This is a genomic window from Methylobacterium sp. P1-11 (assembly GCF_008329595.1).
Lineage (GTDB): Bacteria > Pseudomonadota > Alphaproteobacteria > Rhizobiales > Beijerinckiaceae > Methylobacterium.
In genome coordinates this window covers 1-50,213 of record NZ_NPKS01000041.1, presented here as the reverse complement: position 1 = coordinate 50,213, position 50,213 = coordinate 1, and the positions used below count along the sequence as shown (strand labels likewise).

Here is a 50,213-nt window from a genome sequence, read left to right as displayed (position 1 = left end):
CCCGCCGAGGCCGAAGCGCGCTATTATGCCCAGACCGAGGTCCAAGCCTTGGCCGCCTGACCCAAACCAAACGGCCTCCGGGAAACCCGGGGCGGTTCAGACAGCCCGCTCGCGGACCTCAGGGGAAAACGGTGGGGTATGCTTCGTCATGGCTCCAGTCTCTCAAGAGTTGGAGCCTCCGGGAAACCCGGGGCGGTTCACCTTCGGTCCAGGCTGATACGCCCGATCCGCCCCGTCCAAAGCCAGCCGGTCAGGTCATCCGGCGCCCTCCGCGACACCCGCTGTCCATCCGCCGCGATCCAAAAGAGGCTGGCCAGGACGCGCCGAAGACGCAGGCCTTGAGGGGCATACAGCAAACCTCTATTATGTATTCGCTGCACGGCTCCGCATGGTCAGATCGGGATTGAGCACCGCATGCCGTTCCATCCAGACACTCGGTCACGACAACGCGCGGATATGATCGAACAAGCGCTTGACCTGACGGCGGAGTGCCGGCTGGGCTTGCCGCCCGCACAGACCTTTCGGTCGCATGCGGAACCGTCGCGGACACCTGACCCAGGTCGGTTTTGCGATGACCTTCTTCGGTTGCTACCCGAGCTGAGGCGTTTCGCAGGATCGATCACACAGGCCGCGGAGCAGGCTGACGACCTTGTCCAAGAGACACTCCTCAATGCTTGGCAGAGCCAAGATCGATATTGCCCGAGCCGCGACCTGAGGTCGTGGACCTTTGCGATGATGCGAAACAGCTTCTATTCTCGGGGCACAAAGCGAAGCGTGAACTCTTCGACGTGAACCTGCCCGATGCCGGGCAAACGGTTGCGCTTGCCGATGAGGTTCCCAAAACCCCCGCACGGTGAACCAGTTCACGCACGCACGCCGTGCCGACGCTCAACGAAGAGCACCGAACCACGGTGTCGCGCAGGATAAAGACATGGGACGAGGCCCATCGTGCGCCTCAGATACGGGGTCGGTAACGTGGAGAGCTGCGACAGTCGCACACGGAAAAGCTTTCCGGACTCGTTTTGCTTTCCCTGAAGCTGCCGGGGCGGTTGAAAAGCTTGCCCGCGTCATCAGGAGTGTAGATCGTAGTGATGCGCGTTGGTGCCGTGATCCGAAATCCCGATCAGCTCGACTTCGCTCAGCGTCCCGCCATCGGCTGGCGCATGGCTCGGCGCGGCCGCATGCTCATGCTGTCTATCGGACGCGAACACGATGTTTCCGGTCTGATCGACCTGCGCTGCCGGCGCCCGTGGCTGACCTTGCCCGCCGGTGTGATCCGTTTGAATGGCTGATCCCGGTTGATCACCGCTTGAGGGAGCCGGTGCTCTTGATCCTGGAGAATCGGTCGGCTGGCTTGAGCCTGATTGAGGTCCGGGGCTTGCTTCCGAAGCGGCCCTGTCGTGGGCGGCGGCTTGAGCCCCGATACCGGGTTGTTGTGCGGATCCTTGATCCGTGGTGCTCGCCTGGGCTTGCAGCGCGCCCGGCTGCGGGCCCGCGTTCGTGCCGTTGGCTGCGCCGTGGCCGTCGGCGTCGTGCGGATCCGATCCCACCTGTTTGAGCGGATCCGAGGCCTCGCCGCCCTGGCCATGGCTTGGCTCGACGGCGTTCGCCTGGGCTTGCAGCGCGCTTGGCTGCGGGCCCGCGTTCGTGCCGTTGGCTGCGCCGTGGCCGTCGGCGTCGTGCGGATCCGATCCCACCTGCTTGAGCGGATCCGAGGCCTCGCCGCCCTGGCCATGGCCTGGCTCGACGGCGTTCGCCTGGGCTTGCGGCGCGCTTGGCTGCGGGCCCGCGTTCGTGCCGTTGGCTGCGCCGTGGCCGTCGGCACCGTGCGGATCCGATCCCGCCTGCTTGAGCGGATCCGAGGCCTCGCCTCCCTGGCCATGGCCTGGCTCGACGGCGTTCGCCTGGGCTTGCGGCGCGCCCGGCTGCGGGCCCGTGTTCGTGCCGTTGGCTGCGCCGTGGCCGTCGGCACCGTGCCGGTTCTGATCAGATTCACCCTCGCTTGAGCGTGACTGATCCGCATCAGCGACCGTCCTCGCCGCGTGCAACGCTCCTGCGCCCGGGGCAGAGCCGCTTCTCGCGGCCTGTTCCTGTCTTCCGGCGGACTCCTCACGTGGAGGCGCCGAATGATCAGGATCCTGCGGCGGCGTCGCGGTGATCCCGTCGATCGGGCCCGATGGTGTCATGGGCGCCGCATGCCCGCCGATCTGCGACGCGCTCTGGGGCTGAGGCGCAGCCTCACCGGTTGTGGCGGGCGATGGACCCACCTGCCCTCCGACTTCGGCGGCGCCCGATGCCGCCGCGTCCGCACCAGATCCGCCTTCCGAAGAAGGCGTTGAACCAGAAGCACGCGCCGTGCTCGCCTCACCCGCATGCACCGGACTCTGATAGGCGGGCTCCAGGCTTGTCCGTGCAGGGCCGTGCACAAGCGTCGGGTTTCCGAGGCCGATGTCTTTGAAATCAACATTGCTCAACGGAGAGAGGGCAGCCGAGGCCGGTTCGGCAGTAATCAGATCGGCTGTGCCGCTGGCTCCGTGGTCGCGTGCGCCGGAGGTGAGCGGAACACCCGCACTCGCCGAGCGAACCACCTCGCCCGTGGGCATCACGAAGCTGTCGTGTCCCTGCGAGGTGGCGCCGTTGCCTCCCCGAGAGGCGAGGACTGGATCCGCCTCCGTCCCCCGCTCGACATGATCCGCGGCAAAGGCATCGGCAGCGAAGATCATCGCCGAGAACACGATGACCCCGAACTGCTTGCTGTGGCTGTCGCGCTCATCGGCATCGCCAGCATCTCCGCCGCCGGCCGCGCCGTGCTCAAGCGACGGACCCGCCTGACCGGCCGGGACCGGGTTTTCACCCGAACGTCCCTGGTCATCCGCCAATGCATCATGGGGCGACAGGCTCAAAGCCGCAGCCGCGACGAGAGCGGCGAGCAGGGCAGCCGGATGGACCGCGAGCTTCGTACCGTCGGCGCCTTGCGGAATCGGAAGGAGCCCCGGGTAGCGTTGGGCGACTTGGTTGATCAGGGCGCGGAAATCGCTTCCCCGCATCGGGCTGTCCAAGACTTCAGAGGCAATGACGTAGCTGCCGTCGATCCTGGCGAAATGCATGATCGCGTCGCCGTCAGGCCGGCAGAACACGAACCAGGGCTCCGCCTCGTCGCTCAGGCCCTGTTCACTGCCGATCTGGAGGCCGGCCCGGATCAGCGCCGCCTCGACCCGGTAGAATTCCGCGAGTTCCTGCTGCGACCAGCCGCCCTGGCTCGTCGATGCGGGCCGGAAGAACGAGATGACCGCACCCATAGGGACCTCACTTCCGCACGTGGACTGACGAACGGCCTCTATCGTTCATGAAAACCGCGTCCGAGGGCATCGAAGAAGGGCGCGACCAGATAGTCGAGCGCCGTGCGCTCGCCGGCTGAGACCACGATCTCCGCAGGGAGGCCGGCCAGGAGGCGCAGTCGTACCTCTTCGGGCAGCTGGTGATCGTCGATCTCGACCGTGCCGGCGAAATAAGGCAGCTTCGTCCCGTCATCGAGCAGGCGATCACGCGAGACCATCGTCAGCGTCCCGAAGATGGCGGGCGTGCGGCGGGTCTGAAAAGCCGGGAACTTGACCTCGGCTCGCATGCCGGCATGGACAGCCTCCAGATCGTTCGGCGCAAACTGGACGCTGATCACGAGCCGATCGTTCGTGGGGACGATCTCCATCAGCGGCTCGCCTGAGCGGATCACCTGCCCGATCGTGTAGACCTTCAGGCCCTGAACGACGCCCTGATGCGGGGCCCGAACCTCGTGCCGCCGGAGAACGTCCTGAGCGACGATGAGCTTCTCGCGCAGTTCGGCGATCTTCTGGCGGGTATCCAGGAGCTGGGCCGTGAGCGTTTCCTGCAGCTTCTGCTTGAGTTGCGCAGCCTGCATCGCCGCCTCGTTGATGCCGTTCTGCGCCTTGGCGGTCTCGGCCACGGACCGCCCGATCACCCCCGCAAGGCGTGCGTGCTCGCGCTCCATCATCAGGACACGGGAGAGCGGGATGAGGTTCCTCTCGCGCAGGCCGCGCAGGCCCTCCAGCTCCTGCTGGATCAGAGCGACCTGCTGCTCGACCGAGGCCTTCTCGACCGCCAGTCCGGAGATCTCGGTCTTCAGCTGCGTGACGCGCGCCTCGATGAGCGCCAGCTGTGCCTGAAAGGACGCGCGCCGCTCCGACAGCTGACTGGCTTGGTCGTCGATCATGCGGCCGACGGCACGGTCATCCCGCCGCGCCGCGATCTCCGGCGGCAGGACCAGATCCGGAGCCTGCTCCTGCTCGGCGCGCAACCGCGCCTCCAAGATCAGGGCCGCGTCGAGCTGACCGCGCAACAGATCGTTGCTGGCACGCGATTGTACGGGATCGATGCGCAGCAGGACGTCGCCCGCACGGACGGTCTGCCCGTCCCGCACCAGCACCTCCTGCACGATGCCGCCTTCGAGATGCTGCACCACCTTGCGGCTGCCTTCCGCCACGATCACGCCGGGGCTGATCACCGCCCGGTCGAGGCGCGCCGTGGCGGCCCAGGTCCCGACGACCCCGAAGGTCGCGACGATGATCGCGTAGCCTGCGACGGCGTACAAGCGCCAGTTCGTCGGACCTCCGGCGCTGGTCCGCTCCTCGTCGGACGTTCGCCGCTGCCGCGGCAGGTTCAGCGTTGCGGCTTGAGGGGCGCTCATCCTTTATCCCGCGCTGCGCTGCGTTTCGGCGTCTCGGCGACCTTGAGGGGCCAAGGGGCCGGCGGACGGCACCAAGGTCGGGACCGGACGCGAACCGGTGATCTGTGACAGAACCTGCTCCACCGTGCCGGAGATCTGCAATCGGCCCTCGTTCATGAGCAGAACGCGGTCGGCATCGGCGAGCAGGCTCACCTTGTGGGTCACGATCACCACCGTCGTCCCGGATTGCTTCAATGCCGCCACGGCCCGCATCAGCGCGGCCTCGCCGAGCTGGTCAAGACTCGCATTCGGCTCGTCAAGCACGACCAAGCTCGGTTCGCCGTAGAGGGCGCGGGCCAGCGCGATGCGCTGACGCTGGCCGCCGGACAACCCGTGTCCTCCCCGCCCGATCACCGTGTTGTATCCCTCCGGCAGGGCCTGGATCAGCGCGTGACAGCCGGCCTTTCGGGCCACCTCGATCACGCGCGCGTCGTCCTCGGCAGCGAACCGTGAAATATTCTGCGCCACCGTGCCGTCGAACAGTTCCACGTCCTGGGGCAGGTAACCGATGTGCTGCCCGAGCGCCTGCTTGTCCCAGTGACGCAAGTCGGAGCCGTCGATGCGTACGGTCCCTTCGCGGGAGGGCCAAACCCCGGTGAGGGTGCGCACGAGCGTGGATTTGCCGGACGCACTCGGACCGATGATCCCCACGAGGCTGCCGGGCTCGAGTCGGAAGCTCACCGCGCTGAGGATCGGCCGCGTCGAACCCGGTGCCGCGACGGAAATATTCTCGGCCTCGATCAAGCCTCGCGGACGCGGCAGCATCAGGCGGCGGGTCTCGGGCTTCGCGACGTCGATGAGCTCCCTCAGCCGCCGAAAACTGGCACGGGCGGCCGTGTAGCCTTTCCAGTTGCCCACGACGGCCTCGATCGGCGCAAGCGTGCGGCCGATGATGATCGAAGCCGCGATCATCGACCCGGCGGAGATCTCGCGGTGGATGGCCAGGTATGCGCCTGTCCCCAGAACCAGGGTCTGCAGGAGCATGCGGACAAACTTCGTCGCGGCGACGATCAGGCCGGCGCGATCGCTTGCGCGCGCCTGAAGGACCAAGACATCATCGTGGTGCCGGCGCCAGCCGCCGCGCAGGGAAGCCAGCATGCCAAGGGCCTGCAACACTTCTCCGTTCCGGAAGATCGTGGCGGCTTGCTGCCCCGCCTGCTGTGAGGCCTGACTGGCGGCGTCGAGCGTCCAACGCGTCGCGACTTCGTTGAGCAACGTCAATCCGAGGATCATTCCGCCACCCACGAGCGCCATCCAGCCGAACCAGGGATGCAGCACGAAGCAGGCGAGCAGAAAGATCGGGATCCACGGCAGGTCGCAGAAGGCCAGCATGCCACTGCCCGTCAGGAACTCGCGCAGGACGTCCACGTCGCGCAGCGCGGTTTCGTGCCGCGCTCCGGGCCGGAGCAGCACGCCGCGATGGGCGGCATCGAAGATCGGATTGGCTATCTCCCGATCGAAGATGACACCGCCGCGCACCAGCAGGCGGGATCGCAGCATGTCCAGGATCGCGTAGACCGCAAGGCCAAACGCCGCGATGACCGTGATCCCGATAAGTGTCGTTTCGCTTCTGCTCGGAATAACGCGGTCGTAAATCTGGAGCATATACAGCGGGGCGACAAACAATAGAAGATTGATAAACAAGCCGAAAATCAAGACCGTTGCCACTACCGGACGGAGCGCGCGCAGGCCACCGGTCAATGCCGACTGCAGAGGATGATCGCCCATACTGCCCTCTTCCCGCAATTGATCGGCGCGATCAGCGGCCCCCAAGCATTGATCCCGTGAGATCTTCGCATCGCAAGCTGCCATGAGCGAAAGCCTGCGCTTTCGGCCGCACGGTGTGATTGTGTACATTTGTGGGCGGTCGCCCAGGAAGATCATACAGCGATCCGGCCACCGGTTCCCTCCTCTTCATGTTGGTCCCCGATATAAGGATGATAGGGCCATTCAGGGGCCTGCCAAGCATCGCCGCGCCGGGGCACGAGGCCAGCTGCCGTGCGTCTGGACAGCGCGGAGCCATCACGGCTATATGGTATTTACTGTATAGGTGCTGCGTGCGGCAGCGCTCGCCCGCAGGAAGGTGGTCCCGTGTACGCGCATTACCAACGCCTGGATTCGGAGGAGGTGCTGGAGCTGCGTCGGGAAGGTGGCCGGTATCTGAAGGAATTGAGAGAAGCGCAGGGATTGTCACAACGACAGCTCGCCGCTCTCGTTGGCGCGGAATACTATACGTTCATCTCGCAGCTCGAAACCGGGCGCGGCCGCATTCCTCCGGATCGGTACCGTGCCTGGGCGGAGGCGCTGGCAATCGAGCCCAGCGAGTTCGTCCGGAACGTGATGCGCTTCTACGATCCGATCACATACGAGATCCTGTTTGGCGATCGCACGCTTCGGGCCAAGAACGACGAAGCTTAGGGCATAGGCCGCCCTTGACGTTCCGATCACGTCGATGAGCAGGCTCTCTCAGGGGGGGGCGGCACGTCGACGATGCCTGCCCAGGCTCAGGACGTGGCGCGAACCGCAACGTGCGTCGTCTGAGATCCGGAGGGAGACGCATCCCGCGACGCCGCGTCGGCAGACGATATTGGCGCACCGATTGCAGCCATCAGCATGCGCAAGCCCTCGATCCAGGCATCGATCTCGGCACGCGAGATACATCCCGAGCGCCTGAATACCTTGCCGGACTCAAGCTTCACCACAAAATCAAACCGTCCATCAGACCTGTCTTCAATCCAGTACGCGACATTCTGTGGCATCGCCGCTGCCCAGTGCTCCTCCCCGCGCGACCATTGGCGTTCCACGAACGGGCCTCAAGGCCTTGCTCCGATCGAGCGTCTCCCCTGACCGGTCCTTTCGTTCGGCACGGTCGGATGCCGAGCGCCCGGGTCTGGCCCGTCCGAGGCTGGGGAAATCCCCCACCACGATGATCCCCGCGGCTCCTGCTCGCCCCCGATTCCGCTCCCCACCGGGCGGCGCCCCGCAAACGCATGGGGCTCGTAGAACGATCCCCCGGTTGCGGGGTTAGATGTTCACTGTACAGTCAGGTGGCTGGTCCTATCTGGATGGGTGAACGCTTGATGACGCACATTTCCGAGCAGGCCCCGCTGCATGGTTCACGGCGGCTCACCGGCACTTCCGGTGAGGCGCTTGGCGGACCGGGGTTCGGCAGGACAGCTGCCGCTATGAGAGGATGGGATTTGACGGATACGTTGATCTGCGAAGGGGCGGCGTCTGATCGGCCGAGCCGGCCTGCCACCCCCGATATGGCCTCACTCCCTGCGGGTGTGCGGGATCACCTCGGCGCTTACCTGCGCGCGGCCTACGAGGCGCTGACAGGAGCGCAAACGCCGCAGCGGCTGCTCGAGCTCGTCGCCCAGCTCGACGCCGTGCTGGAGGGGCAAAGCCGCGAGAGCGCCTTGGTGTTTCGCACCGAGCTGACCAAAGCGCTGCCCGGGCTGCGCGGGTTCGCGCTATCGCTCACCGCCGATGCCTCCCGCGCCGACGACCTGGTGCAGGAAACCGTCCTGCGTGCCTGGGCTCGGCAGGATCTGTTCGTACCGGGCTCGAACCTTAAGGCGTGGCTCTGCACCATCCTGCGCAACCAGTTTTATACCGAGTGCCGCAAGCGGAAGCGCGAGATCGAGGATGTGGACGGCGCTGCCGCAGCTCAACTCACTGCTCCGGCAGCGCAAGAGCACGGGTCCGACCTGCAGACCGTATGGTCACATATCGGCAAGCTGCCTGAGCTCCAACGCGAGGCCTTGCTGCTCGTGGGCGCTCAAGGCCTGACATATGAGGCGGCCGCCGAGGTGATGGGCTGTCAAACCGGGACCGTGAAGAGCCGGGTGAGCCGCGCCCGTGCTCTGCTTGTCGCGGATCTTGCCTGAGAGGGCGCCGCACCGCACGAGCGTTCCGCGGCCGGCTGGGCGGCAGCGCCGGTCCGGCATGCTCAAGCCGCGATGGGCATGCCGAACGCGCGGTGCCGGCGGGCCTCAGCCTGTTCCTCGGCGCGCAGATCCGTCTGCCCAGATGCTGGGCAGACGCGCCCTTCACTGAACTCCCGCAGGTTTGGAAGGGCCAACCGCGGCGGGCATGTCGGTGCAGCAGGCGGCCTGCCGGTCGCTGAACGGTCGTCGTCACCGCGTCGGCAATGCGACGTTCCACACGTGGGGCGGGCCGTGGCGACCCGGAGGTCCCGGATGCGTGCCGCCCGAAGGCACTCGACGCGGAGAACCGCGAGCGCGAGAGGCTCTGGGAAAAGCGTCCGACGCCCGGAGAACGGCCAGGATGGGCCGGGCCCTCGATGGAGAAGGGCTGACCGCAAACCAGAACCGGCTCCGGCTTTGGGCGGGGGCAAGCAGCGGGCAAGCTCACCCCGCCCAGCGAAGATCATTCTCTCACGAAGGCGAGAAGATCGGCATTGAGCACGTCTGCATGCACGGTCAGCATGCCGTGCGGATAGCCGGGATAGGTCTTCAACGTTCCGTTCTTCAGGAGCGTGATCGATTTCAGCGCCGCGTCGGCGATCGGCACGATCTGGTCGTCTTCACCGTGCAGCACCAGGGTCGGTACGGTGATCGCTCTGAGATCCTCGGTCTGATCGGTTTCCGAGAAGGCCTTGATCCCCTCATGATGCGCTTTCGCGCTGCCCATCATGCCTTGCCGCCACCAGTTCTGGATCACCCCCGGAAGGACTTCGGCGCCGTCGCGGTTGAAGCCGTAGAACGGGCCGGCCGGGACGTCGAGGAAGAACTGGGCGCGGTTGGAAGCGAGCGCGTGGCGGAAGCCATCGAACACGGCGCGCGGCAGCCCCTCCGGGTTGGCGTCGGTCTGGATCATCAGAGGCGGGACTGCGCTCACCAGCACCGCCTTGGCGACACGTCCCCGAGGCTCCCCGAACCGGGCGACATAGCGCGCCACCTCGCCGCCCCCCGTGGAGTGGCCGATATGGACCGCATCCCTCAGATCGAGATGCTCCATCACGTCAGCGGCATCGGCCGCGTAGTGGTCCATGTCGTGCCCGTCCGAAACCTGGGCGGACCGGCCATGGCCGCGGCGGTCATGCGCGACGACGCGATAGCCGTTCTGGACGAAGAACAGCATCTGTGCGTCCCAATCGTCCGACGACAGCGGCCAGCCGTGATGGAACACGATCGGCTGCGCGTCCTTCGATCCCCAGTCCTTGTAGAAGATCTCCGTTCCGTCCCGGGTCGTAACGGTGGCCATGGTGTTCCCCGTGCCTGATCCAAATGGCGGCAGCCCTTCTTGCCGGCCGAGCGCGGGATTAGGGCATCGCGCCAGCGCCCGCTTGCACGAATGCGTCACGATTTCACGGCGGCCGCCGCAGCCGAACCGGCCGGCCTCACAATCCCGGCCCCGATGTCGCGTGCGGATCTTGGCTCAGAGGCCGGGCTGACCCGGAGCCGGCCCTAGCACGGCGGCGTCGGAGCGCCGAGAGCGGTGGTCAGGCAATGTTCGAACTGGTCGGCCTCGAACGGCTTCGCGCAATACGCGAAGGCGCCGAGGGCGAGCGCCCGCGCCCGGGTGGATTCGCTCGGATAGGCCGTCATCACCATGACGGGCAGGTGCGGCCGCCGCTCGGCCAGGATCTTGAGGAGTTCGAGCCCGCTCACGCCGGGCATCTGCACATCCGTCACCACGAACTCGATATCGGCCTCGTCGAGCTTGGCGAGGAGCGGCTCTGCACCCGCGAATGCGAGGGCCTCGTATCCGAGCGCCCGGGTGAGACGATCCAGGGCGGAGCGGATCGAGGGATCGTCGTCGACGATGGCGACGACCTGTCTGCGCGCGGCGCGTTCAGCCATGGGCGAAGGGCAGCAAGAAGTGGAATGCGGCGCCGCCATCGGGGCCGGCATCGACCCAGATGTCGCCCCCATGCGCGTCGATCAGGTTCCGGCAGATGGCCAAGCCCATCCCCATTCCACCAACCTTGGTGGAATGGAACGGTTCGAAGATCCGTATCCGCCGGTCGGGTTCGATTCCCGGTCCGGTATCGATCACATCGACCGCGGCGGAGCCGTCGACTCGACGGATCGCGACCGTGATGTCCCTCCGGCCCGGAGACTCCGCCATAGCCTGGGCTGCATTGACCAGCAGATTGACGAAGATCTGCTGGATCTGGATCAGGTCCGCCGGGACCGGCGGGATCCCGTCCTCGGCGGCGAGATGGACCGCAGCGCCGTGGCTGCGGATCTCGCGTTCGACCAGGAGATTGGCGTCCCGCGCAGCCTGCACCAGATCGATCGGGGCGACCATCCGCCCCCTGTTGCCGAGATAGGCGCGCGTCCGCGCCACGACATCCCGGGCGCGGGTCGCCGCGGAGATCACATCGTCGAGCGCCAGCGCCGCTTCGGCCACGTCCGGCCCCGGGCGCCGCAGCCAGCGCAGGGCCGCCTGGGCGTTGGCCACGATGGCCGCGAGCGGCGAGTTGACTTCGTGGGCGATGGAGGCGCTGAGCGCCCCGACCGTGGTGATCCGCGAGGTCCGGGCGAGTTCCGTGTCGGCAGCCGCGAGATGCGCCTGGGCCCGCTTGAACGCCGTGACGTCGAGCGACGTGACGATCACGTCCGAGAACCCCGCGCGCGCGCGCGGCAGGGTCGCGGTGAACAGCACGTCGCGTTGGCGCCCGTCGGCGCACATGATGTGCGCTTCCGAGCGAAAGAAGCGATCGCCGCGGCCGATCGCGACGAGCCATTGCACGAAGGTCTGGTCGGTGTCGGGCAGCAGCCGATCCAGGGAACCGAGATAGGCATCCTTGGCCGTCGCGCCGGTCTCCTCCAGGGTGAAGGCGTTCACGTCCGTGATCATGACCTTGGACCGAAGGGCGCGAAGCTCTTCGGGGCGGCTGGCGAAGTGGCGCTCGATATCGGCGATCCCGGCTTGGCGCAGGGCCATGACGGCCTCGGCCACGGCGGTCCAGTCCTCGCGCCAGATCGAGATGCCGGAGCGCTCGTAGATCGCCTGGAACCCGTCCTCCGCGCTCTGCCGGCCGCGCCGCAGCGCCATGACATGCGCCGCGGCCGCGGCCGCGGCGCAGAGCGCCAAGCCGCCGCCGAGGACCATCACGGCATCGCTCCGGGACGCTGCCAGGACGCCCGCCAGGAACGCCAGGGCGACGGGCAGCCCCACCGCCAGCCCAGCCGCCGCAAGATCCTCCATGCGGATCGCCGCGGGATGGACGGTCGCGGCCTGCATCCAGTCCGGGAGATGATCATCCTCGGCGACGCTTTGGCGCGCCGATTGCGCCAGGCTCGGCCAACGCGAGAAGACCTGCCGCATGCCGCCTCTCCACCTGGGTCCGTCAGACTACCGAGATCGGGCCGGCCCGTCTCCGATACGCCTGTATAATGGCGTGTCCCAACCGTGAATTGCATGTTGCCGGCATGGACTTGCACCGACACGGCATCCTCAAATTCCCGAATGCAGGTCTGCTCGCCTCGTCCCACGATCGCGGCTGGCAGGGCGTGGCTGCCGAACTCCGGTCCCATCCCTCGGGCGACCTGCCGGCGATCGTGCCCACGCAGATGGAGATCACCCTCGCGACGCGGCGCTGTCCCGGCGCGCAGGTCAGCCGCAAAGGCGCCGGCCTGCGCCAGCAGACGGCCGTCGAGCCGGGGACGATCTGGCTGTGCCCGGTCGGCGTCGGCGAGGACGACATCAACATCTCGGCGCCTCTGTCCGAGGTCCTGCACATCTACCTGCCGGAGGACCGCTTCAAGGCCCTGGCGGACCTGTACGGCGACGCCCGCATCCGGGCCGACACGGTGCGCTACCTCGCCGATGTCCAGGATCCGCTCATCCGCCAGATCGGCCTGTCCATCCTGGGTGAACTGGTCCAGGAGAGTTCGGCCGGGCGGATGATGGTGGAGAGTGCCGCGCTGACCCTGACGGCGCGGGTCGCCCAGGCCTACGGGCACGACCGACCGGATTCGGCCGCCCCGTCGACCGAGGAGGGTTCCTGTCCCGACCGGATCCAGCGGGCGATCGCGTTCATTCGCGACAACCTCGAGCGTGACCTCTCGATCACCGAACTCGCCGCCGTGGCCTGCCTGAGCCCGTTCCACTTCGCCCGGATGTTCAAGCGCGTCACCGGACGGACACCCTACGGCTTCGTCAGCGCGGAGCGGCTGGCCTGTGCCTGCCGGCTCCTGGCGGACCGCAAGATCTCGATCCTCGATGTCGCCCTGCGCTCCGGATTCTCAAGTCAGGCCGCCTTCGGGACCGCCTTCAAGCGCGCCAAAGGCTACACTCCATCCGAATATCGCAAGTTGATAGGATGGACAGCGTAGGCAGAATCGCAAGATCGCCATAAACGGCAGCAACATCGATATAAATCTATCGCCACAGTGTACTATATTGTCTTCCTGCGAAGCCAGGAGAGACTGCGATGATCGAAGCGTCCATTGTGCGACCTCATCGAGCGGAGACCGGCCTCGGTCCGTCCCCTGCGCGCGCCCGGGCACGGGGTGGCCGGCCTGTCCGCACCCTGCCGCGGAGATCGGGATCGTGTCTGCAGGACTGGCCGATCCCTTGGCCGGAGGAGACCGGAATCCTGGCTTTCTCCGTCGAGACGTTGGAGGCGCCGCTCGCGATCGCGCGCTGCGACGCGCTGCTCGTGCAAGTCCGGCTGCAAGCCCAGCCGGCGCCTCGACGGGGCGCCGAGTCCGGTGCGGTCGATGATGATCGGGAATCCGGCAACGTCCTGCTGCAGGATCTGCGGCAGGCGACGTCGGTGGCGCCCCTGCCCGGAGCGGTTCATATCGCCCTGCACAGGACGCTGCTCGGGGAGGTCGCCACGTGCCTTCACGCCGGCGGAACCGATCCCCTCGACGCGTTGACGGCGGCTTGCGGCAAGCGGTTGAGCGATGCGACGATCCACGCTCTCGCGCTCAGCGCCTCGGCGACGCTTCATCGGTCGGATCGCGGGGCGACTCTGTTCCGGAACCAGCTGGGCCGGGCGCTGGCGGCGCATCTGCTCGGAACCTACGCGGCCTTGGCGGATGCCGCCAAGCCCGTGCGCGGCGGGCTCGCACCGTGGCAGCTCAAGCGCGCCCAGGACCTGATGCGCACCACCCTGGCCCAGTCGCTGAGCTTGCCCGTCGTCGCGGCAGCCTGCGGTCTCTCGGCGAGCCATTTCGCCCGCGCCTTCCGGTGCTCGACAGGAACCTCACCTCATGCCTGGCTGGTGCGGCAGCGCCTCGCCCGCGCCAAGGATCTCATGCGCGCGCAGGACCTGGCACTGGCCGACATCGCCCTGTCCTGCGGTTTCGCGGATCAGAGCCACTTCACCCGCGTCTTCGCGCGGGAGGAGCATATGAGCCCGGGCCGTTGGCGCCGGTCCATCGAACAAGAGCCGGGCAGGCCCTGAACCGTGCGGAGGCGGCTCTCGGGGCCCGACCAGTGCCGGGGGCGGTCAGGACACCAAACCTGTGCGACATCCACGAGGCCGGGGGGGCGTCACGGTGTAGGCTCGGCGGCCGGAAGCACCGCGGCCACGCCGCCGAGGAGCATCTGGATCTTCGCCGCGATGATATCCTGGACGCTGCAGCCCGGAGGCAGGCGATAGATGAATTCTCTCACGCCAAGGTAGAATATAGACGCGTGGACAGACCAGACCATCTCGATTTCGATATCGAGCACCGGAACTATCTTGAGAGAAGGTCTGCCGAAATGATCTCTCAGCTCTTCGACGACGGCTTCGAAAATACGGTCTCGAAGGAATTTTAGATATCGCGCATTGAAGTCCAGATTTTTAAGGCCGGCGAACATGAAGAGCCTGATCCATTCCGGTGTCAGGATGACCTTGGCATAACTGACGTAGAATCGCGTCAGGCGATCCGCGATCGGGATGCGGCGGTCGCCGATGAGTTCCTCCCAGAACGGGTCCCAGCGCCCGACGAACACATCCTGGTAGACGCGTTCGATGAGGGCCTCCTTGCTGGGGAAGTAGCGGTACAGCAGCGGCTGGGTGATGCCCAATATCGCGGCGAGCTCGCGTGTCTGGCCTTCGAATCCGCGCTCCGCGAAGAACGCAATCGCAGCGGCGGCAATGCTCTTCTCCCGATCGGCAGGCGGCAACCGCCTGCGGGCAGCCGGTGGCGTATCCGCCGCGGCTCCGCGCGGGCTTGGCGCGGCGGTCAGCGGGCCGGCGAGGCTCGGCTTTGATTTGAGCGAACGGACCATCGCGGTTCGTTATCATAGCGGTTTCCTTGATCAAGCGATAAACAACTTGCCCGACGTTCCGTTCAGTCATTCGGCGTCGACGGCCGCAGCCGCGCTTCGCCGAAGCGAATTTATCGCTTGATAAACAGAGTTGACAAAGCGCCTGCGCCTGCGCACTGTTGATCGATCGATAATCAACAATCCGGCTGGACGCGCCGCGCCGGCGATGGGGCGGACCGCCCGATCAGGGAGGACTCGACGTGGGAGTGACCGGAAGCGGGCGCCTGACGCGGCCCAGGGCTGTCGTGATCGGCGGCTCGATGGCAGGGCTCTTCTCGGCCCTGCTCCTGCGGCGAGCCGGCTGGGAGGTCGACGTCTTCGAGCGCGCTGGACGCGAGCTGTCCGGCCGCGGCGCCGGGATCGTGACCCATGCCGAACTGTTCCGCATCCTCCAGGCCGCCGGGATCGACCGGCAGGCGGCCGAACTCGGCGTGTCGGTGGTCGGACGGCGGGTGCTGGGGGCGGACGGCGCGATTATCGGGGACCTGGCGCTTCCCCAGATCCTGACCTCCTGGGGCCATCTCTACGGACTGCTCCGCGATGCGCTCCCCGCTGCGTGCTACCATCACGGCCGCGCGCTCTCCCGGGTGGAGGCGGGACCGGACGCCGCCACGGCCCATTTCGCGGATGGCTCGTCGGCGACGGGCGATCTCCTGATCGGAGCGGATGGGATCTTCTCCGCGGTGCGCGCCCAGTTCTCACCGGAGGCGGTTCCGAACTACGTCGGCTACATCGCCTGGCGCGGCCTCGTGGACGAAGCCGCCCTGACGCCGGAGACCCGCGAGGCGCTCCTCGACCATTTCGCCTTCGCGTTGCCGGACGGCGAGCAGATGCTGGGCTATCCGGTGGCGGGCGCCGGCAACGCGCTGGCGCGCGGCCAGCGCCGCTTCAACTTCGTGTGGTATCGCCCGGCCGCCGACACGGCCCTGCGCGACCTGCTGACCGACATCGACGGCATCGCCCATCCGCTCTCGATCCCCCCGAGCCGGATCCGGCCGGCGATCGTCGCGGCGATGCGGGCGGATGCAAGACGGCTCCTCGCGCCGCAATTCGCCGAGGTCGTCGAGAAGGCCGAGCAACCGTTCATCCAAGCCATCCAGGACCTCGAAACACCCCGCCTGCAGCTCGCCCGGCGCGTCGTCATCCTGGGCGATGCCGCCTTCGTCGCCCGCCCGCATGTGGGCATGGGCGTGACCAAGGCCGCCTCGGATGCGCAGAGCCTCGTGGATGCGCTCGCGGAACATCCCGATGATCGCGACGCGGCCCTGGCGGCCTTCGAGGCGACCCGCCTCCGCTACGGCGCCGCCGTGATCCGCCGTGCCCGGGAACTCGGCGCCTACATGCAGGCCCAGATCCTCACCCCGGAGGAACGCGCCATGGCCGAGCGCCATCGCCGGCCCGAGGCCGTGATGGCGGAGACCGCCGTCGCCACCGGCATCGCGGCTTGATCCGAGGCCTCAGCAGAGGGGGACGCAGTGAACAGCGCACGCATCTCGAGCCACCCAACCTTCCGCCGGCTGTGCTTCGAGCGGAACTGCCTGGGCCTGTCCCTGGCGGTGGTCATGGCGACCGCCTACTTCGCCTACATCCTCACGGTCGCCTTCCGCCCCGACCTCCTCGGCACACCGATCGAGGACAGGGACGGCGCGATCCTGACCTGGGGCCTCGCCGTCGGCGTCGCGCTCCTCGGCCTGGGCTTCGTGCTCACGCTCATCTACGTGCTCGTCGCCAACACGCGCCTCGACGGCCTCAGCCGGCGCCTGCGGGAGGATCTCCGATGACCGCCGCGCGCGTCCTGCTTGCCGCTGCGGCGGTCCTTCTCGCCGACGGCGCCCGCGCCGACGCCCTGACGGGACCGGTGACGCGCCAGCCGCTCAATCCGATGGCGATCGCGATGTTCCTCGGCTTCGTCGCGGTCACCCTCGTCGTCACGGTCCGGGCCGCGCGCAGCGGCACCAGGACGGCGCGCGACTATTACGCGGCCGGCGGTGGGCTCAGCGGTTTCCAGAACGGGTTGGCCATCGCGGGCGATTACACCTCCGCGGCCACCTTCCTGGGCGTGACGGCGCTGATCTATACGTCGGGCTATGACGGGATGATCTACGCGGTCGGCTTCCTGGTCGGCTTTCCGATGATCCTGTTCCTGATCGCCGAGCCCCTGCGCAATCTCGGTCGCTACACCTTCGCCGACGTGGCGGCCTACAGGCTGTCCGAAGTCCCGGTGCGCCTCGTCGCGGGCCTCAACACCCTCGTCATCGTGCTGTTCTACCTGATCGCCCAGATGGTCGGGGCCGGCAAGCTGATCGAGCTGCTCTTCGGGCTGCCCTACATGGCGGCGGTGGTGCTCGTCGGCGTGCTGATGATGGCCTACGTCGTCTTCGGTGGCATGCGTGCGACGACCTGGGTCCAGATCATCAAGGCAGTCCTGCTGCTTTCGGGATCCGTCCTGATGTCGACGCTGATCCTGGCCCGCTTCGGCTTCAGCCTGGAGCAGCTGTTCGCCCGCGCGGTCGCTCTCCATCCGAAGAAGCTCGCCATCATGGCGCCGGGGGGACTGGTCCGGGATCCGGTCTCGGCGATGTCGCTCGGGCTCGCGCTGATCTTCGGCACGGCCGGGCTGCCGCATATCCTGATGCGCTTCTTCACCGTGGCCGACGCCCGTCAGGCGCGGTTCTCGATCCTCGTCGCCACGGGATTCATCACGATCTTCTACACGCTGCTGTTCGTCCTCGGCTTCGGCGCCATCGCGCTGGTGCAGGGCGACCCCGCCTACGCGGACGCGGCCGGCGGCGTCATCGGCGGCACCAACATGGTCGCGCTTCATCTGGCGGACAAGCTCGGCGGCTCCCTGCTGCTCGGCTTCATCTCGGCGGTGGCCTTCGCGACGATCCTGGCCGTGGTCTCGGGGCTGACGATCGCGGGGGCCTCGGCGGCGAGCCACGATCTCTATGCCCGCGCCCTGCGCCGGGGCCGCGCCACCGAGCGGAGGGAAATCCAGGTCTCGAAGGCCGCCGCAATCGGCATCAGCCTGGTCGCGATGGGGCTCGGCATCCTGTTCGAGAACCAGAACATCGCCTTCATGGTCGGGCTCGTCTTCGCCATCGCGGCGAGCGCGAATTTCCCTGTGATCCTCCTCTCGGTGGCGTGGCGGGACCTGACAACCCGCGGGGCGGTCACGGGATCGCTCGCGGGTCTCACCAGCGCCCTCGTCCTCGTCGCGCTGAGCCCCGGCGTCTGGACCGCGACCCTGAAGCTCGGCGCCGCCCCGTTCCCCTACGACAACCCGGCCCTGTTCTCGATGCCCCTGGCCTTCCTGACCTCCTGGGCGGTGTCGCGGCTGGACCGGAGCGAGGCCGCCGTCTCGGTCCGCGCGGCCTACGCGGCCCAGCACGTGACGGCGCAGACCGGCTTCGACCGGCCCACCGCACCGGCAATCCACTGAACCGACGAGGACACGGATCGTGACGCAGCAGACTTGGACCTGGCCGACGCCCCCGCGCGACTGGCCGCAGGACCTGCGCGAGGATTTCGCCGCCGGGTCCGGACGCGGGCAGGTCGGCAGCCGCCTCGTCTCGGAGACGGACCGCGTCCGGGTCTGGTCGCTCAGCCTGAAGCCGGGCGAGCGGATCGGATTCCACACGCATGTGCTCGACTACTTCTGGACCGCGGTCACGGGAGGGCGCGCCCGCTCGCATTATGCGGATGGCCGGATCAACGAAGTCGCTTATGAGCCGGGCGACACCCAGCATCATACCTTTCCGGCCGGCGCGTTCATGATCCACGACCTCGAGAATATCGGCCCGACCGAACTCAGCTTCACGACCGTCGAGTTCCTCGACAGCGCGAACGCACCGCTTCCCTTGACCGGCCGATGACGTCCGCCTCGGCCGTCCGGCTCAGCGAGGGCAGCCCCGTGACCGACCGGATCGTGTCGCCGCGCACGAAGCTTGCTGTGAACGCCGGTGCGGTCCCGCAGCACGGGAACCGCCTGGGCTCCTCCCGGTCCGGGCACGTTTGGCGTTGCGGGTGACATGCCGGAAGCAACCGTCCACATCGTCGACGACGATCCGGCCCTGCGCAGCGCGCTGACGCGCCTGTGCCGGTCGGCCGGTCTCGCGGCGGTCGCCCATCGGGATCCGACCTCGCTGCCGATCACCCGGACGCGCGAGGCGCCGGAATGCATCCTGCTGGACGTGCGCCTGACCGATCAGAACGGCCTGACGGTCCAGGAGACCCTGCGCGATGCCGGCTGCACCGTCCCGATCATCTTCCTCACCGGATACGGAACCATTCCCATGACCGTGCGGGCCATGCGCGGCGGTGCGGTCGAATTCCTGACCAAGCCGGTCAGCGATACGGTCCTGCTCGAGGCCATCCATCGCGCGCTGGACATGGATGCGGCCACCCTGCGCGCCGGCCGCCTTCAGGACGAGCTGTCCAGGCGTCTCGAAGCCCTGACGGCACGGGAAGGCGACGTGCTGCGCTGTGCGATCGGCGGCCTGATGAACAAGCAGATCGCTGCCGAGCTCGGGATCACGGAGATCACCGCCAAGGTCCACAAGCGCCGCATGATGGAGAAGATGGGGGCCCGCTCGCTCGCGGACCTCGTGCTGATGGCGCATCAACTCGGGATCGAGGCGACGCGGCAGCGTTGATCGGATCGGTCGGTCCCGGTCTTTGCCGGACCCGGCGGGGTGAGGCCGCGATCCGGGCCATCCGTCTCCACCGTTGCCGGCATGAGCCTCATCGCGCTCGCCGCCACATCCCGGCAAGCTGGAGGGCGGTCGCGGCCGCGGCGAGCGACACGCCCAGGCCCGAGACCGCCAGCCAGCCGCCCGCCTGCCAGGCGGCGGTGGCCGCGGCCGAGCCGGCCGCCCCGCCGAGGAACATGGCGCCCATCAGGATCGTGTTGAGACGGCCCCGGGCCTCTGGCCTGAGGGCGAAGATCAGGTGCTGGTTCGAGACGAGCGCGCTCTGCATGCCGAAATCGAGCAGGACCACGCCGATCACCAACCCCGCGAGTGCGTTCCAGCCTCCCAGGACAAGCCAGGAGATCAGGGTCACCACCGCGCCGATCGCCACCACCGCGTGAGGACCCCGCCGGTCCGCGACGCGACCCGCGATCGGGGCGGCGAAGATGCCGACCGCGCCTACGATGCCGAACAGGCCCGCAATATCGGCGCCGAGGCCGAAGCGCGGCTCCTGCAGGCGGAACGCCAGGATCGTCCAGAACACCGTGAAGGCGGCGAAGATCAGCGCCTGGGTCACGGCTGCGAGGCGAAGCGCCGGCAGGTCGCGCCAGAGATGAATGAGCGAGCGCATCAGCGCGCCGTAGGGCAGAGACTGAGCGGGACGGCTCACCGGGAGGCTGACCGCCATCAGCCCTCCGGCTCCCAGGGCCATCGGCACCCCCAGCCAGAACATCGCCCGCCAACCGCCATGGGTCGCCACGAACCCGGCCAGCGTTCGGCTCAGCAGGATCCCGGTGAGGATCCCGGACAGGACCGTGCCGACGGTGGCCCCCCGGCGCTCGGGCGCGGCGAGGTGGGCGGCGAGCGGGACGATCTGCTGTGCGACGGTGGCGGACAGGCCGACCAGTAGCGAGGCCACGACGACCAGCGCGGCGTTGGGCGCCAAGGCCGTGAGGAGGAGCGCGACGGCGAGCATCACGAACTGGCCGACGATGAGCGCACGGCGTTCGACGAGGTCGCCCAGCGGCACCAGCAGGAAAAGTCCCAGCGCGTAGCCGAACTGCGTCGCGGTGGGCACAAGCCCGGTGAGGCCACCGGGCAGATCCGCCTCCATGATGCTCAGCATCGGCTGATTGTAATAGATGTTGGCGACCGCGATGCCGGCTGCGCCCGCCATCGCGAATGTGAGCCCGCGCCGGAGGAGAGCCGGCTCCCGGATCTCCAGAGATTCTTGCGTGATCATCGCCCTCTCCCAACAAGCCCGGCGCGGGTGCTCCCGGCAGGCGGGAGCGGGTGCGCGCCGGCGGAACGCGGTACCGGACGCTCAGCCCACACCCGGATCGAGGAAGCGGTGGATCGCCTGGACCACGACCGACCCCTCCCCGACTCCGGAGGCCACCCGCTTGACCGAGCCCGCGCGCACGTCACCGACCGCGTAGATGCCGGGTGTCGTGGTGGCGAAGGGCGACGACAGGGCCTGCCCGTCCGCATCCTGGCCGGTCGACACGAAGCCGCCCTTGTCGAGCGGCAGGCAGCCGCACAGCCACTCGGTGTTGGGCGCGGCGCCGATCATCACGAACAGAGCGCCGAGCGCGTGCGCCTGAACGTCACCGGTTCTGGTGTCGCGCCACGCGACACGACGCAGGAACGCGTCGCCCGCGAGGGCCGTGACTTCCGTGAACGGGTGCACGGTGATCTTCGGCGACGTGGCGATCCGCCGGACGAGGTAATCCGACATCGTCGCCCGCAGACCGGGCCCGCGCACCAGCACATGGACGTGGGCGGCGGTCGCGGACAGGAACATCGCCGCCTGCCCGGCGGAATTGCCGCCTCCGACGACCGCGACCGCCTGCTGCTCGCACAGCCGCGCCTCCGTCCCGGTCGCCGCGTAATAGATGCCCTGCCCTTCGAACCTTTCGTAATCCGGGAGGTCGAGCTTGCGGTAGCGCGCGCCCGTCGCGACCACGATCGCCCGGGCCCGGACGGACCGACCGTCCTCCAGGGCGATGCGATACGGCCGATCCGTGCAATCGAGGCGGCAGGCGGCCCGCGAGATCGCGAGATGGGCGCCGAATTTCTGCGCCTGGATCTGGGCCCGTCCGGCGAGCGCCTGCCCCGAGATCCCGGTCGGGAAGCCCAGGTAATTCTCGATCTTCGAGGACGTCCCGGCCTGGCCGCCGGGCGCCTCCTGCTCGATCACGATGGTCGAGAGGCCCTCCGAGGCCGCGTAGACCGCGGCAGCGAGGCCGGCAGGCCCCGCCCCCACGACCGCGACGTCGAAGACCCGGTCCTCGTCGAGGGGCTCGGTGAGGCCGATCCGGTCGGCAAGCTCCCAGGTGGACGGATTGCGCAGGACGACCGGGCCGGGCGCGACGACCGAGGGCAGATCGGCCTCGCCAAGTCCGAAGCGGCGCATCATCTCCGGCGCGTCCGCGTCGAGATCGGTGGCGACGGCTCGATGCGGATAGGCGTTGCGCGTCATGAAGCGCTGCAGGCGCAGGGTCTCCGCGCAGTGGCTCGGTCCGATCAGCACCACGCCGCCATGCTGGTGCCGCACGAAGCCCAGGCGGCGCAGGATGAAGGCCCGCATCACGATCTCGGAGAGGTCCGGCTCGGCCGCCAGCATCCGCCGGAACTCCAGGCGCGGGACGCGGATCAGCCGGGTATCCGTCCGGGCCTGGCTGCTGACGAGGGATTCCCGCCCGTTCAGGAAGTTCGTCTCGCCGGTGAACTGCCCCGCATGATGGACCGTGAAGACGTGCCGCTCGCGATCCGGCCCCTCGTCGAACGTCTCCACTTCGCCATCGAGCAGCAGGAAGAAGTCGGCGGCGCGATCGCCGCGCCGGTAGAGGAACGTGCCGGCCGGCACCGTTTCCTCCGTGCCGTACTGGGCGATGCGCGCGATCATGCCCGCGTCGAGGAGCGGGAAGGTCTGAGCCTCCCGCAGATAGGGATCGGTCTGGTCGAGGGGCGAGGACATCGCGGCATCGCCGAGCATCTGGACCATCGGAGATCTCACTTCGTTCAGCGGGCCGGCTTCGGGATCGTCCCGCCGCCGGGAGCATGGGACGGGGGCGGCGCCCCGGCCGCGACGCTCACGGTCGCGGTCAGGCCGGCGGCGAGCGTCACGTCGTCCGGCACGGCATCGAGCGTGACGCGGACCGGGATCCGCTGGGCGAGCCGGACCCAGGTGAAGACGGGATTGACCGAGGGCAGGCCGGCGACGCCGGGTGTCGCATTCGGGTCCATGATGCCGCCGGCGAGGCTCTGGACGCGGCCGTTCAGCACCCGGTCCGGGTAGCCCATCAGCACGATCCGGGCCGCGTCGCCGACCCGGATGCGACGCAGCTGCGTTTCCTCGAAATAGCCCGCGACCCAGTAGCTGTCGGAATTGATGAGCGTCATCGCGGCTTGGCCGGCGATCGCGTAGGTGCCGGCCTGCAGGAGGAGGTTGGTCACGGCGCCGTTGACGGGCGAGCGCACCTCCACGCGCGAGAGGTTGAGTTCGGCGTTCTCCAGATCGGCGACGGCGCCCTGGTAGGCGGCCTCGGCCGCGTCGGCGTTGCTCTGGTAGGTCTGACGCACCTCGGCGCTGACGGCGAGGTCGTCGAGCCTGTTGCGGCGGTCCGCCTCGGCCCGGGCATTGGCGACCTGCGCGGCGGCCCGGGCCACGGCGGCCTGCGCGCGCTTGACCGCGATCCGGTAGTCGCGCGGATCGATCCGGAACAGCACGTCGCCCTTGCGGACCGTCTGGTTGTCGGTGACGAGGACCTCGGTGACCTGGCCGGATATCTCGGCCGCGACCTGCGCCGTGTAGACGCGCACGCTGCCGTCCCGGGTCCAGGGCGTGTCGACGTAATAGGCCCAGGCGAGCCAGGCGAGGAGCCCGGCGCCCGCCAGCACCGTCGCGACCGCGAAGAGGCCGAAGACCGACGGGGCGGCGGGACGGGGCAGCGGCGTCGGCGGCTGCACCCGCGCCGGCGGCGCACTGCCTTGCTGGAGGCTTGGCATCACTCACAGACGCCCGAGCATGAGGACGAGCCCCGACAGGGTCACGGTGAAGCAGGCGAGTTCGGTTAGCGGCGAACGCGACCAAGGCCGGGTCGCCGGGACCCGGCGCAAGGTGACGACGGCGGCGGCGGTCACGCAGACGGCGATCAGCACGCAGGGTGCGAAGGGCGCCACGAAAACCCCCAGGATGTCGATCTCGCGCAGCGGCATCATGGGGCGGTCCTCCAGATCCGCCCGGGGAGCACCACCTCGAAAGCCGCAACCGCGAAGGCGATGCCGACGAAGACCGCCAGGCTCTGGTTCAGCGAGCCGATGAGGTCGTACTGCATCGGGTTCATCGGATCGACCGCGGTCAGGAACGACAGGTTGTAGCCGATCGCCGCCCCGGTCGTGCGCAGATCCGTGACCGCGACCGCGCCGACGAAGAGGAAGGGAAACAGAACGACGGCGAGGATCTCGAAGGCGGCCGGCGTGCCGAGGAGGTAGTACTTCGCGCCCAGCCCGGCGATCTGGCCGACGCCGACGCCCCAGAGATAGGCGCGCGCACGCCGGTCGGAATCCGGCATCGTGGCGAAGATGATCGACACGACCCCCGCGAAGGCGACGAAAAGGCCGCCGGTCGGCCAAGCGGTCGCGATCCAGATCGCCCAGGCGGCCCCGACGACCAGGCTGGTTCGAAGCGCGTTGGCGGCGACCACGTCGGAACTCGGCATCGCCGCGACTGAAGTTGCGGGCGGAGGACCCTGGCCGATCTCGGCAAGCGCGCTCGCCGCGTAGACGCAGCCGATCCCGAGCGAGATCTCGGCACCGCGCGCCAAAGCCGTTCCGAACACCGACAGGGGCGCATCGGAACTCAGGACGACGATCAGGCCCGCGGTCAGGCCGCCCAGGGCGGCCCCGTAGGAGGCGAGACCCGGAAGGCTCCCCCCGACATAGGCGCTGAGCCCGAACCACAGGGCCAGATACAGCCCCAGGGCGCTCGGCGCCTGAGCGAACGCCGCGATCCCGACCACGCCGGCGACGAGCCCCAGCACGGTGCCGATCATCCGCCATGCCCCTTTCCGGGCGACCAGGCCGCGGGTGGGCAAGGCCAGCGACATCACCGTCCAGGCAGCCCAGCGCGGCGTGTCGAGCTGAAGCCACATGGCCAGCCAGAGCGCCGTCAGGGCGGCCAGCGTCGTCCGGATTCCGAACGGCACGCCGGTGGCCGCGAGACGCCTCAGACCGTGGGACAGGTGGTCGATCAAGGAACGCGTCATCGCTGAGGGACGCTCCCGGCCGACGCGGCGTCCGGCCGGGCTTCGGGCTGGTCGGGCGGCGTTGCCCGGCCGAGTCACGGTCAGGCTCCCGGGATCAGAAAGCCCCGCTGGCGCGTCAGCGCCTCGGCCACGGGACGTGGCACCCCCAGGTTGGTCGCCAGCACGTCCGGCGGATTCGAGCCGAGCCAGGCCGAGAGATCGTTGGCCTGGTAATGCCCGTTGTTGAAGCCGACGAGCACCCTGAGGATGCCGGGCCCCGTATTCCGGATGTAGTGTCCCGATCCCATCGGGGCGTAGCCGACATCGCCCGCGTCGAAGGTCTCGACGACGACGTGACCTTCCGCCAGGAACACGGCCATCTCGGCTGAGCCTTCGAGATAATATTGCCATTCGTCGGCGTTCGGGTGCCAGTGCAGCTCCCGCATCGCCCCCGGCTCGATCTCGAGCACGGATCCCGCCATCGTGGTCGAGAGCGGGAATTCGTCGACCGTGACGGTGCGCTGGGTGCCGCCTCCGGGGACGCGCCGCGGTTCCTGGGCGTGGAGCGGGTAGCGGTGACGTGAGGTCAGTTCCGGCCGCGCCCGGGGCGCCGCATCGGGCGACCGGTCATCCGGCACAGGGCCCAGAGCGAAATACGCCTCGCCATGGGGCAAACCGGCTCGATCCGCCGGGCTGAGGCCGAGATTCTGCGCCAAGGCGGCCGCGGGCGTATGCGCCAACCAATCCGTGACGCTGAAGGTGTGATCTTCGGAGAAGTCGCCGTTGTCGAAGATGAGGATGAAGTGGCACTCATCCGGTCCGAGCCCCTGGATCGAGTGCCCCCAGCCGCGGGGGAAATACCAGACGTCGCCGGGGCCGAACGTGTCGATCGCCGAGCCGCCATCGGGGTCCAGGATGGTCGTGCGGCAGGACCCCGAAACGACATAGGCCCATTCGGCAGCGTTGGCGTGCCAGTGCATCTCCCGCATGCCGCCGGGCGCGAGCCGCATGGACACGCCGGCAAGACCCTGACTGGCCGGAAACTGTTTCACCGAGACGCCCCGGGTGACGCCTCCGGGGCCGAGGCGAGGCGGCTGCTCCTCGAGGCGGTAGCGGAACGACAGATCCGTGGTGGTCACCGTGCAATCCTCGTTGCAAGAGAAGCGTTGCGGCCCGAGGGGCGCTCAGAGCGATGCGCCGCGTCACGCCCGACAGCGGTGAAACGGCCGCGCGGTGCCCGGGCGGGTCGGAGGCCCCACGCATCACCGGCGCGCGCCAAAATCCCGGGCTCGACGATCTTTGGTCGTTGTCGGAATTGAAGCCTGGCGAATTCAGTAATATCGCGGGATCGGACCATCTTGAGGCGTGGTGTCGCCTTCGAGATCGATCATGACCGCGTCGACATAGCACCAGCCCCAACCTTCCGGCGGATCGTATCCTTCGATGATGGGATGTTCGGTTGCGTGGAAATGCGCTGTCGCATGGCGCATGGGCGACTGATCACAGCAGCCCACGTGACCGCACGTTCGGCAGACACGCAGGTGAAACCATGCGCTGCCGATCCGGAGACAATCCTCACAGCCGCGCGCACTCGGCGTCACCCTCTGGATGCCTGCAACGTGCCTGCACACTGGCGCCACCCGGCGTCTCCCTGCTTGATCGGCCGCGATGCTGGATCGCGCCGGAGGCGCGTGATCCGCACGCAGCCTCACCCAAGAGACCGCGATCGCACCGACGCATCTTGTCGAAAGCGGCGGCCATTTGGACGATCGGATCGATTCCATCGGCATCGGCATGAGATCGTCAGGTGATGGTGGCCGAGTGACGTGGCACGAATGTTCCAAAAGGATAGGATCCATCAATATTCCTGAATCTGCTTACTTCAGTCCATGTAGCATCCACCTGTGCGTCGCTCCGGAATGCTCGCGGCGCCCACGTGGCCGGACTCCGTCGCCCGGACGGGGCGATCTTCAGGGATCATGGACGATGAAGTCACTTCTCCTCGGCGCCACCATGCTCGTCGGGTTTCTGGTCGCCTCAGCCGCTCCGAGCCTCGCGGCCGGCGATGGCCTGGATCGGGACGCGGCCGCACAGGGCAACGGCCATTTCGCCGGCATGCACCGTGGCGCGCGGATCACCTCGCGGTACGGAGTGATGCGTCCGCGTCGCCACCATCGGCACCACCGTCGCTGAGGCGTTCGGACAGGCCCGCGCCTCGCATGATCCGCGGGATCGCCCCCGAGCTGCGCGGCGGCGCGATCGGGGCGCCCGGCCTTCGGCTCCGGATTGCGGGAGCCGGATGCCGCGCGAAGCGGGATCGGTCGGCATGCCCGACCGCCTGTTCCGGCGCATCGCACGCGTCTCGTCCCTGATCGCCGCTTCGGACGCTTCTGAAGTCCGCGCCCGCCTCCAGCCCGAGGACCCCGATGGCCAAGGCCAAGATCCGCGCCTACACCAATCCTGCCGGCGGCTGGGGCGCGCTGGAGGCGACCGGCAAGGCGCTCGTCGAACAGGAGATTGCGGTGCGCGGAGCGGCGACGCTCCTGCGCATGAACCAGCCCTCGGGCTTCGATTGCCCGGGCTGCGCCTGGCCCGACCCCAAGAAGCCCGGCCCGTTCGAATTCTGCGAGAACGGGGCCAAGGCCATGGCCTGGGAGGCGACCGCCAAGCGCTGCACCCCGGACTTCTTCGCCGCCCACACGGTCTCCGAACTGGCGACGTGGAGCGACTACGACCTGGAGATGGTCGGTCGCATCACGCACCCGATGCGCTACGAGGCGGCCAGCGACAGGTATGTCCCGATCGCCTGGGCGGATGCCTTCGCGCGGATCGGGACGATCCTGCGCGACGGCACGGATCCGGATCAGGTCGAGTTCTACACGTCCGGGCGCGCCTCCAACGAGGCCGCCTTCCTGTTCCAGCTCCTCGGACGGGCCTACGGGACCAACAACTTCCCCGATTGCTCGAACATGTGCCACGAGGCGACCAGTGTGGGTCTCCCGCAGAGCATCGGCGTCGGCAAGGGCACGGTTCTCCTGGAGGATTTCGATCGCGCCGACGCGATCCTGATCTTCGGTCAGAATCCGGGGACCAACAGCCCGCGGATGATGACGAGCCTGCGCGACGCCGCGCGGCGGGGCGCGGCGATCCTGAGCTTCAATCCGTTCCGGGAGCGGGCCTTGGAGCGCTTCCAGGCGCCGCAGAATCCCGTCGAGATGGCGTCGCTGACCTCGACGCCGATCGCTTCGCGCATCTTCCAGGTCCGGGTCGGGGGCGATGCGGCCGCCCTCAAGGGGATCATGAAGGCCTGCATCGCGATGGACGATGCGGCCATCGCCGCCGACACGGGGCGCGTGCTCGATGCGGACTTCATCGCGGGCCACACGCGCGGCTTCGAGGCCCTCGCGGCCGACCTTCGCGCGACACCCTGGGCGGCGATCGAGCGCCGGTCCGGTCTCAGCCGGGCGGACCTCGAATCCGCGGCACGGACCTACGTGGCGGCGGAGAACGCCATCCTGGTCTGGGGGATGGGGATCACCCAGCATCGCCGCGGCACCGAGAATGTCCGCCTGATCAGCAACCTCGCGCTCCTGCGGGGCAATGTCGGGCGGCCGGGCGCGGGCCTGTGCCCGGTGCGCGGGCATTCCAACGTTCAGGGCAACCGAACCGTCGGCATCACCGAGAAGCCGACGCCGGACATGCTCGACCGGATGCGGGACGTCTTCGGCTTCGAGCCGCCCCGGGCCCATGGCCACGACGTGGTCACGGCCCTCGGCGCGATGCTGCGGGGCCAGGCGCGAGCCTTCATCGCCCTCGGCGGAAACTTCGCCGCCGCCGTGCCGGACACCGAAGCCGTCCAGCGGGCGATGCGGACGCTCGACCTGACGGTGGCGATCAACACCAAGCTGAACCGGGGCCAGCTGGTCCACGGCCGGGAAGCCTACATCCTGCCCTGCCTCGCCCGCAGCGAGGTCGACCACCAGGCGACGGGCCCGCAATCGATCACCGTCGAGGACTCGATGTCGATGGTGCATGCCTCGGCCGGCCGCAACCTGCCGGCCTCCGAGCACCTGCTGAGCGAGACCGCGATCGTGGCCGGCATCGCGCGGGCGACGCTCGGACCGGGCTCGGCCGTTCCCTGGGAGGACTTCACCGCGGATTACGACCGGATCCGCGACGCGATCGAGCGCGTCTTCCCGATCTTCCAGGGCTTCAACGCGCGGATCCGCGTGCCCGGCGGCTTCCACCTCACCTCGCTGGCGCGCGAGCGGATCTGGGCGACGCCGTCCGGCCGGGCCGAGTTCGCGGTCTTCGAAGGCCTGGACGAGGACGAATACGCGGGTGACCCCGGTGCGCTCTGGCTCACGACGATGCGCAGCCACGATCAGTACAACACGACGCTCTACAGCCTGTCCGACCGGTACCGGGGCGTCTTCGGCGGCCGCATGGTGGTCTTCCTGAGCGAGGCCGAGATGGCCCGGCAGGGCGTGCGGGCCGGCGACCGCGTCGCCCTCCACACCCTCGCGCAGGACGGAATCGCCCGCTCGGTCGAGGGCTTCCAGGTCGTGCCCTACGCGCTGCCCGACGGGTGCGTCGGCGCCTATTACCCCGAAGCCAATCCCCTGGTCCCCCTCGGCCTGCACGATCCGCAGAGCCACACCCCCTCCTACAAGGCGATTCCGGTCCGGATGCGCCGCCTCGGAACGGGAGCCTGAGCATGGACGCCCTCACGCTCTCCCGGATCCAGTTCGCCTTCACGATCGGCTTCCACATCCTGTGGCCGGCCTTCACGATCGGCATCGCCTCGTTCGTCGCGTTCCTGAGCTTCCGGTGGTGGCGCACGGACGATCCGGTCTACGGCGCACTGATGCGGTTCTGGATCCGCATCTTCGCGCTGGGCTTCGGCATGGGGGTCGTGACCGGGCTGGTCCTCTCCTACCAGATCGGGACGAACTGGAGCGGGTTCTCCCGGGCCGTCAGCAACGTGCTCGGGCCGTTCTTCATGTACGAGGTCATGACCGCCTTCTTCCTGGAGGCGGGCTTCATCGGCATCGTCATCTTCGGCGAGAACCGCGTCGGGCGCGGCGCGCATTTCTTCGCCTGCCTGATGGTCGCCACCGGGACCCTGTTCAGCGCCAGCTGGATCCTGGCCTCCAACAGCTGGATGCAGACGCCGGCGGGCTACACGCTCGATGCCGACGGCCTGTTCCATGTGGCCGATTGGTGGGCGGCGTTCTTCAACCCGTCCTTTCCCTATCGCTTCCTGCACATGGTCTGCGCCAGCTACATCACGGGCAGCTTCGTGGTCGCGGGGGTCTCGGCCTACCACCTCTGGCGGCGCCAGCACGTCGCGGTCGCCCGCAAGGGCTTCTCCCTGGCGATGGGCGCGGCCCTCGTGCTCGTCCCGCTGCAGCTCGTCATCGGCGACGCGCACGGTCGCAACACCATGCGCCACCAGCCAACCAAGCTCGCCGCCATGGAGGGGCTCTGGGAGTCCGGCTCGGGCGTCCCGGCGACGCTGATCGCGTGGCCGGACATGGCAGCCGAGCGCAACCTCTTCGAGATCGCGATCCCGCACGCCGCGAGCCTCTACCTGACGCATAGCTGGAACGGCTACGTGCAGGGGCTCAAGGCCGTCCCGGCCGCCGACCGGCCCTACGTGCCGCTGGTGTTCTTCGCCTTCCGCATCATGGTCGGCGTCGGCCTCGTGCTCCTGATCCTGGCCGTCATCGGAGGCGTGCTCCGCTGGCGCGGCGGCCTGTTCACCACCCGCTGGTTCCAACTCGCCGCCATGGCGGCGACCCCGCTGGGCTTCATCGCGGTGATCGCTGGCTGGACCGTGACCGAGACCGGGCGGCAGCCCTACGTGGTCTACGGACATCTGCGCACGGCCGACGCCGTCGCGCCGCTCGCGCCCGGGGCCGTGCTGACCTCGCTGCTGATGTTCGCGCTGGTCTACAACCTGCTGCTCCTGGCCTTCTTCTGGTACGGCGCGCGCATCGTCATCCGCGGACCGGCCGCGATCGCGGACCTGCATCCGAACGCGGTGCGCCCCGGCCTCGAACAGGCCGGAACCGCGGTCCTGGGCCGGGCGCCCTGCTACACCACGCCGATCGCGGCCGGGGAATGACGATGGATTTACCCCTGATCTTCGCCCTCGTCGCGGCCTTCGCCATCGCGATCTACGTGCTCGCCGACGGTTTCGACCTCGGCATCGGCATCCTGTTCCTGCTCGCACCGCGCGATCGGCACCGGGACCTGATGATGCAGAGCATCGCGCCGATGTGGGACGGCAACGAAACCTGGCTCGTCCTCGGCGGCGCCCTGCTCTGGGCCGCTTTTCCGATCGCCTATTACGTTCTGCTTCCGGCCTTCTACCTGCCGATCATGGCGATGCTGTTCGCCCTGATCCTGCGGGGCATCGCCTTCGAGTTCCGGTTCCAGGCGACGCGCTTCCGGCGCGTCTGGGATTTCGCCTTCGCGGGCGGCTCCCTCCTCGCCGCGCTGGCGCAGGGCCTCGTCCTGGGCGGCTTCATCGGCGGTGTTCCGGTGCATGAGGGCGTCTTCTCCGGAAGCGCGTTCAGCGCCTTCAGCCTGCTGGGCCTGCTCTGCGGCGCCGGCCTCGTCGGCGGTTATGCGCTCCTGGGCGCGGGCTGGCTGATCTGGCGCACCGACGGGGCGGTGCAGGTCTTCGGCCGGGAGGTGGGACGGGCCGCCCTGATCCTCACGGCCACCATGATGACCCTGGTGAGCGCCTGGACGGCCCTCACCGTTCCCGAGGTCGCGCAGCGCTGGTTTGCATGGCCGCAGCTGCTGCCGCTGGCGCTCCTTCCTGCGGCGGCCGCCGGCGTCTCGGTGCTGATCGGGCGCAGCCTGTGGAGCGGGCGCGAGGCGCGGGTGTTTCAATGGACGATCGTGCTGTTCCTCCTCGGCTTCGCGGGGCTGGTGGTCAGCCTCTGGCCCTACGTCGTGCCCCGCCACGCCACGATCTGGAGCGCCGCGTCCGACGATGCGACCCTGCGCTTCGTCGGGATCGGCGTGCTGATCGTCGTCCCGGTCATCATCGGCTATCTGGGCCATGCCTACTGGGTCTTCCGCGGCAAGACGGTGCTGGAGGCGCACGGGACCGAGGAGGCTCAGCAGGCGGCGCCGTCCGCAGGCCGACGCGCCAGCGCCTCCGAGACCGCCCTGCACCTGTGCTGAGGCGCGCCCTCAGCGTCGCCGGAGGCGAACCCGCATGGACCGCTTCGCTCGCGCGACACGCGTCGCCCCGGCCCTCGCAACCCTGGCCCTGGCAAAAGTGGCGCTCGCAACCCTCGCGCTCGCAGCCCTGATCGACGGCCGGGAGACGGCCCGGGCGGCAGAACGCGACGCTCCGGTCCCGGTCGTCACCGCCAAGGTCGCCCGTGGCGACGTACCGGTCGTCCTCAAGGGGCTCGGGACCGTGCAGGCCTACAACACGGCGACGATACGCAGCCAGGTCACCGGCTTCCTCACAAGCGTGACGTTCGTCGAGGGCAGGTCCGTGGCGGCCGGCTCGGTGCTGGCCACGGTCGATCCCGAGATCTACCGCGCCAAGCTCGATCAGGCCAAGGCGCAGCTGCAGCGGGACCTTGCACGGCTGAGCAACGCCCAGCTCAACCTCGACCGCAACGCGCCGCTGCTGGAGAAGGGATACGCCACGGATCGGCTGGTCGAGGACCAGAAGGCGCAGGTCGCCGAACAGGCGGCCGCGGTCGCCATCGACAAGGCCGCCGTCGCCTACGCGGAGGCGGAGCTCGGCTTCACCACCCTGCGGGCGCCCTTCGACGGCGTGACCGGCATCCGGCTGACGGATGTCGGCAACCTCGTCCGCCCGAGCGATCCCGGCGGGATCGTCGTCGTCGCGCAGCTGCAGCCGATCAGCGTGATCGTCACGGTGGCGGCCGGCGACATTCCCGAAATCCAGGCCGCGCTGACGCGCGGTCCGGTCGCGGCCCAAATATATGACCAGACCGGGACGCGCTTGCTCGACAGCGGCACCCTGCTGCTGATCGACAATCAGGCGCAGACCAAGACCGGCACCGTTCAGCTCAAGGCCAACGTCCCGAATGCGCAGCGTGCGCTTTGGCCCGGCACCTTCGTGGTGGCGGAAATCACCCCCCGCGTCATCAAGGACGCGCTCACGATACCGGTCGATGCCATCCAGCAGAACGACCACGGGACCTTCGTCTACGTGGTCGGCGACGACCGCACGGTGCGCGTCCGGCCGGTCGCCGTCGCGTCGCGGCACAAGGGTCTCGCGCTCATCGGATCCGGGCTCGGCCCAGGCGAGACGGTCGTGACGCAGGGCCAGTACCGCCTGCGGCCCGGAACCGTCGTGGCGGAAGCCGAGCCCGGAGCCGTCTCTCAGACGACGACGCGGGCGCTCGGATTGTTGCCGTGAACCTGTCGGCCCCCTTCATCCGGCGCCCGATCGCCACGGCCCTCCTCATGGTGGCCGTCGTGGCGCTTGGGGTGGCGAGCTACCCCTTGCTGCCCATCGCGGCGTTGCCCAGCATCGACACGCCGATCGTCCAGGTCACGGCGCAGCTTCCGGGCGCATCGCCGCAGATCGTGGCCGATTCCGTGACCACGCAGCTGGAGCGCCAGTTCGGGCAGGTGCCCGGGCTCAGCCAGATGACCTCGAGCAGCGGCGTCGGCTACGCGCAGATCACGCTGCAATTCGATCGCAGCCGGAGCCTCGATGGCGTCTCCACCGACGTCCAGGCCGCGATCAACAATACCCAGGGGCAGCTGCCCGCGAGCCTGCTCGATCCGCCCGTCTCTCGGCGCACGAATCCGGCCGACGCGCCGATCCTGCTGATCGCGGTGCGTTCGGACGTCCTGCCGATCACCACGGTCTCGGATTACGCCGATTCCATCCTGGCGCAGCGGATCGCGCAGATCGCAGGCGTGGGCCAAGTTCTGGTCGGCGGCCTGCAACTGCCGGCGCTGCGCGTCCAGCTCAACCCCGCGCTGATGGCGTCGGAGCAGCTGAGCTTTCCCGAGGTGCGGCGGGCCCTGGCGCGGCTCAGCGTCGAGGAGCCGACCGGGCAGCTCTACGGACGACAGCAGACCTTCGCCCTCACGACGAACGATCAGCTTCTGACCGCCGAAGGCTTCGACGCGGCGATCGTCGCCTATCGCGACGGCGCGCCGATCCGCATCCGTGACATCGGGCGGACCGTGAAGGCGCCGCAGGACGAGACCCTGGCGGGCTGGATCGACGGCAAGCCGACCGTGATCCTCGCCGTGCAGCGGCAGGCCGGGGCCAACGTGGTCGAGACCGTCGCGTCCATCCGTGCGCGGCTCCCGCAGTTGAGGGCGTCCCTGCCGCCGGGCATCGACGTCGCCGTCGTGTCCGACCGGACGACGACGATCGTCGAGAGCCTCGACGACGTGCGGCGCACGCTGCTGCTGACCATCGCCCTCGTCGTCGGCGTCATCGCGGTGTTCCTGCGCACGGTCTGGGCGACCGTCATCCCGGCCCTCTCCGTCCCGATCGCGCTCCTGGGCACGGTGGCGGCGCTGTACCCGCTCGGCTACAGCCTCGATAACCTGTCGCTGATGGGCCTGTCGGTCGCGATCGGCTTCGTGGTCGATGACGCCATCGTGATGGTCGAGACCGTCGTGCGGCACATCGATGAGGGGGCGGGGCCCCTCGAGGCGGCCGTCGCGGGCGCGGCCGAGATCGGCTTCACGGTCCTGTCGATCTCGATCTCGCTGATCGCCGTGTTCATACCCCTCTTCCTCATGGGCGGTGTCGTCGGATCGATGTTCCGGGAATTCGCCGCGACGGTCGCGGTCGCGATCCTGGTCTCCACCGCGGTCTCCCTGACCCTGATCCCGATGCTCTGCGCCAAGCTCCTGCCGCCCCGGCGGCAGGACGCGCCGGGGCGGATCTCACGGGCCGTCGAGCGGATGTTCGACCGGCTCTTCGCCCTGTACGATCGGGGCTTGGCGGTGGTGCTGCGGCATCAGGCCGTGACCCTCTGCGTCATGATCGCCACGATCCTCACGACGCTCGGTCTGTTCGTCGTCATCCCGAAAGGCTTCTTCCCCGAGGAGGACACCGGCCTCATCCTGGGCATTGCGGAAGGGGCCCAGGACAGTTCGCCGGCCGCCATGAAGGCCGCCCAGCAGGCGCTCCTGGCCATCGCGGCCCGGGACCCGGCGGTCGCCAACGCCGTCGGCTTCGTCGGAGCCGGCGGTCCGACCGTCACGGAGAACGACGGACGGGTGTTCATCACGCTGAAGCCCTTCGGCCAGCGCGACGTGAGCGTGTTCCAGGTCATGCGGCGCCTCGACACGGCGCTCGCGTCGGTCCCCGGGATCACCCTCTACATGCAGGCCGCCCAGGACATCACCATCGGCGGCCGCCTCAGCAAGACGCAGTTCCAGTACACGCTCACCGACCTGGATCCGGCCGAGCTGACCGTCTGGGGCTCGCGCCTCGCCGACCGGCTCCGGGCGCTCCCGGTGTTGAGCGGCGTCGCCAGCGACCGGCAATCGGCCGGGCGCACGCTGCGGCTCTCGATCGATCGGGCCACCGCGTCGCGCCTCGGCGTCGATCCCGCCGAGATCGACCAGACGCTCTACGACGCGTTCGGCCAGCGCCACGTGGCCCGGCTCTATACGGCTCTCAACCAGTATTACGTGATCCTGGAGGTCGAACCGTCCTACCAGTTCGGCCCCGAGGCCCTCCGGCGGATCTATGTCCGCTCGCAGAGCGGGACGATGGTGCCGATCGGCGAGATCGCCACGGCCGTGCCGGACGTCACGCCGCTGGCCATCAATCACCAGAACCAGTTCCCGTCGATGACGCTGAGCTTCAACCTCGCCCCCGGCGTCACGATCGGCACGGCCGTCACGGCGGTCGAGGACGCGGCGGCCGCCTTGCGGATGCCGCCCTCCGTGGCGCACGGTTTCGAGGGCAACGCGAAGGCGTTCCGCGCCGCGCTCGGCGGGATGGCGCCCCTGATCCTGCTCGCCCTGTTCGCGATCTACCTGATCCTCGGCATGCTCTACGAGAGCACGATCCATCCGGTCACGATTCTCTCGACGCTGCCCTCCGCGGGGCTCGGCGCCCTCCTGGCGCTGATGGCCTTCGGGCGACCGCTCGACCTGATCGGCCTCATCGGGATCATCCTGCTGATCGGCATCGTCAAGAAGAACGGCATCATGCTGGTCGACGTCGCCCTGGAGGCGGAGCGGAACCGCGGCCTGTCCGCGACGGAAGCGGCCCGCGAGGCGGGGCGCCTGCGTTTCCGGCCGATCCTGATGACGACGCTCTGCGCGCTGCTCGGAGGCCTCCCCCTCCTGCTCGCGACCGGTGCCGGCGCAGAGATCCGCCAGCCGCTCGGCCTTACAATCGTCGGAGGACTGATCGTTTCTCAGCTCCTCACGCTCTACACCACGCCGGTCGTTTACATTTACATGGCCCGCCTCGGCCATCGGCTTCGTCGCGGCAGCACCGGTGAGCGACCGCGCGTGGTCTGACCGCCCCGCGCGGGCGAGCCCGTCCCACAGATCCGGCACAAGGACATCGTCGCGCCGACATGCAGGCCCCCCAGCTCATCGTTCAGCCGGACCACGGGACCGAGCCGGTCGTCGCCTTGATGCGGAGCGCCGAGCGGGAGATCCTGCTCAAGCAATTCACCTTCGACCATCCCCTGCTGATCGACGCCGTCCTGGCCCGGCATGCGGCCGGCGTCACCGTCCGCGTCCTCCTCAATCCGGCCAAAGGCACCGGCGAGCGCATCAACGATCGGACCTTCGCGCGCCTGGAGGAGGCCGGCCTTCCGGTGCGCTGGACATCGCCGCGCTTCCTCGTCACCCACGAGAAGTCGCTGGTCGTCGACGGCGCGCGCGCGATGGTCGCGACGTTCAATTTCATGGAGAAGTACTTCACCAAGACCCGGGATTACGGGATCATCCTGTCCGATCCTGGTCAGGTCGCCGACATACGGGCCTGCTTCGAGGCGGATTGGACCGACGGGACATTTGCGCCAAACGGCGCGTCCGGCCTGTCCTGGAGCCCGGGGAGCGCCCGGGCGATCCTGTGCAACCTGCTCGATGGGGCCAGGCGCAGCATCGATCTCGCCCATCCGAAATTCGCCGAGCCGGTGATCTTCGAGCGGGTTCATGCCGCCCTGAAGCGGGGCGTCCGGGTTCGCCTGCTGTGCGGCGGCAAGCACGGCCTGCACCAGCCCGACCTGATGTACTCCTTCGCCCTGTGGCGGCTGTTCCGCGATGCCGGCGGCCGCCTGCACAAGCAGCGCCAGCTGCGCAGCCACGGCAAGATCGCGATCATCGACGGCGAGCGGGTCTATCTCGGCACCCAGAACCTCGATCAGGCCGCTTTCGATCTGCGGCGCGAACTGGGCGTCGTGATCGGCGAGCCCGCGATCATCGGTGCGATCGCCGCCGTCTTCGAGGCGGACTGGAAGGGTTCGCGACGATACGAGCCGCCCTATCCGATTGCGGCACCGGATGCGGACGAGAGCGCGGAGTTCGAGCCGGATGCCGACCTCCGACACAGCTGAGCCTTTGCCGGCGCCAGACGCCGCGCCGCCCGGCCTCCTGGAACTGTTCTGGCTGTTCAACCGGCTGACCCTGGTCAGCTTCGGCGGCGGCCTCACGGCCTGGGCCCGCAAGTTGATCGTCGAGGACAAGCGCTGGCTCGACGATGCGGAGTTCCTCAGCGCCTATGCGCTGGCGCGGGTGCTGCCCGGCGCCAACCAGGCGAATTTCGCGATCTATGTCGGGCACCGCTTCCGAGGCGTGCCCGGGGCGGCGGCCGCCCTGCTGGGCCTGACGCTCGTGCCGTTCTGGATCGTCGTCGGCCTCGCCTGGGCCTATTTCCGGAGCGGCGCGGTGCCGGCGGTCCAGGATGTCCTGCGCGGCGTCACCGCCGCCGCGGTCGGGCTCGCCCTGTCGGCGGGCCTGAAGGCGGGCGAGGGCTTCGCGCGGCGGCCCGCCGCCCTCGCCTTCATCGCGGCGGCCTTCCTGGGCTCGGTCCTGCTGCATCTGCCGCTGATCGCCGTGCTGGCGATCCTGGCGCCGCCGGCCTTCCTGCTGGCCTGGCGGCATCTGCACCGGCGCGGCGCGGATGGGGCGGGCTCGTGAAGGCCAGCGACCTCATCGCGCTCGCCGCCTTCTTCAGCACGCTGTCGATCCTGTCCATCGGCGGCAGCAACAGCGTTGTGCCGGAGATGTCGCGGCACGCGGTCGGGGAGGCACACTGGCTCACCGGGGCCGCCTTCTCCGACGTCTTCGCGATCTCGCAGGCCGCGCCCGGCCCGAGCAACCTGATCGTCGCGATGATCGGCTACAAGGTCGCGGGGCTCGCGGGGGCCCTGGTCGCGCAGGCGGCCATGATGCTGCCGGCCGGGCTGCTGATGATCGTCGTGGCGCGGCTCTGGCAACGGACCTCAGGCAGCGCATGGCACGTTGCCCTGGAGGCGGCGCTCGGGCCGATCGCCGTCGGGCTGATCCTGGCGAGCGGGTGGACGGTGGCCGAGGGCGCCGGCTTCTCGTCGCGCGGCTACAGCGCCGCGGCGCTCTTCACCCTGCTGTTCTGGCGCACGGCCCTCAATCCGCTGCCCATCCTCGCGATTGCCGGCCTCCTGGGTTGGTTCGGCGTGATCTGAGCCGCGCGCCGGCGGACCGATTCCGGGTGGATGGGCTGCGGCGGCGCTCCGAGCGGGCTTCCCATCGAGCGCGCGTGTCCGAACGGGCACGAATGCGCAATTCGCAATCCAAACCAACAAGAATGCCGCCCTGCGCGCGAGGCAGGCTGACGGCGACGGTTAGGGCGTCCTGAACCCGTCGCGGCGGGAGGCACGATGTCGTCGAGCGTGGAAGAAGGTGTCCCGGCCCTGCAGGACCTTCCGATCGGCATCTCCGCCACGGGGACGCGCCGCGAGACCGATTCGATGGGCGGCATCGACGTGCCGGCGGACCGCTACTGGGGCGCGCAGACCGAGCGCTCGCTCCAGCATTTCTCGATCGGCACCGATCGCATGCCCAAGCGCGTCTATCACGCCTACGGCTACGTCAAGAAGGCCGCGGCGCTGGTCAACGCCGCGGCCGGGCGCCTGGAGGCGTGGCGGGCGCAGGCCATCGTCCAGGCCGCCGACGAGGCGATCGCCGGCAGGCTCGACGATCACTTCCCGCTCTACGTCTGGCAGACCGGCTCCGGCACCCAGTCCAACATGAACGTCAACGAGGTGCTGTCGAACCGCGCGATCCAGCTTCTTGGCGGCGAACTCGGCTCGAAGAGCCCGGTCCACCCGAACGACCACGTCAACATGGGCCAGTCCTCGAACGACACCTTCCCGACCGCGATGCACATCGCTACGGTGCTGGAACTCGACGAGGTCCTTCTTCCGCAGGCACACAGGCTCGCCGACGCCATCGACGCCAAGGCCCAGGACTGGATGGACGTGGTCAAGACCGGGCGGACCCACCTGCAGGACGCGACGCCGCTGACGGTCGGCCAGGAATGGTCGGGCTACGGGCAGCAGATGCGCGACGCGCTGGCCGTGGTCGAGGCGTCCCGCGGCGGGCTCTACAGGCTGGCGGCCGGCGGCACCGCGGTCGGCACCGGGCTGAACGCCCCGGAGGGCTTCAGCGCCGAGATCGCCGGCAAGATCGCGGAGCTGACCGGCAAGCCCTTCGTCACCGCGCCCAACAAGTTCGCCGCGCAAGGCTCGCTGGACGCCATGGTCGCCGCGATGGCGGCGGTGCGCGGGCTCGCGGTGGCGCTGATGAAGATCGCCAACGACATGCGCTGGCTCGCCTCGGGGCCGCGCTGCGGCCTCGGCGAACTGCTCCTGCCCGCCAACGAGCCGGGCTCCTCGATCATGCCCGGCAAGGTCAACCCGACCCAGTGCGAGGCCCTGGTGATGGTCTGCATCCAGGTGATCGGCGAGGACAATGCGGTCGCCTTCGCGGGCTCGCAGGGCAATTTCGAGCTGAACGCGATGCGCCCGATCATCATCAACAACACGCTCCACGCGATCCGCGTGCTGGGCGATGCCTGCGAGAAGTTCCGGACCTTCTCGGTCGCCGGTACGGAACTCAACCGCAGGCGCATCGACGAGACCGTGAACCAGTCGCTGATGCTGGTCACGGCCCTGTCACCGGTGATCGGCTACGACCTCGCCTCCAAGATCGCCCACCGTGCCAACGACGAAGGCACGACGCTGCGCGAGGCCGCCCTGGCCGAGGGCGTCGCGGCCGAGCGCTTCGATGCCGTCTGCGATCCCAAGACCATGATCGGCCACGGGCTGGCCGGGGCCTGACCCGGTGACCCCGTCATCCCGAGCCCCTCACTCAAGCGAGACACCATGAGCACGAAGGTCGCCGATCTGTTCGTCCGGGCGCTGGCGCAGGCCGGCGTGAAGCGCATCTACGGCGTGGTCGGCGACAGCCTCAACGGCCTGACCGAGGCCCTGCGCCAGGACGGCTCGATTGCCTGGATCCACACACGCCACGAGGAGAGCGCCGCCTTCGCGGCCGGCGCCGAGGCCCACCTGACCGGCGAACTCGCGGTCTGCGCCGGCTCCTGCGGGCCCGGCAACCTGCACCTGATCAACGGCCTGTTCGACGCGCACCGCTCCCGCGTGCCGGTGCTGGCCATCGCGGCCCAGATCCCCTCCGCCGAGATCGGCCGGGGCTACTTCCAGGAGACGCATCCGCAGAACCTGTTCCAGGAATGCAGCCACTACTGCGAACTGGTCTCCTCGCCGGCCCAGTTGCCCGGTGTGATCGAGACCGCGATCCGCGTCGCGATCGCCGAGCGCGGGGTGGCGGTGGTGGTGATCCCCGGCGATGTCGGCCTCATGGCCATGCCGGGCGGGGCGCCCGACCTCTCCGCCGCCCTGGTACCGCCCCCGCCGGTGGTGCGCCCGCGCGACACCGACCTCGACGCCCTCGCCGGGATGCTCAACGGGGCCGAACGCGTGACCCTGTTCTGCGGCCGCGGCTGCGCGGGCGCCCATGCGGAGCTGCTGCAGCTCGCCGAGGCGCTGAAGGCCCCGGTGGTCCACGCGCTGGGCGGCAAGGAGCACGTCGAGTGGGACAATCCCTACGACGTCGGCATGACGGGACTGATCGGCTTCTCGTCGGGCTACCGGGCGATGCTCGACTGCGACACCCTGCTGCTGCTCGGCACCGGCTTCCCCTACCGCCAGTTCTACCCGGAGGACGCCAAGGTCGCGCAGGTCGACCTGCGGGCCGAGAGCCTCGGGCGCCATTGCCGGATCGATCTCGGCCTGATCGGCGATGTCGGCGAGACGATCACGGCGCTGCTGCCGAAGCTGCAGGCGAAGACCGACCGGGCGCATCTCGACGACAGCCTTGCCCATTACCGCAAGGCCCGCGCCGGGCTCGACGCCCTGGCGGTGGGCAAGGCCGGCGGCAAGATCCACCCGCAATACGTCGCCCGCACCCTGAGCGAGGCGGCCTCCGAGGACGCGGTCTTCACCTTCGACGTCGGCACGCCGACGATCTGGGCGGCGCGCTACCTCGCCATGAACGGCAAGCGCCGGCTGATCGGCTCGCTGAACCACGGCTCCATGGCCAACGCCCTGCCGCAGGCGATCGGCGCGCAGGCGGCCTATCCCGGACGGCAGATCATCTCGTTCTCCGGGGACGGCGGCTTCGCCATGCTGATGGGCGACCTGCTGACCCTCAACCAGCACAAGCTGCCGGTGAAGGTCGTGGTGCTGAACAACGGCACCCTGGGCTTCGTCGAGATGGAGATGAAGGCCGCGGGCTTCCTCGAGACCGGCGTCGCGCTGGTGAACCCGGATTTCGCCGCCATGGCCCGGGGGGCCGGCATCTTCGCCCGCCGCGTCGAGGATCCGGCCGAATTGCCCGACGCGATGCGCGCGCTGCTGGACCATGACGGCCCGGCTCTCCTCGACGTCGTCTCGGCCCGCCAGGAATTGTCGATGCCGCCGAAGATCGGCCTCGAGCAGGCGACGGGCTTCGGGATGTGGCTCGCACGGGCGGTGATCGACGGGCGCGGCACCGAGATCATCGACCTCGCCAAGACCAATCTCTGGCGTTGAGGCGCCGTTCCGAAGCCGGAGTTCAGCCCGATGATCCGCTGCGTTCGCATCTGGACCGGTGACGACGACAATTCCTGCTTCGAGGAAGGCGTCATCGCCCTGCCCCACGGCGAGCGCGGCGACATCCTCAGCGGTACGAGCGACGTGGTCTCGATCTCCTTCCGGGAGACGCAGGCCGGCGGGACCTACGCGTGGCACCCGGCCCCGACCCGGCAGTTCGTCATCACCCTGCGCGGCACCCTCGACTTCCAGACGAAGGCCGGCGCGCACTTCACGATCCGCCCCGGCGACATCCTCATCGCCGAGGATACGGCCGGCTCCGGCCATTCCTGGCGCCTCGTCGACGACGAGCCCTGGTGCCGGGCCTACGTGATCCTCGCCCCCGGCGCCGAGGCCCGGCTGCCCTTCGTCCCGAACGCCCGGTGAGATCCTCCGAACCCGCTGCCAGGAGCCCCGCGATGGCCGGTCGAAGCGACGACAATCCCGACGTGGTGCTGATCGGCGCCGGCATCATGAGCGCGACCTTCGGCACGCTCCTGAAGGAGCTGGAGCCCTCGCTGACACTCGCGATGTTCGAGACCCTGCACGATTGCGCGCAGGAGAGTTCGGAGGGCTGGAACAATGCCGGCACCGGCCACGCGGCCAATTGCGAGCTGAACTACACGCCCCAGCGCCCCGACGGCAGCGTCGACATCGCCAAGGCGCTGGAGGTCAACACCGAGTTCGACATCTCGCGCCAGCTCTGGGCCCATCTCGTGCGGAAGGGCGCGATCCCCGATCCCCGTGCCTTCCTCCATCCCTGCCCGCATATGAGCTTCGTCTGGGGGCCAGAGAACGTCGCGTTCCTCAAGGCCCGCTACGCCGCGATGGCGGCGCACCATTGCTATCACGGCATGGAGTACAGCGAGGATCCGCAGGTCATCGCCGGCTGGGCGCCGCTGATCATGGATGGCCGCGTGCCCGGCGAGGCGATCGCCGCCACCCGGATCGTCACCGGGACGGATGTCGATTACGGCGCCCTCACGCACCTCCTCGTCAAGCAGCTCGCGGCGCAGCCGGGCTTTTCCGTGCACTACAACCGCAAGGTCGTCGCCCTCGACCGGGTCGACGACGGCCGCTGGGCCGTGACCGTCGAGGACACCTATGACGGCACGCGCCAGACCGTGACGGCGAAGTTCGTGTTCATCGGCGCGGGCGGCGGCTCGCTGGCGCTGCTGCAGGCCTCCGGGATCCCGGAGGGGCGCGGCTATGGCGGCTTCCCGGTCTCGGGCATCTGGCTGCGCTGCGACGTCGACGCGGTCAGCGCGCGCCACCATGCCAAGGTCTACGGCAAGGCGGCCTCCGGCTCGCCGCCGATGTCGGTGCCCCACCTCGACACCCGCATCATCGGCGGCAAGCGCTCGCTGCTGTTCGGGCCCTATGCGGGCTTCTCGTCGCGGTTCCTCAAGCACGGGTCGCTCACCGACTTGTTCACCGCGCTGACCCCGCACAACGTCGTGCCGCTGCTGGACGTCGCCAAGGACAACGTCGCGCTGACCGAGTACCTCGTTGGTCAGGTGCTTCAGAGTTCCGACCACCAGTTCGCGACCCTGAAGCAGTTCTTCCCGAAGGCCCTGAAGCAGGACTGGACGTCGGCGGTGGCCGGCCAGCGGGTGCAGACGATCAAGCCGACCGGCAAGGCGAACCCGCTGGAGGAAGGCTACCTGGAATTCGGCACCGAGCTGGTGGCCGCGGCCGACAACTCGATCTGCGCGCTGCTCGGCGCTTCGCCGGGGGCCTCGACGGCGGCGTTCATCGCGGTCGAAGTGCTCGAGACGTGCTTTGCCGACCGGCTGACGCCGGATGGCTGGCTGCCGCGCCTCAAGGCCGTGATCCCGACCTACGGCATCGACCTCAAGGAGGATGCCGAGGCCTGCCGGCGCAGCCGGGCCGAAACGGCGCCGACCCTCAAGATCGACAACGCCTGACAGGCTCAGCGAGCGCGGAGAAGAGGGCCGGTCCACCGACGGCCGGATGGATCACGCCGCATCCCGGAGCCCGTCGTCCAGCACCGCGTGGCCGGCCATCCCGGCGGGAACCCCGACACGGCGCGCCGGCCCAAGGACGGCTTCCACGGTGGCTTCCTCCTGTCCCCGCGCGGTTCCCTGCGCGGGCTGGCCCCCGGCTGAGGCCCGACGATCCGGGACGCCGCGCCGCGGTGGCAGCGGCGCGACGCGGGCACGGAAACGGGCGCAAGCCGGACGTGGTGAGCGCCGACGGAATCGCTCTTGCTAGGCGCTCCGGGGACCGGGCCAGCACAGGCGGAACACGAGCGACATGCGGGTCATTCATCGCATCCTGGGCAGCCGGCGGGATTCCGGGCTGGCCGATCGCCTGCACCACCTCGCGCATCATGGCGCGGTCGACGTGCTCGTCGTGTCCAGCACCGACGTCGCCCGGCGCCGGATCCGCGCAACGACCCTGGCCGGCGAGGAGATCGCCCTGGCCCTGCCGCGGGACGAGCCGCTCTTCGACGGGGCCGTGCTGGCGCTGGACGAGCGTCACGCCCTCGTCGCCCGGGTCGGGACCGAGCGCTGGCTCCGCCTCGTCCCAGGGAGCCAGGCCGCCGCCCTCGAACTCGGCTACCATGCCGGCAACCTCCATTGGCGCGTGCGCTTCGCCGACGGAGCCATCCTGGTGGCCCTGGACGGGGCGGCCGGCGACTACCTCGCCCGCCTCGGCGCGCTCGTCACCGACGGGCAGGTGACGCACACGGTCCTCGACGAGGCGGAGCCGTGCTGAGCCGGCTCCTGTCCCTCCAGCAGGCCGACGGGGCCTTCCCGAGCGGGAGCTTCGCCTTCTCCAACGGGATCGAGGGGCTCGTCGCGGGCGATCCGGCCTTCGACACGGCCAGCCTGATCCGGACTCTGACGGGCTTGGTCCGCTTTCGCTGGGCGGAGAGCGACCGCGTCGCCCTGATCCTGGCCCACCGCGCAGCCCCCGATCCGGCGCGGCTGGGCCGCATCGACGCCGCCGTCGAGGCGGCTACCCTGGTCGAGGCGATGCGGGTCGGCAGCCGGCGCAACGGCGCCTCCCTGCTGACCACGCATGTGCGGCTCGCGACCCCCGGAGCCGACGAACTCCGCGCCGCCATCCGGTCCGGTCCCATGCTGGGGCACCTCGCGACCGTGCAGGGAGCCCTGTGGCGCGCCCTCGGGCTGTCGGAGCCGGAAGCGGCGGCCGTCGCCGGCTATCAGCTCGTCTCCGGCACCGTCTCGGCCACCGTCCGGCTCGGCCAGGTGGGCGCCATCCAGGGGCAGCAGGCGCTCCAGGCGGTGCTGCCGCTCGTCGCGGAGATCGCCGAGCGGCCGGTCCCGGAGGAGCCGGACGACGCCATCGTCCTCACGGGCTTCACGCCGCTGATCGAGATCGCCGCCATGCGGCACGCCCGCGCCGATCTGCGCCTCTTCGCCAATTAGGGAGCGCGCGATGCTGCTCACGCCCACCGAACTGGAACGTCTCACGATCTTCACCGCGGCCGAACTCGCCCGCAAGCGCCGAGCCCGCGGCCTCAAGCTCAACTACCCGGAGGCGGTGGCGCTGATCACCGACGAGATCCTGGAGGGCGCCCGCGACGGGCGCAGCGTCGCCGACCTGATCGGCTGGGGCTCCACGATCCTGTCGACCGAGGACGTGATGCCGGGCATCGCAGCCATGCTGCCGATCCTGCAGGTCGAGGGCGTCTTCCCGGACGGAACCAAGCTCGTCACCGTCCACGAGCCGATCCGCGCCCGCGAGGGCGCCCCTGCCGATATCCTCGAACCCGGCGCGATCCTGCCGGCCGACGGCACGATCGAACTCGCCGCGGGCCGCCCGCGGGTGGCCCTCGACGTCGTCAACACGGGCGACCGTCCGGTTCAGATCGGCTCGCACTACCACTTCTTCGAGGTGAACCGGGCGCTCGACTTCGACCGGGCGGCGGCCCTGGGGCACCGGCTCGACATTCCGGCCGGCACGGCGATCCGCTTCGAGCCCGGCCAGCGCAAGACCGTGACGCTGGTCGGCTTCGGCGGCGCCCGGGAGCTGACCGGGCTCAACGACCTGACGCGGGGAACGCTGCCCGACGACGCGGCGCGGGCGGCGGCCCTCGCCCGCGCCAAGGCCCGCGGCTTCAAGGGCGCCTGAGGAGAGTGCCATGGTGACGATCCCGCGCCGCGACTATGCCGCCCTCTACGGGCCAACCACAGGTGACGGGGTGCGGCTGGCCGACACCTCCCTGGTGGCGGTGGTCGAGCACGACCACGCCGTCTACGGGGACGAGTGCCTGCATGGCGGCGGCAAGACCCTGCGCGACGGGATCGGGATGGCACCCGGGGTGACCGCCGCCCAGGGCGCGCTCGACTTCCTCCTCTGCAACGTCGTGGTGATCGATCCCGTCCTCGGCATCCAGAAGGGCGACCTCGGCATCAAGGACGGGCGGATCGTGGCGCTCGGCAAGGCGGGCAACCCGGCGATCATGGACGGCGTCGATCCGCGTCTGATCGTGTCGGCCGGGACCACCGTGCGGGACTGCGAGGGCCTGATCGCGACGCCGGGGGCGATCGACGTGCACGTGCACTTCGATTCCGCCGGCCTGCCGGACCACGCGATCGCTTCCGGCGTCACGACCCTGCTCGGCGGCTCGCTGGGGCCGATCACGGTCGGCATCGATTCCGGCGGGCCGTTCAACACCGGCCGCATGCTCCAGGCCGCCGAGGCCTGGCCGGTCAATTTCGGCTTCCTCGGGCGCGGCAACACCCACCGGCCGGCCGCCCTGAAGGAGCAGCTGGAGACCGGCGTCCTCGGCCTCAAGATCCACGAGGATTGGGGCGCGATGCCGGCCGCGATCGACGCCTGCCTGGGCTTCGCCGACGCCTACGACTTCCAGGTCCAGCTCCACACCGACACGCTGAACGAATCGGGCTTCGTGGAGGACACGCTGGCGGCGATCGGCGGCCGCACCATCCACATGTACCACACGGAGGGGGCCGGGGGCGGCCACGCGCCGGACATCATCCGGGTCGCCGGGCTGCCGCACTGCCTGCCGTCGTCGACGAACCCGACCAACCCCTACACGATCAACACCTTCGACGAGCACCTCGACATGACGATGGTGTGCCACCACCTCAACCCGGCCCTGCCGGAGGACGTGGCCTTCGCGGAGAGCCGCATCCGCGCCCAGACCATCGCGGCCGAGGACGTGCTCCACGACATCGGGGCGATCGCGATGCTCGGCTCCGACAGCCAGGGCATGGGCCGGATCCACGAGGTCATCTGCCGGACCTGGCAGCTCGCCTCGAAGATGAAGGACCAGCGCGGCCCGCTCCCCGAGGAGAAGCCGGGCTTCGGCGACAATGCCCGGATCAAGCGCTACATCGCCAAGTACACGATCAACGCGGCGCGCACCTTCGGCATCCAGGACCATATCGGCTCGCTGGAGCCCGGCAAGATGGCCGACATCGTCGTCTGGCGGCCGGCCTTCTTCGGGATCAAGCCGGAGCTCGTGATCAAGGGCGGCTTCATCGCCTGGGGCGCGATGGGCGATTCCGCCGCCTCGCTGATGACCTGCGAACCGATGCTGATGCGCCCGCAATGGGGCGCCTTCGGGCGCGCCAAGCAGGCGCTCTCGGCCTGCTTCGTCCATCCCCTGGCGATCGAGGCTGATCTCGGCGGCCAGCTCGGCCTGCGCAAGGCGCTCCTGCCCGCCCGCGGGACCCGCACGCTGACGAAGGCCGACATGCTCTGGAACGACGCCTGCCCGGAGATCCGCGTCGACCCGCAGACCTTCGACGTCTTCGTCGACGGCGTGCTCGCCACCTGCGAGCCGGCCCGGACCCTGCCGCTCGCCCAGCGCTACATGCTGCGCTGAGCGTCGCCGAACCCCGCCATCCCCTCGAGGGCGCAGCTCCCCATGACCGACGTGACTCCCGCGAACGCCGCCCGGATCGGGATCGGCGGCCCGGTCGGATCCGGCAAGACCGCGCTGATCGAGCGGCTGATCCCCGTGCTGCAGGCGCGCGGCGTCGATCTCGCCGTGATCACGAACGATCTCGTCACGAAGGAGGATGCCGAGCGGCTGCGCCGCTCCGGTCTGATCGATCCGAGCCGCGTCGAGGCGGTGGAGGCCGGCGCCTGCCCGCACACGGTGATCCGGGAGGACCCGACCCTCAACATCGCCGCGGGCGATGCGCTGGAGGACCGCTTCCCGGGCCTGCAGCTGCTCATCTTCGAATCCGGCGGCGACAACCTCGCCTCGACCTTCTCCCTCGACCTCGTCGATTGGTGGATCTTCGTGATCGACGTGGCCGGCGGCGACGACATCCCGCGCAAGCGCGGCCCGGGCGTGCTGCGCTGCGACCTCCTCGTGGTCAACAAGGTCGACCTCGCGCCCCATGTCGGGGTGGACCTCGACGGGATGCTGGCGGAGGCCGGGAGAGTCCGGGGCGGCAAGCCGGTCATCGCCACGAATGCGCGCGCGGGCCACGGCATCGACCGGGTGGCGGATGCCATCGGCCGCGCCGTGCTGTTCGCGCCCTAGCCGTGACGGACGACAACCGGACCGGCCGACGCGCCACGGCGCGGCTCCGCTTCGTGCGCGGTGGCGGCACCAGCGTGCTGGCCGATCAGCACGTGCCCTACCCGTTCCACATCACGAAGCCGTTCCGCCTGTATCCGCAGCGGCCGGACCTGATCACGCTGTACCTTCAGTCCGCCTCCGGCGGCCTCTATCGCGGCGACCGTCTCGGCCTCGACATCGCGATGGGTGCGGGCTCTGCGGCGCATGTCACCACCCAGGCCGCCACGGTGGTCCACCGCAGCGCCGATCAGCCGGCCTGCCAGGACACGCGGATCCGCGTCGGCGCGGACGCCTTCCTGCACTGCGTGCCCGATCCGCTGATCCTGTTCCCCGACGCGGCCCTGTCCGCCTCGACCCGCATCACGCTGGAGCCCGGCGCCCGGGCCGTCGTGTCCGAGAGCATCGCCTGCCACGACCCCGAGGGGCGCGGCAGGCCCTTCGATCAGGTCGCGCTGTCGCTCCGCGTCGAGACACCGGAGGGGACCGTGCTGGTCCGCGAGCGGGCCCGCATCACCGGAGCCGAGTTCCAGGATCCGGCCTCGCCCTGCGGCTCATGGCGGGCCTACGGCGCGCTCGTCATCCTCGGGCCGGCCTCCTGCCTTCCGGACCCCGCGGACATCCAGGTCGCGGCCGACCGCACCGGCTGCCGGGCCGGCCTCAGCCCGCTGCCGAACGCGGCCGGGCTCGGCCTCCGGCTCCTCGCCCGCGACGGCGGCACGCTGGCGGCGGGGCTGGAGGCGGCCGCCGGCCACGCCTTCGCGGCCCTGACCGGCCTCGAACCCGCGCGGCGCCGCAAGTAGCGGATTCGAGGCCGGAACACGCCGCCGATATAAGCAGGCTGCCGATGTTTTAATCTTGAGAAAGATAGTTTCTTTGGAAGAAATAGACGTGCGGAGACGATCCCGTGCGTGACGGCTGATCCGGTGCGGATGGGGCGGCTCACCCGTTCGGATAACCTGAAGGATTAGCCCGCCATGGCGACAGACGATCCCGTGCATTCGAAACTCCGCCGCCGCCTGCTGCTCGGCCTCGCGGCGGCCCCGCTGGCCGCCTCGCTGTCGCGAATCGCGGTGGCACCGGCCGCGGCGGCCGATGCCGGCGGTCTCGCGGTGACCGACAGCGAGGTGACGGTCGGCATCCTGCACTCGATCACCGGAACGATGGCGATCTCCGAGACGGGGCCGAGCCAGGGCGAGAAGCTCGCGATCCAGCAGATCAACGATGCCGGCGGCGTGCTCGGCCGCAAGATCAAGATCATCCAGGAGGATGGCGCCTCCGATTGGCCGACCTTCGCCGAGAAGGCCAAGAAGCTCCTCGTCAACGACCATTGCGCCACGGTGTTCGGCTGCTTCACCTCGGCGTCCCGCAAGGCGGTTCTGCCGGTCTTCGAGCAGTATAACGGCCTCCTGTACTACCCGACCTTCTACGAGGGCCTGGAGCAGTCGAAGAACGTCTTCTACACCGGTCAGGAGGCCACGCAGCAGATCCTCACCGGCCTCGACTGGGTCCACAAGGAGAAGGGCGGCGACAGCTTCTACTTCATCGGCTCCGACTACATCTGGCCGCGCACCTCCAACAAGATCGCCCGCA

At 69.1% G+C, this 50,213-nt stretch carries 44 protein-coding genes; 29 read left to right on the top strand and 15 right to left on the bottom strand.

Going from position 1 to position 50,213, the window contains the following annotated elements:
* Nucleotides 1-1,070: 1,070 nt before the first annotated feature.
* From CIW48_RS28800 to CIW48_RS28790, 3 genes are read right to left on the bottom strand one after another with little or no spacing between them, the layout of a single operon-like run.
* The gene (locus CIW48_RS28800) at nt 1,071-3,299 is read right to left on the bottom strand and encodes a hypothetical protein (RefSeq protein ID WP_149313843.1); all 2,229 of its coding nucleotides are present in this window, start codon (nt 3,297-3,299) and stop codon (nt 1,071-1,073) included.
* 38 nt (nt 3,300-3,337) lie between these two features.
* Entirely contained in the window at nt 3,338-4,702 is a 1,365-nt protein-coding gene (locus CIW48_RS28795) for an HlyD family type I secretion periplasmic adaptor subunit (protein WP_149313842.1), read from the bottom strand.
* 3 nt (nt 4,703-4,705) lie between these two features.
* Complete coding sequence (locus CIW48_RS28790; RefSeq protein WP_149313852.1) at nt 4,706-6,469, bottom strand: type I secretion system permease/ATPase; 1,764 nt, start codon at nt 6,467-6,469, stop codon at nt 4,706-4,708.
* 363 nt (nt 6,470-6,832) lie between these two features.
* On the opposite strand from CIW48_RS28790, the gene CIW48_RS28785 reads away from it, so the two are divergent.
* Nucleotides 6,833-7,159, top strand: coding sequence for a helix-turn-helix transcriptional regulator (locus CIW48_RS28785; RefSeq protein WP_149313841.1), 327 nt, complete (start codon nt 6,833-6,835; stop codon nt 7,157-7,159).
* 86 nt (nt 7,160-7,245) lie between these two features.
* On the opposite strand, the gene CIW48_RS28780 is transcribed toward CIW48_RS28785, so the two are convergent.
* Nucleotides 7,246-7,545 (bottom strand): hypothetical protein, encoded by a 300-nt coding sequence (locus CIW48_RS28780; protein WP_246695463.1) that lies wholly within the window; start codon nt 7,543-7,545, stop codon nt 7,246-7,248.
* Between the two features lie 462 nt (nt 7,546-8,007).
* Here CIW48_RS28780 and CIW48_RS28775 point away from each other — a divergent pair, with 462 nt between their 5' ends.
* Nucleotides 8,008-8,631 (top strand): sigma-70 family RNA polymerase sigma factor, encoded by a 624-nt coding sequence (locus CIW48_RS28775; protein WP_244513978.1) that lies wholly within the window; start codon nt 8,008-8,010, stop codon nt 8,629-8,631.
* A gap of 502 nt (nt 8,632-9,133) precedes the next feature.
* Here the strand turns inward: CIW48_RS28775 and CIW48_RS28770 are convergent.
* The 3 genes from CIW48_RS28770 to CIW48_RS28760 all read right to left on the bottom strand — a co-directional run bounded on the left by CIW48_RS28770 (nt 9,134) and on the right by CIW48_RS28760 (nt 12,043).
* A complete protein-coding gene (locus CIW48_RS28770) occupies nt 9,134-9,970 on the bottom strand; it encodes an alpha/beta hydrolase (RefSeq protein WP_149313840.1) in 837 nt (278 codons plus the stop codon).
* Between the two features lie 203 nt (nt 9,971-10,173).
* Entirely contained in the window at nt 10,174-10,569 is a 396-nt protein-coding gene (locus CIW48_RS28765; RefSeq protein WP_173009434.1) for a response regulator, read from the bottom strand.
* Nucleotides 10,562-12,043: an ATP-binding protein gene (locus tag CIW48_RS28760; RefSeq protein ID WP_149313838.1), complete on the bottom strand. Its 1,482-nt coding sequence runs from the start codon at nt 12,041-12,043 to the stop codon at nt 10,562-10,564. The genes CIW48_RS28765 and CIW48_RS28760 overlap by 8 nt, the downstream gene beginning before the upstream one ends.
* 104 nt (nt 12,044-12,147) lie before the next feature.
* Here CIW48_RS28760 and CIW48_RS28755 point away from each other — a divergent pair, with 104 nt between their 5' ends.
* Together CIW48_RS28755 and CIW48_RS28750 are read left to right on the top strand one after the other, a co-directional pair.
* Nucleotides 12,148-13,053, top strand: coding sequence for an AraC family transcriptional regulator (locus tag CIW48_RS28755; RefSeq protein WP_149313837.1), 906 nt, complete (start codon nt 12,148-12,150; stop codon nt 13,051-13,053).
* A gap of 98 nt (nt 13,054-13,151) precedes the next feature.
* Nucleotides 13,152-14,132, top strand: coding sequence for an AraC family transcriptional regulator (locus CIW48_RS28750; protein ID WP_149313836.1), 981 nt, complete (start codon nt 13,152-13,154; stop codon nt 14,130-14,132).
* An 89-nt stretch (nt 14,133-14,221) separates the two neighbouring features.
* On the opposite strand, the gene CIW48_RS28745 is transcribed toward CIW48_RS28750, so the two are convergent.
* Nucleotides 14,222-14,947: a TetR/AcrR family transcriptional regulator gene (locus tag CIW48_RS28745; protein ID WP_149313835.1), complete on the bottom strand. Its 726-nt coding sequence runs from the start codon at nt 14,945-14,947 to the stop codon at nt 14,222-14,224.
* A gap of 239 nt (nt 14,948-15,186) precedes the next feature.
* On the opposite strand from CIW48_RS28745, the gene CIW48_RS28740 reads away from it, so the two are divergent.
* The 5 genes from CIW48_RS28740 to CIW48_RS28720 all read left to right on the top strand — a co-directional run bounded on the left by CIW48_RS28740 (nt 15,187) and on the right by CIW48_RS28720 (nt 19,641).
* Nucleotides 15,187-16,434 carry an FAD binding domain-containing protein gene (locus tag CIW48_RS28740; protein ID WP_281407400.1) on the top strand — a complete coding sequence of 416 codons (1,248 nt, stop codon included), beginning with the start codon at nt 15,187-15,189 and terminating at the stop codon, nt 16,432-16,434.
* Nucleotides 16,435-16,461: 27 nt separating this feature from the next.
* The gene (locus CIW48_RS28735; RefSeq protein WP_149313834.1) at nt 16,462-16,767 is read left to right on the top strand and encodes a DUF485 domain-containing protein; all 306 of its coding nucleotides are present in this window, start codon (nt 16,462-16,464) and stop codon (nt 16,765-16,767) included.
* Nucleotides 16,764-18,428, top strand: coding sequence for a cation/acetate symporter ActP (actP, locus tag CIW48_RS28730; protein WP_149313833.1), 1,665 nt, complete (start codon nt 16,764-16,766; stop codon nt 18,426-18,428). The genes CIW48_RS28735 and actP overlap by 4 nt, the downstream gene beginning before the upstream one ends.
* A 73-nt stretch (nt 18,429-18,501) precedes the next feature.
* Nucleotides 18,502-18,861 carry a hypothetical protein gene (locus CIW48_RS28725; protein ID WP_246695464.1) on the top strand — a complete coding sequence of 120 codons (360 nt, stop codon included), beginning with the start codon at nt 18,502-18,504 and terminating at the stop codon, nt 18,859-18,861.
* A gap of 156 nt (nt 18,862-19,017) precedes the next feature.
* Nucleotides 19,018-19,641, top strand: a complete 624-nt coding sequence (locus tag CIW48_RS28720; protein ID WP_149313831.1) for a response regulator — start codon at nt 19,018-19,020, stop codon at nt 19,639-19,641.
* 88 nt (nt 19,642-19,729) lie between these two features.
* Here the strand turns inward: CIW48_RS28720 and CIW48_RS28715 are convergent, their stop codons facing one another.
* The 7 genes from CIW48_RS28715 to CIW48_RS28685 form a co-directional block, all read right to left on the bottom strand.
* The gene (locus tag CIW48_RS28715; RefSeq protein WP_197739393.1) at nt 19,730-20,920 is read right to left on the bottom strand and encodes an MFS transporter; all 1,191 of its coding nucleotides are present in this window, start codon (nt 20,918-20,920) and stop codon (nt 19,730-19,732) included.
* A gap of 81 nt (nt 20,921-21,001) precedes the next feature.
* A complete protein-coding gene (locus CIW48_RS28710; protein WP_246695462.1) occupies nt 21,002-22,684 on the bottom strand; it encodes an FAD-dependent oxidoreductase in 1,683 nt (560 codons plus the stop codon).
* 17 nt (nt 22,685-22,701) lie between these two features.
* Nucleotides 22,702-23,688, bottom strand: a complete 987-nt coding sequence (locus CIW48_RS28705; protein WP_149313830.1) for an HlyD family secretion protein — start codon at nt 23,686-23,688, stop codon at nt 22,702-22,704.
* A gap of 3 nt (nt 23,689-23,691) precedes the next feature.
* Complete coding sequence (locus CIW48_RS28700) at nt 23,692-23,901, bottom strand: DUF1656 domain-containing protein (protein WP_149313829.1); 210 nt, start codon at nt 23,899-23,901, stop codon at nt 23,692-23,694.
* Complete coding sequence (locus CIW48_RS28695; RefSeq protein ID WP_149313828.1) at nt 23,898-24,947, bottom strand: FUSC family protein; 1,050 nt, start codon at nt 24,945-24,947, stop codon at nt 23,898-23,900. Before CIW48_RS28695 ends, CIW48_RS28700 begins: the two co-directional genes overlap by 4 nt.
* Before the next feature lie 80 nt (nt 24,948-25,027).
* Nucleotides 25,028-26,065, bottom strand: coding sequence for a cupin domain-containing protein (locus tag CIW48_RS28690; protein ID WP_149313827.1), 1,038 nt, complete (start codon nt 26,063-26,065; stop codon nt 25,028-25,030).
* 192 nt (nt 26,066-26,257) lie between these two features.
* Nucleotides 26,258-26,566 carry a UBP-type zinc finger domain-containing protein gene (locus tag CIW48_RS28685; protein ID WP_173009433.1) on the bottom strand — a complete coding sequence of 103 codons (309 nt, stop codon included), beginning with the start codon at nt 26,564-26,566 and terminating at the stop codon, nt 26,258-26,260.
* 346 nt (nt 26,567-26,912) lie between these two features.
* Here CIW48_RS28685 and CIW48_RS28680 point away from each other — a divergent pair, with 346 nt between their 5' ends.
* The 20 genes from CIW48_RS28680 to CIW48_RS28585 form a co-directional block, all read left to right on the top strand.
* Nucleotides 26,913-27,119: a hypothetical protein gene (locus CIW48_RS28680; RefSeq protein WP_149313826.1), complete on the top strand. Its 207-nt coding sequence runs from the start codon at nt 26,913-26,915 to the stop codon at nt 27,117-27,119.
* A 233-nt stretch (nt 27,120-27,352) separates the two neighbouring features.
* On the top strand, nt 27,353-29,641 hold the full coding sequence (locus tag CIW48_RS28675) for an FdhF/YdeP family oxidoreductase (protein WP_149313825.1): 2,289 nt from the start codon (nt 27,353-27,355) through the stop codon (nt 29,639-29,641).
* A gap of 2 nt (nt 29,642-29,643) precedes the next feature.
* Nucleotides 29,644-31,056 (top strand): cytochrome ubiquinol oxidase subunit I, encoded by a 1,413-nt coding sequence (locus CIW48_RS28670; protein ID WP_149313824.1) that lies wholly within the window; start codon nt 29,644-29,646, stop codon nt 31,054-31,056.
* Nucleotides 31,057-31,058: 2 nt separating this feature from the next.
* The gene (gene cydB, locus CIW48_RS28665) at nt 31,059-32,129 is read left to right on the top strand and encodes a cytochrome d ubiquinol oxidase subunit II (RefSeq protein WP_246695461.1); all 1,071 of its coding nucleotides are present in this window, start codon (nt 31,059-31,061) and stop codon (nt 32,127-32,129) included.
* A gap of 34 nt (nt 32,130-32,163) precedes the next feature.
* Nucleotides 32,164-33,351, top strand: a complete 1,188-nt coding sequence (locus CIW48_RS28660) for an efflux RND transporter periplasmic adaptor subunit (protein WP_173009432.1) — start codon at nt 32,164-32,166, stop codon at nt 33,349-33,351.
* Entirely contained in the window at nt 33,348-36,446 is a 3,099-nt protein-coding gene (locus CIW48_RS28655; protein ID WP_149313821.1) for an efflux RND transporter permease subunit, read from the top strand. The genes CIW48_RS28660 and CIW48_RS28655 overlap by 4 nt, the downstream gene beginning before the upstream one ends.
* Nucleotides 36,447-36,505: 59 nt before the next feature.
* Nucleotides 36,506-37,492 (top strand): phospholipase D-like domain-containing protein, encoded by a 987-nt coding sequence (locus CIW48_RS28650; RefSeq protein WP_149313820.1) that lies wholly within the window; start codon nt 36,506-36,508, stop codon nt 37,490-37,492.
* The gene (locus tag CIW48_RS28645) at nt 37,470-38,075 is read left to right on the top strand and encodes a chromate transporter (RefSeq protein WP_149313819.1); all 606 of its coding nucleotides are present in this window, start codon (nt 37,470-37,472) and stop codon (nt 38,073-38,075) included. The genes CIW48_RS28650 and CIW48_RS28645 overlap by 23 nt, the downstream gene beginning before the upstream one ends.
* Nucleotides 38,072-38,599, top strand: a complete 528-nt coding sequence (locus CIW48_RS28640; RefSeq protein WP_197739392.1) for a chromate transporter — start codon at nt 38,072-38,074, stop codon at nt 38,597-38,599. The genes CIW48_RS28645 and CIW48_RS28640 overlap by 4 nt, the downstream gene beginning before the upstream one ends.
* Before the next feature lie 195 nt (nt 38,600-38,794).
* The gene (fumC, locus tag CIW48_RS28635) at nt 38,795-40,255 is read left to right on the top strand and encodes a class II fumarate hydratase (RefSeq protein WP_149313818.1); all 1,461 of its coding nucleotides are present in this window, start codon (nt 38,795-38,797) and stop codon (nt 40,253-40,255) included.
* A 45-nt stretch (nt 40,256-40,300) separates the two neighbouring features.
* A complete protein-coding gene (poxB, locus tag CIW48_RS28630) occupies nt 40,301-42,028 on the top strand; it encodes a ubiquinone-dependent pyruvate dehydrogenase (RefSeq protein ID WP_149313817.1) in 1,728 nt (575 codons plus the stop codon).
* Nucleotides 42,029-42,058: 30 nt separating this feature from the next.
* Nucleotides 42,059-42,454 (top strand): hypothetical protein, encoded by a 396-nt coding sequence (locus tag CIW48_RS28625; RefSeq protein ID WP_149313816.1) that lies wholly within the window; start codon nt 42,059-42,061, stop codon nt 42,452-42,454.
* Nucleotides 42,455-42,486: 32 nt separating this feature from the next.
* Nucleotides 42,487-43,995 carry a malate dehydrogenase (quinone) gene (mqo, locus tag CIW48_RS28620; RefSeq protein WP_149313815.1) on the top strand — a complete coding sequence of 503 codons (1,509 nt, stop codon included), beginning with the start codon at nt 42,487-42,489 and terminating at the stop codon, nt 43,993-43,995.
* A gap of 349 nt (nt 43,996-44,344) precedes the next feature.
* Nucleotides 44,345-44,809 (top strand): urease accessory protein UreE, encoded by a 465-nt coding sequence (gene ureE / locus CIW48_RS28615; RefSeq protein WP_149313814.1) that lies wholly within the window; start codon nt 44,345-44,347, stop codon nt 44,807-44,809.
* Complete coding sequence (locus CIW48_RS28610; protein ID WP_149313813.1) at nt 44,803-45,486, top strand: urease accessory UreF family protein; 684 nt, start codon at nt 44,803-44,805, stop codon at nt 45,484-45,486. Before ureE ends, CIW48_RS28610 begins: the two co-directional genes overlap by 7 nt.
* 10 nt (nt 45,487-45,496) lie before the next feature.
* Nucleotides 45,497-46,192: an urease subunit gamma gene (locus CIW48_RS28605; RefSeq protein ID WP_149313812.1), complete on the top strand. Its 696-nt coding sequence runs from the start codon at nt 45,497-45,499 to the stop codon at nt 46,190-46,192.
* 10 nt (nt 46,193-46,202) lie between these two features.
* A complete protein-coding gene (gene ureC / locus CIW48_RS28600) occupies nt 46,203-47,915 on the top strand; it encodes an urease subunit alpha (RefSeq protein ID WP_149313811.1) in 1,713 nt (570 codons plus the stop codon).
* 42 nt (nt 47,916-47,957) lie between these two features.
* Nucleotides 47,958-48,584, top strand: coding sequence for an urease accessory protein UreG (ureG, locus tag CIW48_RS28595; RefSeq protein ID WP_091780405.1), 627 nt, complete (start codon nt 47,958-47,960; stop codon nt 48,582-48,584).
* A 2-nt stretch (nt 48,585-48,586) separates the two neighbouring features.
* Nucleotides 48,587-49,423, top strand: coding sequence for an urease accessory protein UreD (locus CIW48_RS28590; RefSeq protein WP_149313810.1), 837 nt, complete (start codon nt 48,587-48,589; stop codon nt 49,421-49,423).
* Between the two features lie 174 nt (nt 49,424-49,597).
* Nucleotides 49,598-50,213, top strand: a 616-nt coding sequence (locus CIW48_RS28585) for a transporter substrate-binding protein (protein WP_149313809.1), incomplete at its 3' end; no start/stop codon positions are given.

What these genes read in the sequence shown, in the direction of transcription:
- CIW48_RS28800 (WP_149313843.1), bottom strand. Translation starts at nt 3,299, where the DNA reads ATGGGTGCGGTCATCTCGTTCTTCCGGCCCGCATCGACGAGCCAGGGC.
- CIW48_RS28795 (WP_149313842.1), bottom strand. Translation starts at nt 4,702, where the DNA reads ATGAGCGCCCCTCAAGCCGCAACGCTGAACCTGCCGCGGCAGCGGCGA.
- CIW48_RS28790 (WP_149313852.1), bottom strand. Translation starts at nt 6,469, where the DNA reads ATGGGCGATCATCCTCTGCAGTCGGCATTGACCGGTGGCCTGCGCGCG.
- CIW48_RS28775 (WP_244513978.1), top strand. Translation starts at nt 8,008, where the DNA reads ATGGCCTCACTCCCTGCGGGTGTGCGGGATCACCTCGGCGCTTACCTG.
- CIW48_RS28770 (WP_149313840.1), bottom strand. Translation starts at nt 9,970, where the DNA reads ATGGCCACCGTTACGACCCGGGACGGAACGGAGATCTTCTACAAGGAC.
- CIW48_RS28765 (WP_173009434.1), bottom strand. Translation starts at nt 10,569, where the DNA reads ATGGCTGAACGCGCCGCGCGCAGACAGGTCGTCGCCATCGTCGACGAC.
- CIW48_RS28760 (WP_149313838.1), bottom strand. Translation starts at nt 12,043, where the DNA reads ATGCGGCAGGTCTTCTCGCGTTGGCCGAGCCTGGCGCAATCGGCGCGC.
- CIW48_RS28755 (WP_149313837.1), top strand. Translation starts at nt 12,148, where the DNA reads ATGGACTTGCACCGACACGGCATCCTCAAATTCCCGAATGCAGGTCTG.
- CIW48_RS28750 (WP_149313836.1), top strand. Translation starts at nt 13,152, where the DNA reads ATGATCGAAGCGTCCATTGTGCGACCTCATCGAGCGGAGACCGGCCTC.
- CIW48_RS28745 (WP_149313835.1), bottom strand. Translation starts at nt 14,947, where the DNA reads ATGGTCCGTTCGCTCAAATCAAAGCCGAGCCTCGCCGGCCCGCTGACC.
- actP (WP_149313833.1), top strand. Translation starts at nt 16,764, where the DNA reads ATGACCGCCGCGCGCGTCCTGCTTGCCGCTGCGGCGGTCCTTCTCGCC.
- CIW48_RS28720 (WP_149313831.1), top strand. Translation starts at nt 19,018, where the DNA reads ATGCCGGAAGCAACCGTCCACATCGTCGACGACGATCCGGCCCTGCGC.
- CIW48_RS28715 (WP_197739393.1), bottom strand. Translation starts at nt 20,920, where the DNA reads ATGATCACGCAAGAATCTCTGGAGATCCGGGAGCCGGCTCTCCTCCGG.
- CIW48_RS28710 (WP_246695462.1), bottom strand. Translation starts at nt 22,684, where the DNA reads ATGGTCCAGATGCTCGGCGATGCCGCGATGTCCTCGCCCCTCGACCAG.
- CIW48_RS28705 (WP_149313830.1), bottom strand. Translation starts at nt 23,688, where the DNA reads ATGCCAAGCCTCCAGCAAGGCAGTGCGCCGCCGGCGCGGGTGCAGCCG.
- CIW48_RS28700 (WP_149313829.1), bottom strand. Translation starts at nt 23,901, where the DNA reads ATGATGCCGCTGCGCGAGATCGACATCCTGGGGGTTTTCGTGGCGCCC.
- CIW48_RS28695 (WP_149313828.1), bottom strand. Translation starts at nt 24,947, where the DNA reads ATGACGCGTTCCTTGATCGACCACCTGTCCCACGGTCTGAGGCGTCTC.
- CIW48_RS28680 (WP_149313826.1), top strand. Translation starts at nt 26,913, where the DNA reads ATGAAGTCACTTCTCCTCGGCGCCACCATGCTCGTCGGGTTTCTGGTC.
- CIW48_RS28675 (WP_149313825.1), top strand. Translation starts at nt 27,353, where the DNA reads ATGGCCAAGGCCAAGATCCGCGCCTACACCAATCCTGCCGGCGGCTGG.
- CIW48_RS28670 (WP_149313824.1), top strand. Translation starts at nt 29,644, where the DNA reads ATGGACGCCCTCACGCTCTCCCGGATCCAGTTCGCCTTCACGATCGGC.
- cydB (WP_246695461.1), top strand. Translation starts at nt 31,059, where the DNA reads ATGGATTTACCCCTGATCTTCGCCCTCGTCGCGGCCTTCGCCATCGCG.
- CIW48_RS28660 (WP_173009432.1), top strand. Translation starts at nt 32,164, where the DNA reads ATGGACCGCTTCGCTCGCGCGACACGCGTCGCCCCGGCCCTCGCAACC.
- CIW48_RS28650 (WP_149313820.1), top strand. Translation starts at nt 36,506, where the DNA reads ATGCAGGCCCCCCAGCTCATCGTTCAGCCGGACCACGGGACCGAGCCG.
- CIW48_RS28645 (WP_149313819.1), top strand. Translation starts at nt 37,470, where the DNA reads ATGCCGACCTCCGACACAGCTGAGCCTTTGCCGGCGCCAGACGCCGCG.
- fumC (WP_149313818.1), top strand. Translation starts at nt 38,795, where the DNA reads ATGTCGTCGAGCGTGGAAGAAGGTGTCCCGGCCCTGCAGGACCTTCCG.
- poxB (WP_149313817.1), top strand. Translation starts at nt 40,301, where the DNA reads ATGAGCACGAAGGTCGCCGATCTGTTCGTCCGGGCGCTGGCGCAGGCC.
- CIW48_RS28625 (WP_149313816.1), top strand. Translation starts at nt 42,059, where the DNA reads ATGATCCGCTGCGTTCGCATCTGGACCGGTGACGACGACAATTCCTGC.
- mqo (WP_149313815.1), top strand. Translation starts at nt 42,487, where the DNA reads ATGGCCGGTCGAAGCGACGACAATCCCGACGTGGTGCTGATCGGCGCC.
- ureE (WP_149313814.1), top strand. Translation starts at nt 44,345, where the DNA reads ATGCGGGTCATTCATCGCATCCTGGGCAGCCGGCGGGATTCCGGGCTG.
- CIW48_RS28605 (WP_149313812.1), top strand. Translation starts at nt 45,497, where the DNA reads ATGCTGCTCACGCCCACCGAACTGGAACGTCTCACGATCTTCACCGCG.
- ureC (WP_149313811.1), top strand. Translation starts at nt 46,203, where the DNA reads ATGGTGACGATCCCGCGCCGCGACTATGCCGCCCTCTACGGGCCAACC.
- ureG (WP_091780405.1), top strand. Translation starts at nt 47,958, where the DNA reads ATGACCGACGTGACTCCCGCGAACGCCGCCCGGATCGGGATCGGCGGC.